Source organism: Hymenobacter sp., assembly GCF_031398885.1.
GTDB lineage: Bacteria > Bacteroidota > Bacteroidia > Cytophagales > Hymenobacteraceae > Hymenobacter.
Map to the genome: position 1 here is coordinate 113790 of NZ_JANNOD010000059.1, position 56902 is coordinate 170691.

The 56902-nt window shown below is 63.4% G+C and carries 49 protein-coding genes and 1 tRNA gene (2 of these 50 only partly in view); 34 read left to right on the forward strand and 16 right to left on the reverse strand.

Features of this window, described 5'->3' with window-relative positions:
- From RMO51_RS12520 to RMO51_RS12535, 4 genes are all read right to left on the reverse strand, one after another.
- Positions 1–1049 carry the 5' portion of a glycosyltransferase gene (locus tag RMO51_RS12520; protein ID WP_310395104.1) on the reverse strand. 967 nt of this gene lie to the left of the window's left edge, so 1049 of the gene's 2016 nt are visible here — the first part of the coding sequence; its start codon is at positions 1047–1049; its stop codon lies off the left edge, out of view.
- 218 nt (positions 1050–1267) lie between these two features.
- Complete coding sequence (locus RMO51_RS12525; RefSeq protein WP_310395106.1) at positions 1268–2314, reverse strand: alpha/beta hydrolase; 1047 nt, start codon at positions 2312–2314, stop codon at positions 1268–1270.
- A gap of 188 nt (positions 2315–2502) precedes the next feature.
- Entirely contained in the window at positions 2503–3117 is a 615-nt protein-coding gene (gene recR / locus RMO51_RS12530) for a recombination mediator RecR (protein ID WP_310395107.1), read from the reverse strand.
- Between the two features lie 88 nt (positions 3118–3205).
- On the reverse strand, positions 3206–3487 hold the full coding sequence (locus RMO51_RS12535; RefSeq protein WP_310395110.1) for an ATP-dependent Clp protease adaptor ClpS: 282 nt from the start codon (positions 3485–3487) through the stop codon (positions 3206–3208).
- Between the two features lie 187 nt (positions 3488–3674).
- Here RMO51_RS12535 and RMO51_RS12540 point away from each other — a divergent pair, with 187 nt between their 5' ends.
- Positions 3675–4232 carry a hypothetical protein gene (locus RMO51_RS12540; protein WP_310395111.1) on the forward strand — a complete coding sequence of 186 codons (558 nt, stop codon included), beginning with the start codon at positions 3675–3677 and terminating at the stop codon, positions 4230–4232.
- 33 nt (positions 4233–4265) lie between these two features.
- On the forward strand, positions 4266–5006 hold the full coding sequence (locus RMO51_RS12545) for a hypothetical protein (protein WP_310395113.1): 741 nt from the start codon (positions 4266–4268) through the stop codon (positions 5004–5006).
- 115 nt (positions 5007–5121) lie between these two features.
- On the opposite strand, the gene RMO51_RS12550 is transcribed toward RMO51_RS12545, so the two are convergent.
- The gene (locus RMO51_RS12550; protein ID WP_310395115.1) at positions 5122–5763 is read right to left on the reverse strand and encodes a YceI family protein; all 642 of its coding nucleotides are present in this window, start codon (positions 5761–5763) and stop codon (positions 5122–5124) included.
- 105 nt (positions 5764–5868) lie between these two features.
- Positions 5869–6324: a MarR family transcriptional regulator gene (locus tag RMO51_RS12555; RefSeq protein ID WP_310395117.1), complete on the reverse strand. Its 456-nt coding sequence runs from the start codon at positions 6322–6324 to the stop codon at positions 5869–5871.
- A gap of 161 nt (positions 6325–6485) precedes the next feature.
- Here RMO51_RS12555 and RMO51_RS12560 point away from each other — a divergent pair, with 161 nt between their 5' ends.
- Complete coding sequence (locus RMO51_RS12560) at positions 6486–7052, forward strand: DUF6799 domain-containing protein (protein WP_310395119.1); 567 nt, start codon at positions 6486–6488, stop codon at positions 7050–7052.
- 4 nt (positions 7053–7056) lie between these two features.
- Here RMO51_RS12560 and RMO51_RS12565 read toward each other — a convergent pair whose 3' ends face one another.
- A complete protein-coding gene (locus RMO51_RS12565; protein WP_310395121.1) occupies positions 7057–8064 on the reverse strand; it encodes an enolase C-terminal domain-like protein in 1008 nt (335 codons plus the stop codon).
- A 386-nt stretch (positions 8065–8450) separates the two neighbouring features.
- Between RMO51_RS12565 and RMO51_RS12570 the strand changes: the two genes are divergently transcribed.
- The 5 genes from RMO51_RS12570 to RMO51_RS12590 all read left to right on the forward strand — a co-directional run bounded on the left by RMO51_RS12570 (position 8451) and on the right by RMO51_RS12590 (position 15277).
- Positions 8451–9728, forward strand: coding sequence for a DUF6799 domain-containing protein (locus RMO51_RS12570; protein ID WP_310395123.1), 1278 nt, complete (start codon positions 8451–8453; stop codon positions 9726–9728).
- A gap of 160 nt (positions 9729–9888) precedes the next feature.
- Positions 9889–11307, forward strand: a complete 1419-nt coding sequence (locus tag RMO51_RS12575) for a cation:dicarboxylate symporter family transporter (RefSeq protein WP_310395125.1) — start codon at positions 9889–9891, stop codon at positions 11305–11307.
- A 190-nt stretch (positions 11308–11497) separates the two neighbouring features.
- Positions 11498–12157 carry a hypothetical protein gene (locus tag RMO51_RS12580; protein WP_310395127.1) on the forward strand — a complete coding sequence of 220 codons (660 nt, stop codon included), beginning with the start codon at positions 11498–11500 and terminating at the stop codon, positions 12155–12157.
- A gap of 115 nt (positions 12158–12272) precedes the next feature.
- Positions 12273–12839 (forward strand): hypothetical protein, encoded by a 567-nt coding sequence (locus tag RMO51_RS12585; protein WP_310395129.1) that lies wholly within the window; start codon positions 12273–12275, stop codon positions 12837–12839.
- 74 nt (positions 12840–12913) lie between these two features.
- Positions 12914–15277 (forward strand): GAF domain-containing protein, encoded by a 2364-nt coding sequence (locus RMO51_RS12590; RefSeq protein WP_310395131.1) that lies wholly within the window; start codon positions 12914–12916, stop codon positions 15275–15277.
- 164 nt (positions 15278–15441) lie between these two features.
- Here RMO51_RS12590 and RMO51_RS12595 read toward each other — a convergent pair whose 3' ends face one another.
- Complete coding sequence (locus RMO51_RS12595) at positions 15442–16116, reverse strand: phosphatase PAP2 family protein (RefSeq protein WP_310395133.1); 675 nt, start codon at positions 16114–16116, stop codon at positions 15442–15444.
- A 103-nt stretch (positions 16117–16219) separates the two neighbouring features.
- A tRNA-Leu gene (locus RMO51_RS12600) sits at positions 16220–16301 on the reverse strand.
- Positions 16302–16792: 491 nt separating this feature from the next.
- Here RMO51_RS12600 and RMO51_RS12605 point away from each other — a divergent pair.
- The 16 genes from RMO51_RS12605 (at position 16793) to RMO51_RS12680 (ending at position 32693) form a co-directional block, all read left to right on the forward strand.
- Positions 16793–18757 (forward strand): M61 family peptidase, encoded by a 1965-nt coding sequence (locus RMO51_RS12605; protein WP_310395135.1) that lies wholly within the window; start codon positions 16793–16795, stop codon positions 18755–18757.
- Between the two features lie 85 nt (positions 18758–18842).
- Positions 18843–19544, forward strand: a complete 702-nt coding sequence (locus tag RMO51_RS12610; RefSeq protein WP_310395137.1) for a hypothetical protein — start codon at positions 18843–18845, stop codon at positions 19542–19544.
- A 164-nt stretch (positions 19545–19708) separates the two neighbouring features.
- Entirely contained in the window at positions 19709–20704 is a 996-nt protein-coding gene (locus RMO51_RS12615; RefSeq protein ID WP_310395138.1) for a PspA/IM30 family protein, read from the forward strand.
- Positions 20705–20860: 156 nt separating this feature from the next.
- Positions 20861–22639, forward strand: a complete 1779-nt coding sequence (locus RMO51_RS12620; protein ID WP_310395140.1) for an OmpA family protein — start codon at positions 20861–20863, stop codon at positions 22637–22639.
- A gap of 113 nt (positions 22640–22752) precedes the next feature.
- Positions 22753–23532: a hypothetical protein gene (locus tag RMO51_RS12625; RefSeq protein ID WP_310395141.1), complete on the forward strand. Its 780-nt coding sequence runs from the start codon at positions 22753–22755 to the stop codon at positions 23530–23532.
- Positions 23532–24356: an ATP-binding cassette domain-containing protein gene (locus RMO51_RS12630; RefSeq protein WP_310395143.1), complete on the forward strand. Its 825-nt coding sequence runs from the start codon at positions 23532–23534 to the stop codon at positions 24354–24356. Before RMO51_RS12625 ends, RMO51_RS12630 begins: the two co-directional genes overlap by 1 nt.
- A gap of 128 nt (positions 24357–24484) precedes the next feature.
- Positions 24485–25525 carry an MBL fold metallo-hydrolase gene (locus RMO51_RS12635; RefSeq protein WP_310395145.1) on the forward strand — a complete coding sequence of 347 codons (1041 nt, stop codon included), beginning with the start codon at positions 24485–24487 and terminating at the stop codon, positions 25523–25525.
- Between the two features lie 167 nt (positions 25526–25692).
- Positions 25693–27192 (forward strand): sodium:solute symporter, encoded by a 1500-nt coding sequence (locus RMO51_RS12640; protein ID WP_310395147.1) that lies wholly within the window; start codon positions 25693–25695, stop codon positions 27190–27192.
- Positions 27193–27277: 85 nt separating this feature from the next.
- The gene (locus RMO51_RS12645; protein ID WP_310395149.1) at positions 27278–27766 is read left to right on the forward strand and encodes an energy transducer TonB; all 489 of its coding nucleotides are present in this window, start codon (positions 27278–27280) and stop codon (positions 27764–27766) included.
- Between the two features lie 143 nt (positions 27767–27909).
- A complete protein-coding gene (locus RMO51_RS12650) occupies positions 27910–29763 on the forward strand; it encodes an ABC transporter ATP-binding protein (protein ID WP_310395151.1) in 1854 nt (617 codons plus the stop codon).
- Between the two features lie 423 nt (positions 29764–30186).
- Positions 30187–30528: a hypothetical protein gene (locus RMO51_RS12655; protein WP_310395152.1), complete on the forward strand. Its 342-nt coding sequence runs from the start codon at positions 30187–30189 to the stop codon at positions 30526–30528.
- A 117-nt stretch (positions 30529–30645) separates the two neighbouring features.
- Entirely contained in the window at positions 30646–30870 is a 225-nt protein-coding gene (locus RMO51_RS12660; RefSeq protein WP_310395154.1) for a type II toxin-antitoxin system HicB family antitoxin, read from the forward strand.
- Positions 30870–31058, forward strand: a complete 189-nt coding sequence (locus RMO51_RS12665) for a type II toxin-antitoxin system HicA family toxin (protein WP_310395156.1) — start codon at positions 30870–30872, stop codon at positions 31056–31058. The genes RMO51_RS12660 and RMO51_RS12665 overlap by 1 nt, the downstream gene beginning before the upstream one ends.
- 103 nt (positions 31059–31161) lie before the next feature.
- Positions 31162–31401, forward strand: a complete 240-nt coding sequence (locus tag RMO51_RS12670; RefSeq protein WP_310395157.1) for a DUF433 domain-containing protein — start codon at positions 31162–31164, stop codon at positions 31399–31401.
- The gene (locus tag RMO51_RS12675) at positions 31385–31714 is read left to right on the forward strand and encodes a hypothetical protein (RefSeq protein WP_310395159.1); all 330 of its coding nucleotides are present in this window, start codon (positions 31385–31387) and stop codon (positions 31712–31714) included. Before RMO51_RS12670 ends, RMO51_RS12675 begins: the two co-directional genes overlap by 17 nt.
- A 94-nt stretch (positions 31715–31808) precedes the next feature.
- Positions 31809–32693 carry a DUF2911 domain-containing protein gene (locus RMO51_RS12680; protein WP_310395160.1) on the forward strand — a complete coding sequence of 295 codons (885 nt, stop codon included), beginning with the start codon at positions 31809–31811 and terminating at the stop codon, positions 32691–32693.
- Positions 32694–32794: 101 nt separating this feature from the next.
- On the opposite strand, the gene RMO51_RS12685 is transcribed toward RMO51_RS12680, so the two are convergent.
- Both RMO51_RS12685 and RMO51_RS12690 read right to left on the reverse strand, forming a co-directional pair.
- Entirely contained in the window at positions 32795–34171 is a 1377-nt protein-coding gene (locus RMO51_RS12685) for an aspartate kinase (protein WP_310395162.1), read from the reverse strand.
- 140 nt (positions 34172–34311) lie between these two features.
- Positions 34312–37158 carry a PIG-L family deacetylase gene (locus RMO51_RS12690; RefSeq protein WP_310395164.1) on the reverse strand — a complete coding sequence of 949 codons (2847 nt, stop codon included), beginning with the start codon at positions 37156–37158 and terminating at the stop codon, positions 34312–34314.
- Between the two features lie 370 nt (positions 37159–37528).
- Here RMO51_RS12690 and RMO51_RS12695 point away from each other — a divergent pair, with 370 nt between their 5' ends.
- Positions 37529–37918 (forward strand): hypothetical protein, encoded by a 390-nt coding sequence (locus RMO51_RS12695; RefSeq protein ID WP_310395166.1) that lies wholly within the window; start codon positions 37529–37531, stop codon positions 37916–37918.
- Here RMO51_RS12695 and RMO51_RS12700 read toward each other — a convergent pair.
- A complete protein-coding gene (locus tag RMO51_RS12700; RefSeq protein ID WP_310395167.1) occupies positions 37915–38700 on the reverse strand; it encodes a DUF3667 domain-containing protein in 786 nt (261 codons plus the stop codon). The two genes, RMO51_RS12695 and RMO51_RS12700, sit on opposite strands and share 4 nt — an antisense overlap.
- Positions 38701–38921: 221 nt before the next feature.
- Between RMO51_RS12700 and RMO51_RS12705 the strand changes: the two genes are divergently transcribed.
- Positions 38922–40559, forward strand: coding sequence for a S8 family serine peptidase (locus RMO51_RS12705; protein ID WP_310395168.1), 1638 nt, complete (start codon positions 38922–38924; stop codon positions 40557–40559).
- 110 nt (positions 40560–40669) lie between these two features.
- On the opposite strand, the gene RMO51_RS12710 is transcribed toward RMO51_RS12705, so the two are convergent.
- The gene (locus RMO51_RS12710) at positions 40670–41464 is read right to left on the reverse strand and encodes an SDR family oxidoreductase (protein WP_310395171.1); all 795 of its coding nucleotides are present in this window, start codon (positions 41462–41464) and stop codon (positions 40670–40672) included.
- A gap of 211 nt (positions 41465–41675) precedes the next feature.
- Between RMO51_RS12710 and RMO51_RS12715 the strand changes: the two genes are divergently transcribed.
- The 5 genes from RMO51_RS12715 (at position 41676) to RMO51_RS12735 (ending at position 50796) form a co-directional block, all read left to right on the forward strand.
- The gene (locus RMO51_RS12715; RefSeq protein WP_310395173.1) at positions 41676–43952 is read left to right on the forward strand and encodes a GEVED domain-containing protein; all 2277 of its coding nucleotides are present in this window, start codon (positions 41676–41678) and stop codon (positions 43950–43952) included.
- 113 nt (positions 43953–44065) lie between these two features.
- The gene (locus RMO51_RS12720) at positions 44066–48292 is read left to right on the forward strand and encodes a gliding motility-associated C-terminal domain-containing protein (protein WP_310395174.1); all 4227 of its coding nucleotides are present in this window, start codon (positions 44066–44068) and stop codon (positions 48290–48292) included.
- Positions 48293–48481: 189 nt separating this feature from the next.
- Positions 48482–49894: a 23S rRNA (uracil(1939)-C(5))-methyltransferase RlmD gene (gene rlmD, locus RMO51_RS12725; RefSeq protein WP_310395175.1), complete on the forward strand. Its 1413-nt coding sequence runs from the start codon at positions 48482–48484 to the stop codon at positions 49892–49894.
- Between the two features lie 14 nt (positions 49895–49908).
- A complete protein-coding gene (locus RMO51_RS12730) occupies positions 49909–50415 on the forward strand; it encodes a hypothetical protein (RefSeq protein ID WP_310395177.1) in 507 nt (168 codons plus the stop codon).
- A gap of 6 nt (positions 50416–50421) precedes the next feature.
- Positions 50422–50796 carry a hypothetical protein gene (locus tag RMO51_RS12735; protein WP_310395179.1) on the forward strand — a complete coding sequence of 125 codons (375 nt, stop codon included), beginning with the start codon at positions 50422–50424 and terminating at the stop codon, positions 50794–50796.
- A gap of 96 nt (positions 50797–50892) precedes the next feature.
- Here RMO51_RS12735 and RMO51_RS12740 read toward each other — a convergent pair whose 3' ends face one another.
- Positions 50893–51132, reverse strand: a complete 240-nt coding sequence (locus RMO51_RS12740; RefSeq protein WP_310395181.1) for a hypothetical protein — start codon at positions 51130–51132, stop codon at positions 50893–50895.
- A gap of 352 nt (positions 51133–51484) precedes the next feature.
- Here RMO51_RS12740 and RMO51_RS12745 point away from each other — a divergent pair, with 352 nt between their 5' ends.
- The 3 genes from RMO51_RS12745 (at position 51485) to RMO51_RS12755 (ending at position 55194) form a co-directional block, all read left to right on the forward strand.
- Entirely contained in the window at positions 51485–53062 is a 1578-nt protein-coding gene (locus RMO51_RS12745; protein ID WP_310395182.1) for an MFS transporter, read from the forward strand.
- Positions 53063–53625: 563 nt separating this feature from the next.
- Positions 53626–54564, forward strand: coding sequence for a ring-cleaving dioxygenase (locus RMO51_RS12750; protein WP_310395184.1), 939 nt, complete (start codon positions 53626–53628; stop codon positions 54562–54564).
- A gap of 3 nt (positions 54565–54567) precedes the next feature.
- Positions 54568–55194, forward strand: coding sequence for a hypothetical protein (locus RMO51_RS12755; protein ID WP_310395185.1), 627 nt, complete (start codon positions 54568–54570; stop codon positions 55192–55194).
- A gap of 419 nt (positions 55195–55613) precedes the next feature.
- On the opposite strand, the gene RMO51_RS12760 is transcribed toward RMO51_RS12755, so the two are convergent.
- Together RMO51_RS12760 and RMO51_RS12765 are read right to left on the reverse strand one after the other, a co-directional pair.
- Positions 55614–56324, reverse strand: a complete 711-nt coding sequence (locus RMO51_RS12760) for a hypothetical protein (RefSeq protein ID WP_310395188.1) — start codon at positions 56322–56324, stop codon at positions 55614–55616.
- Positions 56325–56578: 254 nt separating this feature from the next.
- A protein-coding gene (locus RMO51_RS12765) for a DUF4440 domain-containing protein (protein WP_310395189.1) crosses the window boundary here: on the reverse strand, positions 56579–56902 show its 3' portion. It continues 132 nt past the right edge of the window; 324 of the gene's 456 nt are visible here — the last part of the coding sequence; the start codon falls outside the window, past its right edge — the gene reads right to left on this strand; its stop codon occupies positions 56579–56581.

A 56902-nucleotide genomic window follows, 5' to 3' on the forward strand; every position in this document is an offset into this window, starting at 1 on the left:
GGGTCGTAGGCCCCGCTCAAATAGGCCGAAGTCAGCCACACCAGGATGTACACGGGCACGGCCACCAGCATGTACTGCGGCGGGTAGCCGCCGGGCACAAACTTGTGGTTGCGCTCCCAGTACGTTTTCAGGAAGAACATGCCCGCCCAAATCAGGCCGGCGTCGAGCAGCAGCGGCGCGGCCCGCGCGGCCAGGCGCTCCAGCACCGCCGCGCCCGCCCGCAGCCAGATGGCGGCGTTGATGAGCACGGAAAACAGGCCCGCCCGGTCCGGCGCAAAGTGTTTTTGGGCAAAAATCACCATCGCCCGGTAAAACACGAACACGTAGTTCACGCTCGTGCGCTTGGTGCTTTCGCCCTTGTAGTGAATGATGCGGGCGCCGGGGAAATAATAGTTTTTCCAGCCGCCCTGCGTCAGGCGGTACGAGAGGTCAATGTCCTCGCCGTACATGAAGTAGTCCTCGTCGAGCAGGCCCACTTGCTCCAGCGCGGCTTGGCGCAGCAGCATGAACGCGCCGCTCAGCACCGCTATTTCGTGGGTTTCGTCCTCGCTCAAAAAGCCGAGGTGGTAGCGCCCGAAGGTGCGCGAGCGGGGCAGCAGGCTGGCCAGCCCGAACATCTTGTAGAACGCCACGGCCGGCGTGGGCAGCCCGCGCTTGCTCTCGGGCAGGAACCGGCCCTGGCCGTCCAGCATCTTCACGCCCAGGCCGCCGCAGTCGGGGTGCCCGTCCATGAAATCGCAGCAGGCCCGGAAGGTGTCTTCTTCCACCACCGTATCGGGGTTGAGCAGCAGCTGGTACTGGCCGGTGGCGCGGCGCAGGGCCTGGTTGTTGGCTTTCGAGAAGCCGGGGTTGTCGCGGTTGGCAATGAGCGTGACTTCCGGGAACCGGGCCCGCACCATGGCCACCGAGCCATCGGCCGAGTTGTTGTCGACCACGAACACCTCCGTCGGCTGCCCCAGCTTCTCCGCCGCCCGCCGCACCGAGAGCAGCGCCTGCTCCAGGAAATAGCAGACGTTGTAATTGACAATAACGACGGAGAGCTTCACCACAGCGGGCGAAATTACGGGGCCCGGCCGCTTCCCCCCACCCGCGGCCCGGAAATCCCGGCCACCCGGATTTCCGGGCCTATTCCCACGGGTCGTAGGCACACCAGTACGTCAGGTCGAGCTTGCCAAAGCTCGCGCGGCGTAGGCGCTTAGCGCTTACTTCTACCACAAGCTCCCGCCGTCGGGGCACCCAGACTTTCCCCAACCGGCTCGGCAGCGCCTCAGGGCCGAAAGAACATTTTGAACTGAGCCAGCACGGCCTGGGGCTGTTCCTCGGGCAAGAAATGGCCGCAGTCCAGCGCCTGGCCCGAAACTGTATTCGCTTTCGCCCGCCAGGTGTCGAGCACGTTCCACAGGTGGCCGACCGTGCCCTTGGCCCCCCAGAGGGCGAGCAGCGGCGCCGTGACGTACCGCCCCGCGGTGTCGTCGGCCCGGTCCATGTCGAGGTCCACGGATGCGGCGGCGCGGTAGTCTTCGCAGACCGCGTGAATCGTGCCCTTGCAGCAGTAGCAGCGCAGGTACTCCTGCAGCGCTTCGGGCGTGACGCCCCCCGGGGTTTTGCCCTGCACCGCGAGGTGGTGCTTCAGGTAGTACACCGGGTCGAGGCCAATCAAGTGCTCCGGCGTGGGGTAGGGCTGAATCTGAAAAAACCACCAGACGTACTTCGTCGCGAATTCCTTGCTCGTCGCGTTGTACATGGTCAGCGTCGGCGCAATGTCCAGCAGGCTCACCTTGAGCACGGCACTGGGGTGGTCTAGGCACAGGCGGTGGGCGACGCGCCCGCCGCGGTCGTGGCCGGCCAGGTAGAACTTTTCAAACCCGAAGTGCCGCATCACCTCCACCTGGTCCTGGGCCATGCTGCGGAACGAGTAGTTGATGTGGTCGGTGCCGCCGTCCGGCTTGCTCGAATCCCCGTAGCCGCGCAAATCGGGCAGCACCACCGTGTACTGGCGGGCCAGCTCCCCGGCTATTTTATGCCACATCACGTGGGTCTGCGGGTGCCCGTGCAGCAGCAGCAGCGGCGGCCCGGTACCGCCCCTCAGCACATGAATCGTGGCGCCGGCCGTCCGCACGGACTCGGCCCGAAAGCCCGGAAAGAAGCGCTGGTCCACATCCGCCGGCGGCGGCGGCGGCAGGTCGGGCAGCTCCGCCGGGGGCCGCGCGGCGGGAGCCCAGGGCTGAGCAGCGGCTCCCGGAGCAAGCCACGACGCCCCCAAGCCCAGGGCGCCGAACCGGGCGAAAATCCGGCGATTCATGCTGTTTTTCATGGCGTGCGCTTGCTGGCAGTGTTTGGTTTCCCTCCGGTGGACGTTGGCTCCGTTTCGCGCGCCAGGTCCCCGGCCGTGGTCAGCCCTCAGGAGTCGCCGGCTACCGCGGAGCGGAAACGTCCCGCCTCCCGCCGCCACGCGGGTGGTCGTCTGGGACCCGCAGGGAGCGGCGGCAATAGCAGCGGGCCCTACCGCGCCTGCCGCAAACGCTCCACGATGCTGCGCCCGAGCGTGATTTCGTCGGCGTATTCCAGCTCGCCGCCCACCGGGATGCCCCGGGCAATGGTGCTGATGTGCACATTGGGCAGGTCGCGCAGGCGGCGCGAGAGGTAGAAAGCCGTCGTGTCGCCCTCCATGGTGGGGCTGATAGCCAGGATGACTTCGCGCAGCTCCGAGCCCTCGGCCCCGGCCCGCTCCACCAGCGAATCGATGTGCAGGTCGGACGGGCCTACGCCTTCGATGGGCGAAATCACGCCGCCCAGCACGTGGTACACACCCTTGTACTGGCCGGTGTTTTCGATGGCAATCACGTCGCGCACGTCCGACACCACGCAGACCAGGCTGTGGTCGCGCAGCTTGTTGGCGCAGATGCCGCACTCCTCGGCGTCGGAAATGCTGTGGCAGGTGCGGCAGTAGGTTATTTCAAAGCGCATCTTGGCCAGGGCTTCGGCCAGGGTGGCCGTCGTGTCCATTTCAGCCTTGAGCAGGTGCAGCGCCAGGCGCAGCGCTGTTTTGCGGCCAATGCCAGGCAGCCGGGCCAGTTCGCCCACCGCGTTTTCAATTAGTTTAGAGGGAAACTCCATTCGTTGGGTTGGTTGTCAGTTGTTGGTTGTCAGTTGTTAGCTGCGAATTGCCAGCGCAGCCTGACAACTGACAACTAAAAACCAGCAACTAAACGACGTCGGCCGAGATGCCGCGGTCGTGAATGGCCGTGCAAAGGGGCTCCAGCTCTTCGTAGGTGCCGATTTTGACGGCGCACTTGCCCTTGTAGTGGATGAGCAGCGTGCACTGTTCGGCCTGTTCGGGCTGGTGGCCGCACACGTCCATCAGGGTTTTGATGACGTGGTCGAAGGTGTTGATTTCGTCGTTGTACACGACGAGGTTGCGCAGCTCGGCTTCCTCTTCGAGTAGCGCGACCTCCTCCTCGTAATCAATTTGCGGACGGGTGTTCATAGAGCAAATTTACGCAAAAGCCCGCGCTGGGCGGCGGCTGATAACCCCCAATACCGTGAATTCGTTTCGCCGCATTGGGCCGAACAATTCTTACTGCGCAGCGCCAATTCCGCTCCCAAGGGCCCCGGCACGAGCCGGGCCGCCGGGTTAAAGACGTAATTTTCGGCCCGCAACCCCCACCCCGTCCATGCCCGTTCCATCGCCTGACTTCAAAAAAGCCCTCAAGCGCCTCGCCGAAAGCGAGAAGGAAACGCTGCTGCTGCGCGCCGTGCGCCGCGACGCGGAGCTGTATGAAACCTTCCGCTACGAGCTGGTGGCCGACGTGAGCCTGCAGCAGATTCAGGAAGAAACCGCCGACCGCATCCACGAGCTGTTCAACCTGGCCGTGTCGGGCCGGCTCCTCAATCGCAGCCTGGTGAAGGCCCTGCGCGCCAGCGTGCAGGAAGCGGCGCGGGCCCGCCGCATCACCAAGCACAAGCAGCTGGAAATTGACCTGCTCGTGTACATCCTGCGCCAGTGCATCGACAATTATTCTGGGCAGTTCGACAGCGTGTACGACGGGTTTTTCAACGCCACGGCCCGGTTGGCGGCCCGGCTGCCCGCGCTGGTGCTCAAGGCCTTGCACGAAGACTTGTGGGTCGAGTACAAGCCCGAGCTTGACGGCGTGCTGGCCGAGCTGCACGGCCGCAAAAAAAGCCGTCAGCTAAAGTTCGAACTGCCCCGACAGTTCGAAATCCCGGCTTAGCTTTGTGGCTTACTGTCTAATCCACAAATTTTTATGAACCTACGCTTTACTCATCTCTGCGCGGCCGGCTTGCTGGCCTTTACCACCGGCTGCGCCGGCTCCTACTCCCTCATTCGGCCCGACAAAATCACTACCTACACGGCGTCGCAGTCGTCGGGCCCAGTGGACTTGGCGTATCAGTTCGACGCCCTGCGCCTGGGGGGACGCAACAAGAAATACCAGAAAAAAGAAGCCAAAAAAGGCTACCACGTTGCCGCCGTGCGGGTAACCAACAACTGGGACCGGGAAGTAAACTTCACCCGCGACCTGAGCCTGATTTACGGTGACCGGCCCATTTTGCCCGTTTCCTCGGCAATCGCCGCGCAGGATTTGAAGCAGGGAGTGCCCATTTATCTGCTTTATCTGCTGCTTAATCTCAATGTAGGCGGTACCACCGATGCCCGAACCGGCGCCACCACTGGGGGAACATTCATTCCCACGGGCCCGCTGATTGCCGGCGGCAACATGCTCGTCGCCGGCGGTGCCAACACTAACCTGCGCAAAGAATTCGCCGCCTTCGACCTCACCAACCGCACCCTAAAGCCCGGCGAAACCGTCTACGGCATCATCAGCCTGCGCGAAACCGCCGTGGCGCCCCTGCGCCTGGAAATGCGCACGGCCAGCCCGCCCCAGGCGCAGGCCCCAGCGGCGGCCCTGCCAATGCCGGCCGCCGCGCCCGCAGTTGCGCCCGCGGCCGCCCCGATTACACCGGCTCCGGCCACGGCGCCCCGCTAACTCCGGCACTTGTGCCAAAAAAAGCCCGCCGAATTCGGCGGGCTTTTTTTTGAACTGTTAAGCTGCTTCGCGGGGCCGGCAGCGGCCGGGGCCCATCGGAGCGCGGAACCGAGACTTACTGCTTGGCGATGACGTTGAACGCCAGCGTGAAGTCGTCGTTGATGGCTTTGTCGCCGAGGCTGTCGAAGAAGGACTTCGAGCCGTACTTCAGGCCGAACTTGGTGCGGTCGATGGTCACCTTGCCGGTGGCGGCGGCCCGGCCGTTCTCCACGCCCACTTTGGCCGGGAAGGTGAGGCGTTGCGTCACGCCCTTGATGGTCATGTCGCCGGCGACGGTGGCGTTGTCGGCGTCTTTGGCCGCGCCTTTGATAGGCGTCACGCTCACGATTTTAAATACCGAGGTCGGATTCTTCTCCACGTCGAAGAAGTCGGCGCCGCTCATGTGGCCCACGAACTTTCCCTGCGACTCCGCGTCGGCGATGTCAAGCGCCTTCATGGTCTTCATGTCCACTGTCACGGTGCCGCCCACCACGGCGTTGCCTTTCACCAGCAGTTCGCCCTGGCTAAAGTTCATCGAGCCATTGTGGCCGTGGGTCACGGCTTTGCCCTCCCAGCCCAGGGTGCTCAGCTGCGGCTCCAACTTGTAAGTTGAGGCGTTGGCGGCCATTTTGGGGCTGTTCATTTTTTGCGCCGAGGCGGCGGGGGCAGCGGCCAGAACGGCGGCGGCAACCAGAGCGGGAAACAAAAGGTTTTTCATCGTAAAAAAGGGTTGAAAAAAGGGTAAGAAGAAAAAAGGGTGAAATTTTCGGAAGGGCCGCAACGAAAAAATGTGCCAGAAACCGCGCCCGCACCGGCGGGCCCGTCACCCGTCGGCCCGAATTTTGTCGAGCAAGGCGTTGAGTTGGTGCGTTTCCGCTTCGCTGAGCCGGGTAATGCAACTGGATTGCGTAACGCCGGCTTGCTCGATGCGATTGAGCAGGTCCAGCCCGGTGCTGGTAATGCGGATGTCGACGGCGCGGCGGTTGGCCGGGCACACGGTGCGGGTCACGAGTTGCTTTTCTTCCAGGCGGTCCACGATGCGCGAAGCGTTGCTGGTTTTGTCCAGCATCCGGTCGATGAGCAGGGCCACGGTGGCGGGCAGCGGATGCTGGCCCCGCAAAATGCGCAGGATGTTGAACTGCGGCAGCGTCAGCCCAAAGGGCTTGAACGCCACGGCTTGGCGGAGCTGCAACCACCCGGCCGTGAAGACCAGGTTGATGTGGGCCTTTTGGTAGTCGTCGCGAAAAATGGGCTGCTTGATTTCGTCTTCGATGCGCATGGTGTGCGAGGGAATCGGGAGCAAATATATGTAGGTACATTTAATGTAACAACATTTGTTCCTTGGTTTTCTCAAAAATATTGGCTGTCCGCCGTTCCGGCCTTGACCCGGGCACCGCAAACCACGTACTGCTGCAAAATTAACTTCATCCCACCCGCCTCATGCTCCGTCTCCTCATCGCATTATTCGCGGCCCACGGGCTGTTGGCCGCCCCCCGCCAGGCCGCGGCCCAGGACGGTGGCTACCCCGTGCAAACCACCGCCCGCACCCAGTTCGTGTTCCTCAACGGCGAAGTAGTGCGCCGCGAAGGCAACCAAACCACCGCCCTCGCCCAGAACGTGAAGCTGCGCAACGGCACGAAAATTAACTACAAAAACGGCATCGTGGAAATGCCCGCCGACAAAGTAAACCCCCAGGGCAAGAAACTGACCCTGCGCGAGAACGATTACGTGCGCGCCGACGGCGGCGTGGTGTTCGCGACGCCGGCCAGCGCCGCCGCCGCCCGAGGTGCGGCCGTCCCGGCGCCCGGCGCCAAGTACGAGCCCTACGTGCAGCGCGGGCCGGGCTACGGCGCCCCGGCCGAGCAAGTGCCGCTGCTCACCAAAAAGATTGAGCTGCTGACGCAAAAAATAGACCTGCTCAGCCAGGGCCGCCCCGACATGCCCGACACCAGGGCCATCGACGAGCAGCTCGCGCGGCTCGACGCCCAGCTGACGGCGCCAAAATAGCGCCTCAGCGGCGCAGGGAAAGCTGCCCCGCCGCTTCTTCCACCAGCCCGAACGGCTCGTCGCGGAGAATGAGGAAGCCGTCGAGGTCGTGCACGTCGGCCAGGGCGCTGATTTGGAGCGCCGCGGCAATGCCCACGCTGGTCTCGACCATGCAGCCGAGCATGGGCACCAGGCCGTGGGCGCGGGTGCGGCGCAGCAGGTCGATGCCGCGCCGGAAGCCGCCGGCCTTCATCAGCTTCACGTTCACGCCGTGAAACTGCCGGGCGATGTCGGCAAAGTCGGCCGTGTCGGTCACGGACTCGTCGGCCAGCAGCGGCACGGGGCTGCGGGGGCGCAGGTAGCGGTAGTCATCGGCCCGCGCGGCGGGCAGCGGCTGTTCCAGGAAGCGCAACTGCAAGCCGGGCAGGGCGACGGCCTGCTCCAGAAAGCGCAACACGCCGTCGGCGTCGGCCCAGGCTTCGTTGCCGTCGGCCAGCAGGGCGTGGCCGGGCAGGGCGCGGGCTACTTCGCGCAGCAGTTCCAGGCCCTCGCCCTGGTTCACCTTGATTTTGAGCAGCGAGAAGCGGGCCGCGTCCTGTTCGCGCACAAACCCAGCCACGGCGCCCGGCGCCATAATGGGGAGCGAAAAGGCGGTGGCCACGGCCCTGGCCGGGGCCGGCACGCCCAGCCACTGCCACACCGGCTGCCCGGCGCGGGCCGCCAGCCACTGCACCAGCGCCGCTTCCAGGGCGAAGCCCAGGGCGTGCGCCACCGGCCGGGCGGCCAGTAGCGCATCGAGCCCGGCTAAGGTTTCTACCGCCGGAAGCCCGTTGGCCAGCAACTCCTCGAATTGGTGCTGCAACAGCGCGGGCGACTCTTCGTAGCGCACATTGGGGGCGGCTTCGCCGGTGCCGCCGGCGCCGTGGCCGGCCACCCGCACCAGCAAGTTGGTCTTGGAGGCAGAAGCGTTGCGGGCTATTTTCCAGACGTAGCGCAGGGGCAGCAGGTGAGCAGTCAGGGTCCAGATGGGCATGGGGGCAGCGAAAGGGCCGATGGGCGGGGCCGCGAAATTGCGCCAAAAAAGCACGCCGGCCCCGGTACCAACGAGTCAGTTGCGGTTCTCCGGCTGCTGTACCTATTCAATAGTTTGAAAACTCCCGGCGAGCGTCATGCCGCGCGCCGCCGAGGCATCTTGCCAGGGTCGTCCCGGCCGTGCAACAAGGCGAGCGAGATGCCCCGGCGGCGGGTATGCCCGGCTAATGAATGACTAAACAGCTTCATTCAAACCCGGCCTCCTGGTTTTTTGGCTAATCTTAATATAAAATTCTATATAAAAGATGCCGAAGAAGAATACCTTTGCCGGGTCATGGTTTTTCACATTTTAAATTTAACCCACTCCGTGCTCTTCGCTTCACTGTTATGATAAAAACACTACTCCCTTCGCTCCTGCTGGGCGCACTCTGGCTCGGCAGCGGCGCGCCCCAGGCCACCGCCCAGTCCCGCACCCAGGCCAAAACCGCCGAAGCCGGGGGTTACATTCCGTGGTTCACGGTGCAGAACAAAACCGTGATGGTGCAAACCGGCAGCAAAACCAAACCCCTGGAAAAAGACGTGACCCTGCCCAACGGCGTTCGGGTGGAATACCGGACCCAGTCCATCGTGCTCACCAACGGCACCCGGGTGCCCCTCAAGGAAGGCGACATGCTCAGCTTGAACGGGGAGTTCATTCCCAAAACCCCGGAACCAGTCGCGGCGGTGGCCCCGGCTCCCGCGCCGGTTGCGGCGGCCCCCGTTCCAGCCACCCCTGCGCCGGTTGCGGCCCCCGTTCCAGCCGCTCCTGCCCCCGCTTCCGCAGCCCCGGCCCCGGCCCCGGCCCCGGCCCCGGCCCCGGGCAAGTTTACCTACCAGCCCGCCGCGCCCGTCAACGGCAAGCTGAAAGGCGTGGTGGAGCTGGGCTCCAGCGGCTTCAACATGTTCATCATTCGGGTGGACGACAAGCGCAACTGGAAGTTGGAGAAATCGGAATTTGGCAACAGCATGGTGATGGAAAACATGGCCACCGAAGCCGACGTCCGCCTGGGGTTGAAAGCCTACATCAGCCAAATGTTCGACTACGGCGTGGCGGGGCGCGACATTCACTTCGTGGTCAGCTCCGGCGCCGCCTTGGCCGAGGGCACCCACCGCATTGTCAAATCCCTGGAAGCTTTGAAGTACGTGGTGACCACCGTCACGCCCGAGCGCGAAGGCGCGCTGAGCCTGCGCGCGGCCATGCCCCTGGACTATGGCGACCGGGCTTTCGTGTTCGATATGGGCTCGGGCAATAGCAAAGTGGCGTGGCTGGAAGGCGGTCAGCCCCGCGTGACGGATACTTACGGCTCGAAGTATTTCGAGAAAAAAACCGACGACGCCGTGGTGGCGGCCGACGTGAAAAACAAGGTGAGCCAGGTACCCGCCAAGCTGCGCGGCACGTGCTTCATCATCGGCGGCGTGCCCTATGAGCTGGCCAAGGCCGTGCGCCAGGGCAAGGAGCCCTACACCGTGCTGCGCCCGGCCGACGCCTACCCGCAGCTAACCGGCGCCAAAAACAAGGCCGGCCTCAACATCTACAAGGCCCTGGCCGAAGCCACCGGCTGCCAGCAGTTCGTCTTTGGGTACGACACGAATTTTACCATCGGCTACCTGCTGTCGCTGCCCTAGCGCCGCCCGCTCGTGTTGCCGAAAACGCCCCGTGCTATCCGCGCACGGGGCGTTTTTTTTTAGTGCCCGGCCCCGGCCGGGGGTCGGCTTGCCGGCGCTGCTGCCCGGATAATGCCGTTCTTTAGGCTCTCATTTTCGCCGTCCGGCCTTTTCAACTTGCATGACTAAATCCCGCTTACCCCTCGCTGCCGTTGTTTTTTTACTGGTGGCCGTGCTGCTTACCGCGCTGGCCGCCTACAATCTGCTGCCGCTGCCAGCCACCGTGCCGGCGGCGGCGCGCTGGCTGGCGTTGCTGGTGCTGGCCGCCGCGGTGGCCCCGCGCCGCTCCCTCACCCTGTGGATAGTGTTCAGCATGTTGGTCGGCATCGAGCTGGGGCACGACGCGCCCGCCGTGGCCATGAGCCTCAAAGTGCTGAGCGACGCTTTCCTGCGCCTGGTGAAGACCATCATCGCACCGCTGGTTTTTGCCACCCTCGTGGTGGGCATCGCCGGCCACGCCGACCTCAAGCAGGTGGGCCGCATGGGGCTCAAGGCGCTGATTTATTTTGAAGTCGTCACCACGTTTGCTTTGTTCATTGGGCTGGCCGCCATCAACCTCACCAAGGCCGGCGTGGGCATTAGCCAGGCGGGCGTGAAGGAGGAAGCCCTCGCCGCCGTGGCCCCGCAGTCGGCCGCCGACATCATCCTGCACATCTTCCCGGAAAACATTGCCAAGTCCGTGGCCGAAGGACAGGTGCTCCAGGTCGTCATCTTCGCCATTCTGTTCGCCATCGGCCTGGCCCTCACCCCGGAGCGGCCGCGCCGCGTGATGCTGGAGTTCTGCGAAAGCCTGTCGGAAGTCATGTTCAAGTTCACCAACGTGGTGATGTACTTCGCGCCGCTGGGCGTGGGCGGGGCCCTGGCCTACACGGTGGGCAAAATGGGCTTTGCCCCGCTGCTGAATGCCCTGCAGCTCCTGCTCACCCTCTACGGGGCGCTCGTGGCCTTTGTGCTGCTGGTGCTGCTGCCGGTGGCCGTGCTGGCGCGCATCCCGCTGCGCCGCTTCATCGCGGCCGTGGCCGAGCCGGTGAGCATTGCCTTCGCCACCACGTCTTCGGAAGCGGCCCTGCCGCGGGCCATGGAGGCCATGGAAGCCATCGGGGTGCCGCGCCGCATCGTGGCCTTCGTGATGCCCACCGGCTACTCCTTCAATTTGGACGGCACCACGCTGTACCTCTCGCTGGCGGCCGTGTTCGTGGCGCAGGCGGCCGGCGTGCCCTTCACCTTCGGCCAGCAGCTGCTGATGGTGTTCACCCTCATGCTCACCAGCAAAGGCGTGGCGGGCGTGCCCCGGGCCTCGCTCGTCATTTTGCTGGCCACGGTGGCCTCGTTCAACCTGCCGGCCTGGCCGGTGTTCATCATTCTGGGCATCGACGCGCTGATGGACATGGCCCGCACCGCCGTGAACGTGCTGGGCAACTGCCTGGCCTCGGCCGTGGTGGCACGCTGGGAAGGCGAGTTCGTGGACGACTACCGCGGGCCCGACCCAATGGCGGTGGAGGAACAGTACGATAGCGCCACCGTAACGTTTAAAAATTGAACTAAAGCTGGGCCGTTGGTTTTGAAGCAGTCATCGGCTATTTCGGGCCACTCGCCGAAAAATAGCCAGCAGACCAACCACATCCGCTAGTTTCGCTACCGCTTTCCGAGCTACATTTCTATCCTGTTACGTTTAGGTATTTTTTGTTTTTCTTCTTTTGTTTTTCCAATATTATTGCTAACTTACTACCATGAGATTTCCTCGTCAACTCACCTTATTGGCTTTGGCACCGGCGCTGCTGGCGGCGCCCGCCTGCGTTTCGGTGAAGTCAATGATGAAAAGCACGCCCTCCGCGGTTATTACCAAGCGCCTCCCGGCGCTGGAAATTCTGGCTGACCAGGGCCCGCTGGCCATGAACGACGGCGCGCTGTCCGAGGACCCCCTCAAACTGTTTCAGCAGGAGTGCTCCGCCAACCTGACCGAGCCCACCGATTCGGCAACCTACGGATACGCCAAGCTGGTGGTGAAAAAAGTAAAAACCGTGCGCACGGGGCGCGGTCTGCAAGGTTTTCAGGTGTTTACGTTTCTGTTGCCCGCCGTAGTGGGCGTGCCGCTGGAGTGGTACAAAACCACGCTGCAGGCCGAAGTGCAGGTGAGCGACGCCGCCGGCAACCTCCTGGGCTCATACGTGGGCTCCGGCTCCTCGGAGGTGAAAGTGGCCATGTACCACGGCTACTCCCAGACCACGGCCCCCCGCCTGGCCGACATCATTGCCCTGCGCGGTGCCATGGCCCAGATTCGGCCCCAGCTCGACACGGCCACGGCCCGCTTGCGCCCGCTGCTGCTGGCGGGCGGCAGCGTCGACAACCCCACCTTGCCGTCTTCGTCGATGGTGACGGGCAGCCGCTAGTCAACCGCCTAACCGCGCTGTTGATGGATTTATCGTATCCCAAATTAGCAGGCCCGTAGTGCCCCGTCCCGCCAGCCCGGCAGGTGGGTGCTACGGGCCTTACCTTTGGCCCGTTATGGCCTACTTCCCGCCTTTCCGGTTTTCTGCCGCCCTGTTTCTGGGGGCTGCCCTGCTGCTGAGCGGCTGCTGCGCCAACGACGTCTGCGATTGCCAGGACGAGCAGGCCGACGCCATTCGGGTGCGTTTTTCCCCGGCCTTCAGCCCCAGCGACCTGGACACGCTTATCGTCAAGCGCTACTCGCTGCCGCTCTCGCCAGCCAGCAAAGTAGATTCGGTGACGCTGGTGCAGGGCGCCGGGCAAGAGCGCGACTCGATTACGGTGGTGCTGAACAATAACACACCTTTCGCGGCGGTGGGGGCCAACAAGCTCGATAAGTTTGGCTACCAGATTCGCTACCTTACCCAGCAGCCCCGACAGAAGCCCAAGCCAACCACGGTGCTGATTATTGAAAGCATCCAGCTTGACGGTCAGCTCGACGGCGACGGCTGCTGCACCTGCTACACCAACTCGCTAAAGACCGTGACTGCCAAGGTGAACGGCAAGAAGCCCGGCGCTGCGCCGGATAGCGTCGTCGTCGTCAACCTCAAGCAGCCGCGTTCTTCCCTCGAAGTACTCAAATAGCCGGCCGGGCACGGCCGGCGTATAGTCCGTGCCGCGCTGCAACGGTTGGCCGGCCATCCGTGTTTCTCGTCCCCATGCCCGCCGAATCCTTACTTCCGATGGCTCCGCTGCTGCCCGTGCCCCAAAGCCTGGCCGCGCCCTCCGCCTTTCCTTTCCGCACCACGCTCAGCCTGGAGCCGCTCATCGCGTACTGGCGGGAGCGGGAAAACGCCCCCAACGCGGGCGTGGCCCTGCTGGCGCGCGCCATTGGCGAGCAAGTGGCGGAAGCGTCCTGGGTTCGTGGCCCGCTCACCGACTACTCGGTGCTGGAGTGCAACTGCGACCTGATTGAGACCCTGATGCTGGCCGTGTTTCCGCCGGCGTCCTTCGCCAGCGACATCAGCGGGGTGGTGGGCCCGTTTCAGCGGCGCAGCTTCTACTCGACGCGCCACTTTGAGGAGGTGATGCTCAACAAGGACCGCATCATCAAGCAGCCGCTCAACATCGACATGGCGGCCATGGACCGGCAGATGGGCCTGATGGCCTACCACCTGGTGCTGCACCGCGTGTACGGGGCCGAGCTGCCGCCGCTGGGCACCATCGTCTTCACCGTGCCCGACTACCAGATTGGGCTCTACCGGCACTACGGGGTGGGGTTCAACTCCGATTTTGTGACTGTGCGGGTGGTGGGCGAGCAGCCGGTGCTGAGCCCCGAGCAGTTGGAGATGCTGATTCATAACCGCCACCGGCCGGAGCTGTGGCGGGAGCTGCTGCCGCCCGAGCACTTCGAGCTGGAAGGCTTCAACCTGATTCAACTGGTGGACGTGACCGACCAGGAGATTTTGTCGGAACTGAAATACGACCTGCTGGAGCGCGACGTGCTGCAAACCCCCGCCCGCTTCGAGCAGATTCAGGAGAAGCTGCGGGTGCTGTTTGCGCAGCCCTCCCTGCAGCTGGGCATCGCGGCCTACGACGAGAAGAAGCGGGCCTTCGTGGACTTTGGCCGCAAAATCAACCACAGCTTCCTCACCAAGCAGGTGCAGCACCAATCGGCCGACAGCAGCTTCCGGCTGATTTACGACCGCCTGCTGCGGGCCAAAGAGCCCCTGGTGCTGAAGGACGTGGCCACGGCCGACCTGCCCGAAGACCTGCGCGCGCAGATTCTCGGCCTGGGCATTCACTCCGCCATCCTCGCCCTGCTGCCCTACGGCAACGACACGGTGGGCCTGCTGGAGTTGGGCACGCCCGGCGTGGGCGGGCTCGACGAGTTCGACATGGACAAGGTGGAGCAGTTCGTGCCGCTCTTCGCGGTGGCCGTGAAGCGCAACGCCGAAGACCTGCAGACGCGCGTGCAGGCCGTTATCCGGGAGAAGTTTACGGCCATTCACCCCACCATGGAGTGGCGCTTCACCGACGCGGCCCGCAACCTGCTGGCCCAGTTCGACGCCGGCAACCGCACGGCCGAAATGGAGGCCATCGTGTTCGAAGACGTGTACCCGCTGCACGGCTCCTGCGACATCCGGGGCAGCAGCACGGTGCGCAACGAAGCCATTCAGGGCGACCTCATCGAGCACCTCACCCTGGCCAACAAGGTGCTGAAAAAGGCGTCGGACTACCAGCACCTGCCCATTCTGGACGAGCTCAAGTTCTACGTGACCAAAAACCTCAAGCGCCTGCGCGAGGGCATGCTGACCGGCGACGAGGCCAACATCTACGACTCGCTGAAGCGCGAGGTGGAGCCCTTGTTTGAGTACCTGGCCACGCACACGCCCGAGTTGCGGCCGGTCATTGCCAAGTACTGGAGCAACATCGACGACCGGCTGGGCATTCTTTACAAGCGGCGCAAGGACTTTGAAAAAAGCGTAACGGCGCTCAACGACGCGGTGAGCGACTACCTCGACGAAGAGGAGCAGAAGGCCCAGCTGATGTACCCGCACTACTTCCAGCGCTACAAAACCGACGGCGTGGAGTTCAACATCTACGTGGGCGGCACGCTGGTCGAAAACAAGCCCTTTGACCTGGTTTTTCTGAAGAACCTGCGCCTGTGGCAGCTGCTGACCATGGTGGAAATCACGCGCCGCACCGCCGCCCTCAAGCCCACGCTGCCCGTGCCCCTCGACACCACCCAGCTCATCCTCGTCCACGGCCAGGCGCTGAGCATCCGCTTCCGGCAGGACGAGCGCCAGTTCGACGTGGACGGCGCTTACAACATCCGCTACGAAATCATCAAGAAGCGCATCGACAAGGCCACGGTGCAGGACACCGGCGAGCGGCTGACCCAGCCCGGCACCATCGCGCTGGTCTACGCCCAGAGCCGCGAGGCCGTGGAATACTACGAGTACATCGACTACTTGCAGGACCGCGGCCTGCTGGAGCCCGGTGTGGAAGAGCTGGGGCTGGAGGAGCTGCAGGGCGTGAAGGGCCTGCTGGCCCTGCGGGTAAGGGTCAACATCAATTAAGTTACCAGTTGATAATTGGCAATTGCCTGCGTTGTCGCAAACAACTGACCAACAACGAGCAATGGACTACCCGTTTACTTTCGGTTGGCTATTGAAGAGTAAGAATTACAAATCAAAAAATGACCGCCCAACGCCTTCGCTTTGGGTAGTTGCCCAACCAATTTTTAATTTGTGATTGATTTTTCTTCCTTCAAAAACAACCGCAGCCCGGCCCGTAGCAGCAGCAGCCAGCCCACGCCCCCGGCGAAACCGGCCAGCACGTCGGTGAAGTAGTGCACGTGCAGATACACCCGGGTGAGGCCGATGAGCACGGCCCAGAGCATTAGGGCCACGGCCCAGCTCCAGCGGCCGTACTCGCGGCCCAGCAGCCAGGCCAGGCACCCGTAAAAGGCCATGCTCATCATGGCGTGCCCGCTGGGAAAGCTCAGCCCCATCTGGTAGAGCAGCGCCGAAGAGGGCCGCGGCCGCTGAAACCAGGCCTTGAGCAGCTCGTTCAGGGCCCAGCCGCCGCCCATGGCCAGCAGCAGCGCCAGGGCGTGGCGGCCGTAGCCGCGGCGGCGCATCCAGAAGGGCGCAATCAGGCTGGCCGGCACAAAGAACTTGAGCGACCCAAAAAAAGTGACGCCGTGCACCCAGGTCGTGAGCCCCGGCGCCTGGGCCCGCCAGCCGTCGGCCACGGCAAAGGCCCGCTGGTCGAGGGCCACGGTGGGCTGCCCGAATACGACGCGCGCCAGGTAAAAAAACAGCGCAAACGCCAGCAGGAAGGCCACCACGCCGCCCACCAGCTCGGCGGTGAGCAGGCCGGCCAACGTGGCGAAGCGCGAAGACAATTTCGACATGGGCAAGCAACCGGGCCCGACAACCGCCCCCGCGGTAACCCCCTGTTGGTGCCGGGCTTAACGAAGAAAGGCCAACCCGGGATGGGCTGGCCTTCTGAAAACGTGCGCTCGGGGAGACTCGAACTCCCACACCTTGCGGAACTGCCGCCTGAAGACAGCGCGTCTACCAATTTCGCCACAAGCGCATGCAGTGGGCAAAAAGCCGCTCTCCCCGTTGGGAAGTGCGGCCCGTTGCTGGTGCAAAGATACGGCCCCGAATAACGGTGGCGCAACATTCGGCTTATTTTTTTCCGGCCCGGGCCTGCCGGAGCCGCACCGGCGATTGTTTTTCAGTTACTTGCCCGGCCGTTTATTTTTCGGCTGGCCGTTATTCCACGCGTGATTTCCAGTCTGCCGGCCCACTACGCCCGGTGCTGGCCCGCCTCAGGCTGGGGCCAACTGCTGGTTGGTTTTTTTTGGGGCGGTTGGGTCCGTGATTTTTGGGACGCCCCCGGGCCACCTGCTACCTGATGCCGCCGCGCCGGCCGCTACGTTCAAACACGGTTTTGTCGGTATCAACCATTTTCGAGAACGCGGCTATCATGACGCCGCTGTAAATTTCCCGCATCTTTATCTACTAATTTGGGTCCCCCCTAATTCAACATTTTTTTGATTTTAGCCTAATTTCAGCCTACTTATGCCCATTAAATACGCCGCCATCCTCTTCCTCGCCCTGGGCTTGGGGACGCTCGGGACGCAGGCCCAAACCAAGCCGAACCCGGGACCCGCGGTGCGGTACGCGGTGTCGTTTCCCAACGCGGTGCACCACGAGGCCCGGGTCACGGCCACGTTCGCGGGGCTGCCCAGGGGGCCGCTGCACGTGCGCATGGCCCGGAGCTCGGCCGGGCGCTACGCCCTCCACGATTTTGCCAAGAACGTGTACTACGTGGTGGCCACCGACGGCGCCAACCACCCCCTGGTCCTGAGCCGGCCCGACCCCTATGGCTGGGACGTGACGCCCGCGGCCGACGGCACGGTGCTGTTCAGCTACACCCTCTATGGAGACCGTTCCGATGGCACCTTCGTGGGCATCGACGAGCAGCACGCCCACCTCAACCCGCCCGCCACGCTGTGCTACGCCACGGGGCTGGAAGGCCGCGCCGCCGAGGTAAAGTTCGACCTGCCCGCCAGCTGGAAAGTGGCAACCCAACTGCGCCCGGGAGCTGATAAAAACACGTTTACGGCCCCCAATATGCAGTACCTGATGGACAGCCCGGTGTCGTTGGGCCCGCACCAGGTGCGCACCTGGCGGGAGGGCGACCAGACCATTGAGCTGGCGACCTTGTACCAAGGACCGGTGGCGGAAGTTGATGCTTTTGCGAAGCGAGTGCAACGTGTGGTGAAGGAGGAAAAAGCCATTTTTGGCGAGCTGCCCACTTTTGACTTCGCCCGCTACACCTTCCTGGCCAACTACCTGACCCAGGCCACCAGCGACGGCATGGAGCACCGCAACTCGACCTCGCTGACCAGCCCCCGCCCGCTGCGCGACGCCGGCGGAACCCGCAACCTGGGCACCGTGGCCCACGAGTTTTTTCACGCCTGGAACGTAGAGCGGCTGCGCCCGCGCGACCTGGAGCCGTTCGATTTTCAGCGCGTGAACATGAGCGACGCGCTGTGGTTTGCCGAAGGCTTCACGCAGTACTACGGCCGGCTGAGCCTGCGCCGGGCCCAGCTGATTGGGGACGAAGAGTTTTTTGACGACATCAGCCGCTGGGTGAACCTGCGCCAGAACAGCCCCGGCGCCCGCTACGCCTCCCCCATCGACATGAGCCGCCAAGCGGCTTTCACCGACGCCGCCACCAGCACCGACCCCACCAATGCAGCCAACACCATTTTGTCGTACTACGACCAGGGCGCGGGCCTGGCGCTGGTGCTGGACCTGCAGCTGCGCCAGTCGCACCGCACCACGCTCGACAAGGTGATGCAGGCCCTATGGCAGCAGTACGGCGCAAAGCAAAGCGGCTACGCGCCGGCCGCCCCCTACACCGTGAAAGACTTGCAGCGCGTGCTGGGCGAGGTGAGCAAGGACACGGCGTTTGCCAACCGCTTTTTCCGACAGCACGTGTACGGCCGCGAGCAGCCCCGCTTCAGCGAAAACCTGCTGGCGGCCGGCCTGGCCATGATTCCGGCCCGAATGCAGGGCGCGACCCTGCCCCGGCAGGTGGAGTTCGACAACGAGGGCCGCTGCCTGGTGGCCTACAACACGCAGATTGGGTCGGGGCTGTACAAGGCCGGCATCGACCGCGGCGACCAGCTGGTGACGCTTGACGGCAAGGAAATTAAAAGCGCCGCCGACCTTGACGGGGCGCTGCGCAAGCACTCGCCCAGCGACGTGGTGTTTGTGAAGGTGAAGACCCGCGGCGGCGTGGAAAAGACCACTCAGCTCATCCTGTCCGAAGAGCCCAACGTGCAGGTAAAACCAGTCGAAGCAGTAGAAAAAATGGTGTGCTCGCCCGCCCAAAAAACCCTGCGCGAGGCCTGGCTGGCTGGCCAGCCAGGCCACCGACTGAAACGCCGCCGAGGCAGCGCCCCCGCGGGGCTTTTTGCGGGGCTGACCTTTAATCGGTCGGATTGGCTAAAATCTTTACCTTTGGCCAGTTAAAAGTGGCTTCGTCCGGTGGTCCGAACCGGGCGGGCCGGGTTAATTTCGGCGGCTTACGCATTCCCCTCCTTTTCTATTTCTTGCCATGGAAATCTTCGATAAGCTCACCAACGCCGCCAAGGATTTTTTCATTGAGTCCGAGGACGGGGTTGCCGCGCCGGCCAGCCCGCCCACGGCCCAATACGGAGCCCCCGCCCAAGCTGCCCCGGCCGCGCCCGGCGCGGCCAGCCCCTTCACAGCCCCGGCCGTGACCCAGGCCGAGCAGCGCCACCTCGACCACATTGCGGGCCTGCTGGCCGGCGACGGCAAGGACTTTGGCGCCTACATGAAGATGGTGAAGAGCATGGCCGCCGCTGGCATGTCGGGCCCCCTGCTCTACCAGACGGCCTTCAACGCCTTTTCGGCCGTGAACGGGGGCACCGTGCCGGGCCTGCTGGCGTCGGCCGCGCAGTTTGAGCAGGCCCTGGCCACCGACCGCGACAAGGTGCTGGCCCGCCACCGCGAAAAAATGGGCGAAGCCGCCGTGCCCGGCGCGGCGGCCAGCCAGGTGGTGCAGCTCACGGCCCAGGAGAAAAAGCTGGCCGCCGACCTCGCCGACCTCACCCGTCAGCTGCAAGCCAAGCAGCAGCAACTGCTGCAAACCCAGCAGCAGCTGGCCGACGAGCGCCAGAAAACCCAGGCCGCCCTGGCTTCCTACGAGCTGGCCAACTCGGCCGCCCTGACCGAGCTGCAGGCCCACCACAAAGCCGCCGAAACCTTTTTGAACGCGAGCGGCGCGGCCAAGTAGCCCGTTATTACAAGAGCATGTCCTGCTTATCGGGCATCCGCCTGCCGAAGCATCTTGCGTGGAAACTTACTTAACCGATTGATTTGCTTGCGCAAGCGCGATGCTTCCCTGCGTTCAGCATGATGTTCTTTTAGCTAACCGCTTACCTTTTTCTGCTTGATTATATGAATACTCCCCTCCTGGGCCCGCCTTCGCCGGCCGATGGCCTGCCTTCCTGGCAAAAGCCTGAAAAAGTAGCCGCCTGGGTTTTCGTGGCCCTGCTCGCGGGCATGGGCGTGTACTACTGGGGCCTGATTGTGCCCTACTTGGTGGACATCGTATTTGATACGGTGAAGCTGGGCATTGGCCTGGGCGGACTGTTCGTGCTGTTTTTGCTGGCCACCAACAAGCGGATTCAGGCCGGGCTGTGGTACGCCGGGCAGCGCATCTTCCGCACGGCGGCGGGCTTGTTCGTGAAAACGGACCCCATCGGCATCATGGAGGACTACATCAGCAACACCGAGAAGGAAGCGCGCAACATGGAGGAGGAGGTGGGCCACATTGAGGGCGCCAACGAGCTGGTGAAGCGGAAGATGGACACCAACCGCACTCAAATGCAGGAGTACCTTTCCCTGGCCGACTCGGCCCTGCGCCAGGGCGAGAAAGACAGCGCCGACAGCTACGCCAGCCGCGCCGCCCAGCTCGAAGACTACAACCGCCGCCTGCAGCCCATGGCCACCACCACGAACAACGTGAGCCTGGTCATGCGCCAGATTCTGAAAGCGGCCCTGCGGCAAATCGACGGCTCCAAGTTCAAGGTCAATCTGCTCAAGGACGAGTACGCGCTGGTCAAGCGCACGAGCTCGGGCATGCGCGCGGCGATGAACATCCTGCGCGGCGACCCCGACAAGAAGTACTTCTTCGACCTGGCCACCGACCGCGTCGCCCAGGACATGGCCCAGCAGCTGGGCCAAATCAAACAGGCCATGCGCTACAGCCAGGAATTCGTCAAGGAGATGGACATCCAGAACGGGGTCATGAGCGAGAAGGGCCAGCGCCTGCTCGACAAGTACCAAAAAGGCGAATTCAACGCCATCATGGACAATGAGCCGCCGGTGCGCCTGAACGTGGCCGCCACCAAAAAAGCCTCCGACGACGCCTACGGCAAGCTGCTGGATTGAGGTGCTGATTTGGGGATGTGCTGAGGTGCTGGCGATGGAGTGAAATATTTCATCATCGGCACCTCAGCACATCTCACAAATCGACTCAACTACTCACATTCCAGAAATCAACCCAACAAAGCACATCAGCACATCCCAAAATCAGCACCTCAACCAATGACCACTCGCGGTAAAATTCTCATTGCCATCATCGTCCTGGCGGGCTTGTATTTTGGCATCAACAAGCTCACCTCCAGTAACCTGCTGTTCAAAAAGGCCACAACGGAATCGGTGCTGCTCAACTCGATTGAGCTACCGGCCGCCACGGGCAGCACCGGCGTCAACACAGTGGTGCCCCTGGCGGCGCTGCCGGGTGCATCGCCCGCCGAAAAGGGCACGCCCGTGGTGTGGGAGGTGATGGCCTGGAACAGCCAGATGGCCGGCATGTTGGCCAACGGCGGGCCCCGCACCACCGCCGGTTCGGCTATGGCGGCCAACGGGCTGGATATGCAGATTGTGCGCCAGGACGACGTGGCCAAGATGCAGGCCGACCTAGTGAAAAACGCGGCGGACCTCTCCGCCAACCCCGCCACCCCGGGTCTCATCGTGAGCATCATGGGCGACGGGCTGCCCGGTTTCTCGGCCGTGCAGGAGCAGCTCAAAAAAGCCGGTACCCAGCTGCAAATCATTCCCTACTCGGTGGGCAAGTCGTTTGGCGAAGACAAGCTGATGGGCCCCAAGGAGTGGCTGGAGAATCCCAAGCTGGCCCTGGGCAAAACCGTGGCCTGCTACCTGCGCGACGGCGACCAGAACATCGCCCTCAAGTGGTGCGCCGACAACGGCCTCAAGGTCAACCCCGACGAGACGACCTACGACCCGCAGGCCGTCAACTTCATGGCCGCCAGCGACTTTCTGGTCGCTGCGGAGAAATACATTTTGGGCAAACCCGAGGCCCGTGACAAAATCGTGGACGGTAAGAACACCGGCGTGAAGGTGGACGTGGTGGCCGACGCCGTGGCCACCTGGACGCCCGGCGACGTGAATATCGCCAAACAAAAAGGGGGCTTGGTGAGCATCGTTTCCACCAAAGAGTACTCCAATCAGATGCCCAACATCATGGTGACGACCAAGCGCTGGTACGACGCCCACCCCAAGGAAGTGGAAGGCATTATGCTGGCCCACGCCGTGGCCGGCGACCAGGTGAAATCGCACCCCGAAGCGCTGACCCGCGCCGCCGACATTTCGGCCGCCGTGTACGGCGACAAAGACAAAACCGGTGCCTACTGGCTCAAGTACTACAAGGGCGTGAGCGAGGCCGACCGCAACGGCGACGTGGTGGAGCTCGGCGGCAGCAAGGTGTTCAACTTCAGCGACAACCTGAGTTTATTCGGCCTCAACGAGGGCGGCACCAACATTTACGCCTCGGTGTACAAGGCCTTCGGCGACGTGCAGAGCAAGCTCTACCCCAAGGAGCTGCCCACCTACGTGCCCCTGAACGACATGCTCGACCTGACGCCCCTGCGCAACATGCAGGCCCGCTACAAGGGCAAGACCGTGGCCCCGGCCGAGACCCAAAAGTTTGCCGCCGGCGACGAAATCCGCCGCAGCGTGAGCAAGCGCGCCTGGAACATCGAATTCAACTCGGCCCAGAGCACCTTCACCCCGTCGGCCCAGAAGGAGTTGGACGCCCTGTTTGATGACCTGGTGGTGGCGGGCAACCTGAAGGTGGCCGTGCACGGCCACACCGACAACACCGGCGACCCCCAAATCAACCAGCAGCTTTCGGAAGACCGCGCCATGGCCGTGCGCCAGTGGCTGGAGCGCAAGAGCACCAGCGCCTTCCCCGACGGCCGCATTCAGGTGTACGCCCACGGCCCCACCGAGCCCATTGCCAGCAATGCCACGCCGGTGGGCAAAGCCAAGAACCGCCGCGTGGAAATCGTGCTGGGCAACTAAGCGCAAGGTTTCGCAAAGTTTAAAAGTAAGTCTCGCCAAGTGTAATGCTTGGCGAGAAATGGCAATTATTACTTTGTGAAACTTGACTTTTAAACTTTGCGGAACCTTGCGCTATGCTGAAAGACCTGTTCGTTCCCAACGCCAAGCCGCGGCCGGGGGTGTTTCTCACCATGGTGGCCGCCCAGGTGCTGCTGCTGCTGCTGCTGTGGCTGTTTTATCCGTTGCAGCTGTTTCCCACGCTGCGTGAGGTGCTGGTTTCGTTCCAGGATTTGGTAACCACGCAGGGGCTAATTCAGGAGCTGTGGGCGAGCCTGACCACGGCGCTGGGGGCCCTGGCCATCGCCACGGTGCTGGCGCTGCTCATCTCCTATCTTACGGCGCTGCCCTTTTTCCGGCCCCTGGCCTACGCGGCCAGCAAGATGCGCTACCTCACGCTCACCGGGCTCACCTTTTTCATGGCCCTGATGCTCAGCTCCGGCCACCAGGTGAAGCTTTCGGTGCTCGTCTTTGGGGCGACGGTATACCTCGTGACGGGCATGACGAGCGTGATTCTGGCCACCACCCAGGAGGAGATGGACCACGCCCGCACCCTGGGCATGAGCGAGTGGCGCAGCTTTTACGAAGTGGTAGTACTGGGCAAGCTCGACGACATGCTCGAAGTGGTGCGCCAGAACTTCGCCATCATCTGGACCATGATTACGCTGGTGGAAACCCTCTACCAGTCCGAGGGCGGCATCGGCCTGCTGCTCTACAAGCAAAACCGCTACCTGCACCTGGCCGGCGTGGTGGCCATTCAGGTCATCATTCTGGCCACGGGGGCTTTGCAGGACTTTCTTTTCGAGTTTCTGCGTCGCCAGTTTTTTCCGTACTCGGCGCTCACCACGGCAAAATAATGGCGGACCATTCCTACAAAGAATCGATTCTGGCGCTGCGCGACATTTCGATGCAGTTCGGGGGCGAGGTGATTCTGCGCGACATCAGCCTGGACGTGCTCGACGTGGTGCGGCCCGGCGTGAGCCAGGGCCAGGTCATCGGTTTCTACGGCCGCTCGGGCATCGGCAAGTCGGTGCTCTGCCGCATCATCGCGGGGCTGCTGCCGCCCAGCACCGGCACCGTGCTGGTGGCCGCGCCGCCGCGCCCGGTGTGCCCCGGCGACGTGGGCTTCGTGCAGCAGCGCTACCCGCTCTTCGACCACCGCACCCTGCTCGACAACCTGCTGGTAGCCGCCGGCCGCAAGCACGCCCCGGCCGACGCCAAGGCCCGGGCCGAGGACCTGCACACCCGCTTCGACCTGGCGCCGCACCGCCGCAAGTACCCGGCCCAGCTCTCGGGCGGGCAGCGGCAGCGGGCGGCCATTGCCCAGCAGTTGCTGTGCTCCGAGCACCTCATCATCCTCGATGAGCCGTTCTCGGGCCTCGACATTGCGATGATTGACGAGGTCAAGAAAATCATCCTCGAAGTGACGACCCTGGACGAGCTTAATACGGTCGTCATCGTGTCGCACGACCTGGCCACCACCACCGCCCTTGCGGATACGCTCTGGCTGCTGGGCCCCGAGCGCGACGCCGCCGGGCAGTGCATTCCGGGGGCCACCATCAACCAGCAGCACCAGTACAACCTGGCCGAAATGGGCCTGGCCTGGCAGCCCGGCATTCAGGCCAAGCCAGAATTCGTGCAGCTGATTGAGCATTTGAAAGAGGAAATCCGCAAAAGCTGAGTCCACTGAATCAATTAAAAATTAAAAATGAACAATTAAAAATGGTGGCTTAAAACCTAATCCCCTGGCAAACGGCTTCTGAATGTTGCCAATTTTTAATTCTTCATTTTTAATTTTTAATTCCGAAAATGGCCCAGCGCGTTTCCTACCTCCGCAACGAGGCCCTGCCGACCGTACGGCCGGGCTACCCCGGCAACAAGCTGTTTGGCGACGAATTCGCCAACGGCGAGGACCTGTTCGAGCCGAGCTGGGGCACGGCGCTGAAGTGGCAGCTGGCCACCAATCCGCAAAAGGAAGAGAAGAGGCGCGACACCTGGGCGCCGGCTGTGGTGGACTGCGCCGATTTCTTACGAAGCACCGACGATGGATTAGTGTGGCTGGGTCATTCCTCGTTCCTGCTACGCATTGAGGCCACTACGTTTCTGTTTGACCCTGTTCTCTTTTCATCAGTTGGCCTGCGCCACCGCCACCCCCTTCCCTGCCAACCCGAAAATCTGATTGGCATTGACTTCCTGCTCCTTAGTCACGGCCACCGCGACCACCTAGACGAACAATCGATAAGAATGCTGACGCGTCAAAATCGGGGAATGCAAGTTTTGACCCCGCTGCGCATGAAGCCTTTGCTCAGCAGCATGGCCCCACACGTGGCAGTGCAAGAAGCGGGTTGGTGGCAGCAGTACCAAATCGATTGGGAAAATATTGGGTGGGCGGAGCCCGGCAAGCCACTCGTGGACATCTATTTCCTGCCCGCCGCCCACTGGCACCGCCGCGGCTTGCTCGACACCAACCGCGTGCTCTGGGGCAGCTTCCTGATTCGGTCGGCCGACAAGCTCCTCTACTTCGCCGGCGACACGGCCTACGGCCCCCACTTCGAAGCCATCGAGCAGCGGTTCGGGCCCATCGATATTGCCATCATGCCCATCGGCGCCTACAAACCCGCTTTCATGATGGCCAAGAGCCACGTAAACCCTCACGAGGCGGCCAAGGCCGTGAACGTGCTGCGCGCCGGCCACGTGGTGCCCATGCACCACGGCACCTTTGATTTGTCGGACGAGCCGGCGTCGGAGCCGCTGCGGCAGCTCACCGAACTGGCGGCCGGCGGCATGCTGCGCGGGGAGCTGCACGCGCCCGCCGTGGGCGAGGTGCTGCGCTGGCGCGAGTGGGAATAATTTTTTAGTGATTAACGGTTAACGGTTAGTGATTAATGGGCCGGTGTTGAGTTGCCTCGACAACCTGGGCCCGGCTACCGGGCGAGTGCGCCAGCGGATGGCGGTTAGTTTTGTCGACCTGCTCCCCGAACAGCGCTAACCATTACTCATTAACCGCTAACCACTGAATGTCGCCAACCCTCGTTTTGAGCCTGGTCGCGGGCTACTTTGCCGTTCTCATCATCATTGCCATTCTCACTTCGCGAGGGGCCACGAGCGAGAGTTTCTTCGTGGCCAACCGCAACGCACCGTGGTATATGGTGGCGTTTGCCATGATTGGCACCTCGCTTTCGGGCGTCACCTTTATTTCGGTGCCGGGCAATGTGTACGGCAAAAGCTGGAGCTACCTGGCCGTGGTGCTGGGCTACGTGGCCGGCTACGTGGTCATCGGCACGGTGCTGCTGCCGCTGTATTACCGGCTGCAACTGGTCAGCATTTATACCTACCTGGAGCAGCGGTTTGGCTACTGGAGCTACAAAACCGGCGCGTTGTTCTTTCTGATTTCGCGGGCGTTGGGCTCGGCCCTGCGGCTGTACCTGGTGGCGGGCGTGCTGCAGCTGGCCGTGTTCGACGCCATGGGCGTGCCCTTTGCCGTGACGGTGGTGGTCAGCATCCTGTTCATCTACCTCTACACCTTCAAAGGCGGGCTGAAAACCATTCTCTGGACCGATACTTTCCAGACGCTGGCCATGCTGAGCTGCGTGGCCTTGAGCATCTACTTCATGTCGGACGCGCTGAATTATTCCTTCCGGCAACTCATCAGCACGGTGCAGGGTAGCGACATGTCGCGGGTGTACTTCGCTGATTTTCGGGACGACAAGTTCTTCTGGAAGCAATTCGCCTCGGGTATGTTCATCACCATCGTCATGACCGGGCTCGACCAGGACCTGATGCAGAAGAACCTGAGCTGCCGCAGCCTGGCCGACGCCCAGAAGAACTTGTTCTGGTTCACGCCCGTGATTGTGGGCGTCAACGTGCTGTTTCTCACGCTGGGGGTGCTGCTCTACAAGTACGCGGCGGCGCGGGGCCTGCAGCTGGAGCAGCTGCCGCAGCTGCTCAACCTCAAGGGCGGCCTCGACACCGACAAGGTGTTTCCGTTCCTGGCCACCACGCAGTTTTCGCTGGTGGCGGGCGTGGTGTTCATCCTCGGCATCATTGCCGTCACCTACGCCTCGGCCGACTCAGCGCTCACGGCCCTTACCACCTCGTTTTGCGTCGATTTTCTAGGCATCAAAAACTACCCCGAGGCGCGGCAGGCGCGGCTGCGGCAGCTCACCCACCTGGGCTGGTCGGTGGTGCTGATTCTGGTCATCCTCGTCTTCCGCGTGTTCAACAACCAGAGCCTGATTGACGCCGTGTTCAAAACCGCGGGTTACACCTACGGGCCGCTGCTGGGGCTGTTTGCCTACGGCATCCTGACCAAACGCGGGCTGCGCGACGGCCTGGTGCTGCCCACCTGCGTGGCGGCGGTGGGCCTGACCTGGCTCATCGTGTCCAACTCCGTGGAGTGGCTGGGCGGCTACAAGTTCGGGTTTGAAATCCTGCTGCTCAACGGCGCGCTCGTGTTCCTGGGACTGCTGGCTATTTCGCGCCCCGCCACGCCCGCCCAATTGAACCTCACGGCCTAGCGCGTGTTGGACTACTGCTAGGCGTTGTCGGGCGAAAGCTGCGTATTGCTATTTGCTATTCCTGATAAATTAACCACCTGCCTCTATGAAACTAATAAAATACTGCTTAATCCTGGCATTATTTAGCCCCTTAGCCGCCCGGGCGCAGCAGCCGGCCGCCCCGGCCGCGCAAGCCCCCATCGTGCTGCGCCCCGGCGACATGCAGGTGCAGGCCCGGTCCGCCGCCAACCGCCCCGACCGCGCGCCCGTGTACCCGGGCGGGGAGCAGGCGCTGGGCCTGTTTTTTCTGGAGCACATCAAATATCCCGAGGCCGCGCGCGTCAAGCAACTCAGCGGCATGGTGGTGGTGACGGCCACCGTGAACGTCGACGGCAGCGTGAGCAACCCCCAGGTAACCCAGTCGCTCTCGCCGGAGTGCGACGCCGAGGCGCGGCGCGTGGTGTCGCTGCTCACGGGCTGGCAGCCGGCCATGCGGCGCAGCCGGCCGCTGGCGGTGCTCATTCAGCTGCCGGTGCCCTTCGGCACCGCCGGCCACATGACCGTGGACCAAGCCCGGCGCCAGCCGCAACGCTGAGTTGTCCGTTGTTAGTTGTCCGTTGTCAGTTATCAGCACCCGACAAAACTTGACTGACAACTAGCAACGAACAACTAACAACTACTTACTTTTCATCGCCAGTACCGGCCCGCCCAGCAAGCGCCCTTACTAACCCTATTTGAATGGCCCGCAGCGGAATGAATACCAGCGGCAACGACCTTTCCCCGGCCGACGCCCCCAAACCCAAGCTCACCAAGGAAGCCTTTCGGCGCGGGCTGCGGATATTCCGCTACGTGCTGCCTTACCGCGCCAAGTTCATCGTCGGCATGGCGCTGCTCACGCTCAGCAGCGCCACCTTCATGGCCTTCCCGTGGGTGGCCGGCAAGCTCGTGGACGCGGCCAACGGCAAGGTGTTCGCGCTGCCCGGCGGGCTGGAACTCACGATTACCCGCATTGCGCTGCTGCTGTTTTGCGTCATTCTGTTTCAGGGCTTCTTCTCGTTCGGACGCATTTGGTTTTTCACCCAGGTGAGCGAATTTACGGTGCGCGACATCCGGCAGGCGCTCTACGCCAAGTTCGTGAGCCTACCGATTCCGTTCTTCGAGAAAAACCGGGTGGGCGCCATCACCTCGCGCATTACCTCCGACGTGGGCATGATTCAGGACACGTTTTCGCTGACCCTGGCCGAGCTGTTCCGCCAAGTGGTGACGCTGGTGGTAAGCACCGTGCTCATCATGGTTACCTCCGTGAAGCTCTCGCTGTTCATGCTGGCCACCTTCCCGGTGCTGGTGCTGGCGGCCTTCCTCTTCGGCAAGCAGATTCGCAAGCAGTCGAAAATCACCCAGGAAGAGCTGGCCAAGACCAACGTCATCGTGGAGGAGACGCTACAGGCCATCAACACGGTCAAGGCTTTCACCAACGAGCTGTTCGAAATCGGGCGTTACAACGTCTCGCTGAACCGGGCCGTGCGCTCGGCGCTCAAGAGCAACTTGTACCGCGGCGCGTTCGTCTCGTTCGTCATCATTGGCCTGTTCGGCGGCATCATCCTGGTGCTGTGGCGCGGGGCCATGCTGGTGCACACGCCCCTCACCGACCCCGACCATCTCGAAATTGGCCAGTTGGTTTCCTTCATCATCTACACCACGTTCGTGGGCGCCTCGGTGGGTGGCTTGGGCGAGATGTACGGCAAAGTGCAGAGCACGCTGGGCGCCTCCGAGCGCATCCTCGAAATCCTGGACGAAGGCAGCGAGCCCACCCACCAGCCCGCCGCCGCGGGTCAGGCGTCGCTGGCGGTGCGGGGCAACATCGAGTACCGCAACGTGGCTTTCCGCTACCCCACCCGGCCCGATTTGCCGGTGCTCCAGGACATTTCTTTCGACATCGCGGCCGGCGAGAAAATTGCGCTGGTCGGCCCCAGCGGCGCCGGCAAGAGCACCATCGTGAGTTTGCTGATGCAGTTCTACGAGCTCAGCGCCGGCCAGATTCTCATCGACGGCCGCCCCATCGGCAGCTACGACCTCACCGAGCTGCGCCGCCACGTGGGCATCGTGCCGCAGGAAACGCTGCTCTTCGGCGGCAGCATCCGCGAGAACATCGCCTACGGCAAAATCGACGCCACCGACGCCGAAATCACGGCCGCCGCCCGCCAGGCCAACGCCTGGCAGTTCATCGCCTCCTTCCCCGAAGGCCTCGACACCGTGGTGGGCGAGCGCGGCATTAAGCTCTCGGGCGGGCAGCGCCAGCGCGTGGCCATTGCCCGCGCCATCCTTAAGAATCCCGCCATCCTACTGCTCGACGAAGCCACCTCGGCCCTCGACTCCGAAAGCGAAAAGCTGGTGCAGGGCGCCATGGACGAGCTGATGAAAAACCGCACCTCCATCATCATCGCCCATCGCCTGAGCACGATTCGCAAAGTCGACAAAATCCTGGTCATCGACGGCGGCCGCATCGTGGAGCAGGGCTCGCACGAGCAATTAGCCGACAACGAGAACGGGCTGTACGCGAATTTGCTGAAGCTGCAGTTTGAACTGTCGTAAGACTTTGCGGAGACACGGCCATGGCTACCGATTCGTTAGCTTGCGGAAACCATAGTAGCTATTCCTTAAGAATGGACATCGCAGTAGCAAATCGTCCGCTAGGTCGTGGACGCCCCCAAGGCATTTTGCTGCCCGAAACAGCTCCATACGCCAGCGTCTTTTTATTACTGGCTTGCTTTCTTATCCTGACTACTCATCTCAAGCAGCCATACCTGGATATGGGAGTTGTCTCGAACGTACAACTGCCGTTTGCTAAAGGGGCGGGGTGCCGCAAGGGAATTTCATTGGATGATTCGCACGGAGCGGTTATCAGCATGAACCGCAAGCATCAGCTTTCCTTCGCAATACCCAACTTGGCCCAGGCACCGGAACCAGCTGCGCTAACGCAAGCCGGGGTCGTAAAGCAGGTGGCTGCCTTATCAGGTGGCTGCCTTATATGGAGTGACTTTTACCCCGCTGCAGCTGGAGGCCTTAGCAACCCTACCTTTTCTGGCGGCTGAGGTGCGGCAGCTTCCCGATTTTCTTACTTTGCCAAGGTACCAGCGCGATAAGCTGCTGGAGCTTGGGGAAAATAATACCCTGAGCAAAGAACAGCTCGCTGAGTGTATCAATGTGGCGCAGGACGCTGCTCAAGACGCAAATCAAAATTTCCTGTTCTTTCTTAAGATTGACTCTGAAGTCGGAGCTTTGCAAGCGATGCGTCTAGTTGAACTGCTGCAGAAGCAAGGCGTTTGGCATCCCATTTTGATGATTCAACAGAAGTAACTAACTGCTCTATTTTAATTCGCGTCACCGATTTGTTTTGAGCTTAATTAAATAGCAAATCATATCGGTGACATGCATCAATGCGGTTATTTTTCAGCTAACTAACGTAATTCATTTATGGAACTCACAGTTATCATTCAGCAAGGCGAAGACGGCTGGATTACGGGCCAAATTGAACAAATTCCGGCTGTAATCAGCCAGGGCCGCACCATCGAAGAATTGAAGTTTATGCTTCGTGATGCACTTGCTCTCTATTTGGAGACCCAGCAGGAAATGACTGCCAAGGCTTACCAAGGACAAGCTTATAGTCGCGAGAGTTTTGGCCAGCTTAACGCAGCTTAATGAAGCTGCTGGATTTGTTGCGGCACTTGGCTTCGCACAATTGTGTGCTCCTCCGCGAAGGGGCCAATCACTCCATTTACGTGAACCTTGGCAATAGTCAGCAAACGGCTGTGCCTCGGCACCGAGAAATTGGCGACAACACTGGCCGAGCTATTTGTAAGCAGTTGGGCATTCCGTTCATTCGTTAAGAAACTTTAAAACCGCGCCTCCAGCTCAAATTCTGTATTTTTAGCTTCCGATGCTTTCCCCTGCGCTTTACACCGGCGCGGCTCCTCTCAATTTTCAGCAACGATGGACATTCACGACCTCATCACCGCTAACCCCGCTATTCTGGGCGGTCAGCCTGTTTTTGCCGGTACTCGGGTGCCTATCGAGACGTTATTTGACCACCTAGAAGCCGGCGTATCGCTGGATGGGTTTCTGGATGATTTCCCCACTGTTTCTAAAGCACAGGCCATCGCGCTGCTCGAAACCGCAACCAAGCTGCTTACCTCCGCCAACGTAGCCCAACTCTATGCGGCTGCTGCTTGACGAAAACTTGCCCAAACGCTTGAAACAGGATTTCCCCGCCCACGAGATTTTTACCGTGCGCGATAAACAATGGAATGGCGTCACAAACGGAGAGTTGCTGAAACTGATGCTGGCAGAAGGCTTTAACGCCCTGCTGACGTTTGACAACAACCTGCAACACCAACAGAATTTCACCAAATACACACTTGCGGTTTTTGTGCTGAATGCTCCCGTAAATACTTATGCCGAACTGACGAAACTATCAAGCCAAATCAACGCGTTTTTGACGGCTGGCAATTTGCCAATTGGACCGGTCATTATCAAGACCAGGTAATCATCCGGCTAGTTATTATTGCCAAAACCCGCGCCCCCGGCGCGGGTTTCGTACTTTTAGCCCCACAACAACCCACCAAATTTTCCCCCAACTGATGAGCAAGCATTTGCTACACTTTTCCGTGACCTTGGCCACGGCCGTTACGCTCCTGGCCACCCCGGCGGCCCACGCCCAGATTGCCACGCCCCAAGCCAGCCCCAAGAACACGGTGACGCAGCGCGTGGGCCTGACGGACATCACCATCAGCTACTACCGGCCCAGCGCCAAGGGCCGGGCCATTTTTGGCACCGTGGTGCCGTTTGGTAAGCGCTGGCGCACGGGTGCCAACGCTACCACCAGCATCAAGTTTTCGGACGATGTGACGATTGAGGGCAAGAAGGTGCCGGCCGGCGAGTACGGCATTTACACCATTCCGAACAAGACCGAGTGGCTGGTGGTGCTGAACAAGGGCCTCAAGCAGGGGGCCGATGTGGACGGCTTCAAGGACGACCAGGACGTGGCCCGCTTCACCGTGAAGCCCTACAAGCTGCCCGCCAAGCTGGAAACCTTTACCATCGGCCTCACCGACCTCACCCCGGCCACCGCCAACGTGGCGCTGGAGTGGGAAATGACCGGCGCCAAATTTAAGGTGACGGCCGACGTGGAAACCAAGGTAATGGCCCAGATTGACGAGAAAATCACTAAAAACGCCACCCCCGCCCCCGCCGACAAGGCCTCGGCCGCCGTGTACTACTACGACAGCAACAAGGACCTGAAGCAGGCCCTGGCCTGGATGGAAAAAGCCAACGCCGCCGAGCCCACCAAGTTCTGGAACCTGAACACGGAAGCCAAGATTCGCCTCAAAATGAAGGACTACGCCGGCGCTACCAAGGCCGCCGAAGCCTCGAAGAAAGCCGCCCTGGCCGCCACGCCCCCCAACGGCGACTACGTGAAGATGAACGAGGAGCTGATGGCCGAGGCTAAGAAAATGGGCAAGTAGGAATTGAGTTAAAAGTTAAAAGTGAAGAGTTAAAAAGCCCGCCTGGCACAATCCGGCGGGCTTTTTAACTCTTCACAAAGGAGCAGACGCCAGCCGCGGCCTCAGCCCATCGCCTTGTTCAAGGCCACAATCGCGGCCTCGTAATCTTCGCGGCCCACGATGAACTGGATGTTGACTTTGCGCAGGGCAAAGCCCGCGCTGCGGATGTTGATGCCGGCTTCGGCCAGGGCGCCGGCGGCGCGGGCCAGCAGGCCGGGCTCGTCGATGTTGGAGCCGATGAGGCAGACGATGGCGGCTTTTTCGACGGTCACTTTTTCGTACTTGGCCTCCAGCGCGGCCACCAGCTCGGGTTTCAGGTCCTTTTTCCAAATGAGCAGGGTGATGCTGTTGGCGCTGGTGGCCTTGAAAATGTAGCTCACGTTGAGGTCGTAGAACGCCTGCATGAGGTGCAGGTCGAAGCCGGCCGCGCCCACCATCAGGGGGTCGTAGATGTCGATGAGCACCACCTGGTCGGTGCCGGTGATGACTTCGACGTGCTTGGTGGGCGCAACGTAGTCGCGGGTGATGAGCGTGCCGGGGTGCTCGGGCTCGAAGGTATTTTTGATGCGCAGGTCGATGGCGTTTATCTCCAGCGGCTTGGAGGCCTTGGGGTGGATAGCCTCCATGCCCACGTCAGCGAGCTGGTCGGCCACGTCGTAGTTGGTGAAGCCCACCGGGCGGCAGTTTTCCAGGCCCACCAAGTGGGGGTCGGCCGAGCAGAGGTGGTATTCCTTGTGAATGATGGCCTCCCGGGGCCGCACGGCCACGGCAATCTTGCTGAAGGTGACCTCGGAATAGCCGCGGTCGAACTCGCGCATGATGCCCTCGGTGCCCTTGGTGTAACCGGTGGCCACGCAGACGGTGCGGGCAAAATCGATGCCCGCGAAGGCCTGCGCAATTCGCTCGTCGATGGTCAGCGCCCGCGGGTCGTCGAAGCCGCTGAGGTCGATGAGCGTAGCATGGACACCCCGGTTTTGGAGGATGTTGACGGAGTTGAACGCCGAGTGCGCCTCACCGAGGGAGGCCAGGATTTCGCGGGCGGCCTGGAGGATGTTGGCGCCGTTCACGTAGCCCGAGGCCAGCACGTTGGTCAGGCTTTCGAGGGTGGTCTGGGCCTGGTCGATGCGCTGCTGAATGAAGGCGTCGGCCACGGCCAGGTCGAGGCCCAGGGGCTCGTAGGCCTTGTTCAGCTCCCGCAGCCGGGCGGCCACGTCCTGCAGGGCCTGCCGAAACTCCCGGTGCTGGGTGATGTGATGGTAGACGCCGGGGGCGCCGGTTTTCTTGTTCTCCAGCAGCCAGTTGGTGACGTGGGCGTAGGCCGAGACGACAAACACGCGGTTGTATAATTCCGGGCCCTGCCGATTGTGGAAGATGATGTTGTCGAGGACGTCGGCGAAGGCGGTCATGGAGGTGCCGCCGATTTTTTCTACTGTGAGCACGTTCTGGTGGTGCGCCTCACCCCCCGGCCCCCTCTCCTTCAGAGAGGGGGAGCCGAGTCGGCGCAGGCGATAAAATAACGTTTAACAAAGTCATCTGGCTCCCCCTCTCTGAAGGAGAGGGGGCCGGGGGGTGAGGCAAACTACTGCACCTTCTCCTTGCCGTAGGAAATCATGTTCGTAATCAGCCGGTAAGCGCCGGGCACGCCGGCGGGCAGCTCCCGAAACAGCGAGAGGCCGGTGTAGATGTAGTGGCCCTTGCCATAGTCGGCCACCAGGATAGCGCTTTCCTTGGCCTTTTCGCCGGGGTCGGCGCTGCTGATGACGGTTTGGTACTTGGGGTCCCAGGCGCTGGGGTAGTACAGGCCCTGCTCCTGCACCCAGCCGGTGAAATCCTGCGCCGTGATTTTGTTGGGGACGTTGAGCAGCACGTGCTGGGGCTTGAGGAAGGTGACGGGGGCGTCTTCGACGGTCACCCGGTCGTTGCTGAGCTTCATCGGGTAGGGGCCGATTTCGGGCAGCACCGTGCCGCGGGTCGTCACGTACTGCACCACCACGTTGCCGCCGGCTTCGATGTACTTGAGGATTTCAGGCTGCTGGGTTTTGAGGCGGTCCACGGTGTTGTAGGCCCGGATTCCGACCACGAGGGCGTCGAATTTTTTCAGGTTGGCGGCCGTGAGGTCCTGGGGGTTGAGCAGGGTCACGGTGTAGCCAATTTGGCGCAGGGCGTCGGGCACTTCGTCGCCGGCGCCCATGAGGTAGGCCACTTGCTGGCCGCGCCGCTTCAGGTCGAGCTTCACCAGCGGGGCCACGGCTTCGGGGAAGAGGAACTGGGTGGGGATGTGCGGGTATTCAATCTTCTGGATGCCGCGGGAGTATTGCTGACCATCCACGGTGGCGGTGGCGCGTAGCTCGGCGTGGCCGGCGGCGGCGCTGGCGCTGGGCTGCACCTGGAAGTCCACGGTCAGCTCCTGGTCTTTGGCGGCGAGGGTGAAGGGCACGGTGGCGGGCTCGCACTTCCAACCGGCGGGCAGGGCCAGGGCCAGGCTGCCGTTCACCCCGGCGCGCCCGGCCCGCAGCGTGACGGGCACGGTCTTGGGCTGAGCATCGGCGAAGACGTAGGCGCGGGCGGGCGGCAGGTTTACCAGCACGGGCGGCACCACGGCCAGCGGCTGGTAGAGTTCGCCCAGCACGGGGTCGGTGTGCTTGTATTGGACGGGGACGTCGAATCCAATGATGAAGGAGACCTGCTTCCCGGCTTCGTCTTTGCCATTCAAAAGCAGCTTTGTGCGCACGGCGACGGCGGGTTCGCTTTCGGGCCGGCCCACGTTAGCCAGCCCACCCGGTAGCTGATACATGCCAATGACGCCCATTTCGCGGAGCCACCGATAGCCCAGATCGACGACTGGCGTGGTCGTTTTTGCCGGCTGCGTACTGACCTGGGCCAACTCACCTGGCAGCCTGTACATGCCCACCATACCGGGCTCTTGTAGCCAGTAAGGCTGCGAAACCGGCGTGGCTCCTCCTCGTGGCCGTTTCATTTTTTGGTCATAACCTGCCGAAAGCACTTCCTGCCGAAAACCCACCAGTGGCAGAGAGAGGAGACGACTGAACGAACCGCCCGAGGCCAATTGCTGCTCCACGACGTAACCAGTGGGGTCCAGTATTTCTGCCGACATGGCCCCCGGCGTCCGGCCAGTGGCGCGGTGCTCTTTCGGTAGTGGCACCGTGCTTTGCGCAGTCAGCGCGGAGTCCTGGCGCGGGTTGCTAGTAAATGCATTCAGCAGTCGTACGGAAGCCGCCCCCCGATTCACTACATCCAGCTTCACGGCCACCGTACCACCCGATACTGCTGTGGCTTCAGCCGCTGTAGCTTCCAAGTGTAGCCCCAGGCACGCCCGGATAAGTTCTTCGACCTCCAGCAGCTTTTGCTGGGGCCAACTCAAATCGGGCCTGGGGAGATGTACTTCATCAGAACCAGCCATCATGCTCTGTATTTGCATCCTGACTTCTAATAAACCCGCTACGCTTGCCGCTGGGTTGGCGGCATTGTAGTCCCGCAGCACCTTGATTAACACCGACTGCACGTTGTGACCGCCGTCTACTTTCTTCCAAGTCAGGTCCACGCCTTCGAACAGGTCTTTGGTGGCTTTGTCGCCTTTCAGCGGTTGGAAATACTCCAGCGCCTCGCCCCGCTGGGCGGCCGAGCCGAAGCCCTGGCTGCGGTGGTTGCTGCGGCTGCGGGCCGCGATTTCGCCGTACGACTGCCCAAGCAGCGGGTTGTAGCCGCCCGCATCTAATTTGAGGTAGCCATCCATGTTTTCGCCGGGCTTCACGAAGAAGCTGCCGGTGTTCCAGAACAGGCGCTTGGGCTGCCAGGCTGGCACGTATTGCAGTTGCTCGGGAAAGCGCTTGGGGTCGCCGGCGGCGTCGAAGGCTTCGGCGGCAAGGATGGCGCTGGCGGTGTGGTGGCCGTGGCCGCCGCGGCCGTCGGTGGGGAAACGGGCGATGAGCACGTCGGGCCGACGCTGGCGGATAACCCACACCATGTCGGCCAGCACCTGCTCCTTGTCCCAGATGCGAAAGGTTTCCTCCGGCGTTTTCGAGAAGCCGAAGTCGTTAGCGCGGGTGAAAAACTGCTGGCCACCGTCGGTGCGCCGGGCCGCGAGCAGCTCCTGGGTGCGAATCACCCCGAGGCCCTCGCGCAGCTCGGGGCCGACGAGGTTCTGGCCGCCGTCGCCGCGGGTGCAGCTCAGGTAGCCGGTTTCGAGCAGGCGCTCGTTGGCCAGGTAGGCGATGAGGCGGGTGTTTTCATCGTCGGGGTGGGCGGCGATGTAGAGCACCGAGCCGAGGACGTTGAGCTTCTTGAGGCCCAGCAGAATCTCGGAGGAGGTGTAGGTTTTGGGCGTTTGGGCTTTAAGCTCAGTTAACAGTGAGCAGTTAACAGTGAGCAGGGTCAGAAAAGCAAGGCGGTGGAACGGGAGGCGCATGAGGCAAGGAACCAGATTAGGGGCGTGAAGTTAGGACGGGGCCAGCCCCTCGCCCCCGGCAAGGCGGCGAGGCCGCTTATTACTTCTGGTGTGATACGGGTTTACTCCGATATTGTGATTAGTAGTACTGATGACTTCGCTAATTACTCCGAAACTGAGGTTATTTACTCCGATATTATAATTAACTACTCTGTCGTTGTTCATAATCACTCCTTTATTGCTCCTAGTTACTCCGTTACTATTATTAGTCATTCTATTACTACTTTTAACTATTCTGCTGTTGCTAATAATAAGGCCGATATTACCATAATCACTTCCGTGATTAGTATAATTCATACCGATATTGCTTCCTCACCTTCTGCTCGTTGCCATGCCCGAAAACACCGACCCTTTGGCCCAAGCCTTTGCCCGACGCGTGGCCGAGCGCGACAACCCGCCGCCCCCGCCGCCCCTAAGCACGGAGCCGGCCGCGGTGACGGCCCGCCTGGCGGCGTGGCTGCGCACCGCGCACGGCGTGCGCGACCCGCGCGGGCAGCGGCGCTTGGTGGCCATGCTACGGGCGTTGATGCAGCACCCCGAGCGCACCACCGCCGAGCTGGCCACCGCCGCCGGGCTGGGCGCGCGGGCGGGGCTGCGCGCGGCCACCCAGCTGGCCGCCCTGGGCCTCACTGCAAGCCACGCCCAGGGCCTCTATCACTACCACCGCCTCAGCCGCGCCGCCGAAGACGCCCTGCTGGCGGTGGTGGTGGGGCCGGCCTAGTGCCCGTACACGTGCCAATTGAAGGCGGCGTAGTTCACCCCAAAGGTGATGAAAGCGCCCAGCAGGCCCGCCGCCGCTGCCCGCCACGCGGCGCCGCCCCAGGTCAGGCCCAGGCCCTGGCGCCCCACCAGCGTCAGGTACGCGAGGGTGATGAGGCCTTGCAGTAGGGCCGAGCTGGCCCCCGGCTGCCGCCCCACCAGCAGCAGCACCGTGGGCAGAAACAAGAGCAGCCAGAGCTGAAACGCGCAGCCCACCACCACCTGCACCAGCACGGCCTCGGCGTAGTTGAGCCCGGTGCGGCGCCGGTACACGAGCCACGTGCCCGCCGCGTGCAGGGGCAGCAGCAGCAGCCACCACACGTTGAAATACTGGCCCAGGGAGTGAAAGTAGGTACTCACTTTGCTCAGCACAAGGGGCGTTGCCCCGCTTTGGGCAATGCGCGCCTGCACGCCCTCGCCCACCAGGTCGTAGTAGCCCGTTTTTTGGGCCACCACCGTCACCAGGCCCACGGCCAGCAGCAGAAACTGAAACGGACTGAAGTGGCGCTTGCGGCGGCCGGCCAGGAAGTCGGCCACCAGCTGGCCCGGGCGCAGCAGCACCTGTGGGAGGAAGGCGAAGATGCCCTTGTCGGCGTGCGTGAACACGTGCAGCACCTCGTGCCCGACGTGGGCCGTGCTCAGGCGGTGGGCCGGCGTCTGGCCGCACCGGGGGCAGAAGCAGCCGGGCGGCGCTAGGGCGTGGCCGCAGTTGAGGCATAAAGCGTTGGCAAGGGCATCGGACATGGCCGCAAGTAAAAGAGTAGCCGGCAAAATGCCTACTGCCCGCGCCACCGCGCCCGTCGAATGGCGCCGGGCGCGGTGGCGCGGCGCCGCCCGGGTTAATTTGCCGACGCAACGCGGGGCCGGGCTGGCCCATCTTTGGCCCGGCTGAACTTCATTTGTCCCCGTTTTCGTTTGACTGCCACAACGCCCGCGCCGCCGCGGCCTTTTCCGTTTCTATGACGATGTTTCCCCTCCGCCGCTGGCCGCTTGCGCTGGCCTTCCTGGCCCTGCCGGCCCTGGGCCAGGCCCAATCCGCCGCCCCCGCTCCGGCCCCGGCCGGCGACCAAAGCGCCGCCCAGTGGTATTTGAAAGACCCGCAACTCGACAAGGTGCCCGGCGTGGGCGCCACCCGGGCCTACCAGGAACTCCTCAAGAACCTGGTGCCCACGCCCGTCGTCGTGGCGGTTATCGATTCGGGCATCGACACGGCGCACGTCGACCTCAAACCGGCGCTGTGGCGCAACCCCCGGGAAATTGCCGGCAACGGCCTCGACGACGACAAGAACGGCTACGTGGACGACGTGCACGGCTGGAATTTCCTGGGCGGGGCCGACGGCCGCAACGTCAACGCCGAAACCCTGGAGATGACCCGCATCGTGGCCGCCGGCCGCCCGCGCTTCAAGGGCGTCACGGCCAAGACCGTGAAGGCCGCCGACCGCGCCGAGTTCGCGCTCTATCAAAAAGCCGAGAAGACCTACGCCGAGCACCTCAAGGACGAAACCGAACGCGCCCGGGACGTGGAAAACATGACCGGCCCGCTGACCACGATGGTCGACAACCTCAAGCAGGCCCTCGGCTCGCCCACGCTGGACACGACTGCGCTGCGTAATTTCAAAACCGAGGACCCCAACCTGCGCCGCGCCACCGCCGGCCTGCTCGACATGATGCGCCAGACCGGCGTGGCCGACGGCGACGCCCTGCTCAAGCAGCTCAACGACGGCGTGAAGCAGGAGCGCAGCCTGCTCGACAACTCCCTCAACCTGGGCTTCGACCCGCGGGCCGACATCGTGAAGGACAACCCCAACGACGTCAACCAGCGCACCTACGGCAACAACGACCTGCACGGCCCCGACCCCCTGCACGGCACCCACGTGGCGGGCATCATCGCGGCCGTGCGCGACAACAACCTCGGCGTGCAGGGCCTGGCCGCCGACCCGGTGCGCATCATGGTGGTGCGGGCCGTGCCCGACGGCGACGAGCGCGACAAGGACGTGGCCAACGCCATCCGCTACGCCGTGGACAACGGCGCCCAGATTATCAACATGAGCTTCGGCAAGGAATTCTCGCCCCAGCGCGCCGCCGTGGAGGCCGCCTATAAGTACGCCGCCGCCAAAAACGTGCTGCTGGTGCACGCCGCCGGCAACGAGAACAAGAACCTCGACACCACCGAAAATTACCCGGCGTCGTTCTACCTCAACAACGCACCCGTGCCCAATCTGCTCACCGTGGGCGCCTCCGGCCCGCGCGACAATGCCGCGCTGCCCGCCAACTTCTCCAACTTCAGCAAGAAAGCGGTGGACGTGTTCGCGCCCGGCGTGGGCATCTACAACACCCTGCCCGGCAGCACCTACGGCAACGAGAGCGGCACGAGCATGGCCTCGCCCGTGACGGCCGGCGTGGCGGCGGTGCTCAAGTCCTACTTCCCCAAGCTCACGGCCACCGACCTCAAGCGCGTCATCATGCAGTCGGCCCAGGTGCACCACACCAAGGTGCAGGTGCCCGGCTCGGACAAGCTGGTGGATTTCTCCACCCTCTCCGTCACCGGCGGCGTGGTGGACCTGTACGAAGCCGTGAAGCTGGCGCAGAAAATGGCACTGTGAGTTTTTAATTAGTAATTAACAATTAAGAATTAAGAATTAACAATTGAGAAAACCCTACTGGCGTACAGCCGTGCCTTTTTAATTGTTAATTCTTAATTGTTAATTACTAATTAAGGACCTTCCTTGCGGAAGTGGCCCAGCACGAGCCGGTCCATCAGTCCTGGCAGCCACTTGTTCATGAACACGACGAACTTGCCCTGGCCCGTAAGCACCAGCGTGCGGCGGCGCTGTCGCACGGCTTGCAGGATGGCCGCGGCCACGGTTTCGCTGCTCATCATGGCGCCCTCGTCGCGCGGCGACTCGCCCTGGGAAGTGCCGTCGGCGGCCAACGCCACCTGGCGGATGTTGGAAGTCGTGAAGCCCGGCGCGGCGGTGAGCACGTGCACGCCCTGGTCGAGCAGCTCCGTGCGCAGGGCTTCGAGGAAGCCGTTCATGGCAAACTTGGAGGCCGAGTAGCCGGTGCGGCCCGGCAGGCCCCGGTAGCCGGCAATGCTGCTGACGCCCACGATGCTGCCCCGGCTGGCCAGCAGGTGCGGCAGGGCAAACTTGGTGCTGTAGACCGTGCCGAAGAAGTTGGTCTGCATCAGCCGCTGGATGACGTCGAGGTCGGCGTCCTGAAAGCGGGCCCGCATGGAGATGCCGGCGTTGTTGAGCAGCACGTCGAGGCCGCCGAAGCGGGCCACGGTTTGCTGCACGGCGCGGGCGGCGGCGGCCGGGTCGCCCACGTCGGCCCGCACGGCCAGGTGGGCCACGCCGGCCGCGGCCAGCTCCCGGGCGGTGTCGGCGAGGCGGGCTTCATCGCGGCCGGTGAAGGCGACCTGGTAGCCGGCGCGGCCAAAAGCCAGGGCGCAGGCCCGGCCGATGCCCGAGGTGCCGCCCGTGATGAGAACGGTGGGAGTTGGCATAACGAAAAGGTAATAAGGGGGCGAAACCGGCGGAAAGCCGCCGGAAAGCCGGCGGTGCCGACCGGCAAACAAGGAGGGCAAACTTACGCCCGGGGGTGCCATTGCCGCCCGCCGCTGCTGGCCGCCGGCCGGGACTGATTCCGGCCGCATTCTCCCCGTTTTTTGTTTACTTTTATTCACCAAACGCTATATTCTTTAAATCGGCCGCCGCATGAATCCACTTCTACTTTGTTGGGCCCGCGTTGCTCCGGGCGTTGGGGCTGTTTTGGTGGCGCTGGGCGCGGCTTCGGCGGTGTCGGCCCAGGGCACTAACTGCCCGGCCCCGGCCACCTGCACCCCCGGCGCGGCCAGCAACCCCCAGGCCGGCGCTTTCGCGATGGGCATCTTCAACGTGACGCTGGGCAACAACCTCATCAACCGGACGTCGGCGGGCCAATCGGAAGGCTACCAGGACAACAGCTGCACGCTCACCGCGGCCCTGGCGGTGGGCCAGAGCTACGCCGTGAGCGTGCGCACCAACCCCAACACCGCCGAGAACGTGCGGGTCTGGATAGATTACAACAACGACGGGGCTTTCACCGCCAACAACGAGCTGGTGTTCAGCTCCAACAACAGCATTTTGCACACGGGCACCATCACGCCGCCGGCCACGGCCACCCTCGGGGCCCGGCTGCGGCTGCGCGTGGCCGCCGACTACGGCCTGGGCGTGGTGCCCATGGCCTGCTCCACGCCCCAGTACTCGCAGGTGGAGGACTACGGCGTGACGCTGGCCGCCAACGTGAGCGCGCCGGTGGCCGGCTTCACCACCAACGCCACCACCACCTGCACCGGCTGCGTGCAGTTTACCGACGCCAGCCAGAACCTGCCCACGGCCTGGCTCTGGACGTTCGGCGACGGCACCACCAGCCCCCTGCAGAGCCCCAGCCACTGCTACGCCACGGCCGGCACCTTTGCCGTGACGCTGCGCGCCACCAACGCCACGGGCGCTAACACCAGCGCCGCCACCAGCATCGTGTACAACAGCGCGGTGCCGGCAGCGGCCAGCTGCGCGCCCCCGACGATTAATTACTTCGCCAACTACGGCATCGTCCGCTTTCGGCTGAACACCATCGACAACGCCTCGGCCAATGGCAGCGCGGGCTACCAGGACTTCACCTGCCCCCAGCGCACCGAGCTGATTGCCGGCGTTAATTACCCGATGACCATCACCACGGGCGGCACCAGCGCGCACGACATCCGGGTGTACCTGGACCGCAACAACGACGGCACGCTGACCCCGGCCGAGCAAGTGTACCAGGGCCTGAACGTGGCCAGCCCGGGCGCCACCGTGACCCTGAACCTGCCCGCCGGCACCGTGCTCAACCAGCCCCTGCGCCTGCGCGCGGTGGCCGACGCCGTGGGCAGCCCCGCCGGCCCCTGCGTGAGCCCCGCGAGCGGGCAGGCCGAGGACTACACCGTGGTGGCCCGGCCCAACACCCAGCCGCCCGCCGTCAACTTCAGCTCGAACTACGTGCCCGGCGGCTGCGTGAACCCCATCCAGTTCACCGACCTCACCACCAACCTGCCCACGGCCTGGCTCTGGAACTTCGGCGACGGCGGCACCAGCACCCTGCAAAACCCCGCCCACCAGTACGCCGCTTCGGGCACGTACAACGTCAGCCTCTCGGCCACGAACGCCAACGGCACGGCCAGCATCACGCCCCCCGATGCCGTGACCATCACCGTGCCCTGCCTGAGCTACTGCGCCTCGAACGGCACCGGCGGCACCGGGCCCGGCGGCGTGCCCCAGCCCAGCCAGTTTTTTATCGCAACCATGAGCGTGCCCAACGCCCAGCCCGCCTTCAGCAACAGCTCGGCCAACACGGCGGCCGGCTACACCAGCTACACGGCCCAGTCCATCGGCGTGAGCCCCGGCAGCCTGGTCAATATCTCGGTCGTGGCCAACCGCGCCGTCGCCCACCTCACGGGGGTGTGGGTGGACTGGAACCGCAACGGCGTGTTCGACGCCCCGGAGCTTGTCTCCGCCGGCTTCACGCCGAACGGACCCAACGCCACCACCTACGCGGCCAGCTTCGCGGTGCCGCCCGGCGCCAGCGGCAGCACCCGCATGCGCGTCACCGTGGTGGCAAATTCTAATTTTTTGAGCCCCTGCGGGGTCAATGTCTTCAACGCCGAAGTGGAAGACTATCAGCTCCAGGTGCTGCCCCTGGCCACCCGCGACGCCCTGGCCTTGCCCGCGCTGAGCCTGTTTCCCAACCCCACCCCCGACGGCCGGCTGCGCCTGCGCCTGCCCGAGGCCAAAGCGGCCGGCGTCTACGGCGCCGAGGTGCAGAACCTGCTCGGGGCCACGGTGCTGCGCGCGGCCCTGCGCCTGGGCCCCGCCGCCGACGCCGAACTGGACCTGCGCGGCCTGGCCCCCGGCGTGTACGTGCTGCGCCTGCGCGACGCCCGCGGCCTGACCGCCACGCGCCGCGTGGTGCGCGAGTAGGGGCGGCTGGTTGCCCGTGGCAAATGCTGCTTTATCCCTAACGGCGACCCACTCAGAAGCAACGAGTAACCACGCTGACAACGAGCAACTAGTAACTGACAACTGTTTTCGGTATGGCTACAACTCTACTACTGCGGCGTTTCTGGGGGTCGCTGCTGCTCCTGGCGCTGCTCGTGCCGGGGGCCCGCCCGGCGCGGGCCTCGCACCTGCTGGGCGGCGAGATGAGCTACCGCTACCTCGACGCCAACGGCCCGGTCCAAGCCCCGTTCCGCTACGAAGTGACGGTGACCTTGTACAGCAACGGCCTGGCGGCCAACGACCCCACCATTACCCCGCCGCCGCCCAATGCGCCGGTCGATTTTTACAACCGCACCACCGGGGCGCGGCTCTTCACCGTCGTGATTCCCCGGCAAGGTTTCCTCGGTCAGCCCGTTCAGCCCCCCGTGCCGCAGGGCTGCGCCGTGCAGGGCCCGAACCAGCCGTTCTACCTGGTGCGGTACGTGCGGACGGTCGAGCTGCCGGTATCGTTCGATGGCTACTACGCCGTGTACTCGGTGCTGGCCCGCAACTACGACATCACTAACCTCAACTCGCCGGTGAACCCCGGCCAGCCCCTCACCCTGTACGTGAGCATGGCCCCGCCGCTGATTACGAACCGCTCGCCGGTGTTTTCGGACACGGCCGTGGCCATCGTGTGCCAGAACGACACCACCATCTCGCTCAACAACGCCTTCGACCCGGACGGCGACCGGCTGGTGTATTCCTTCGGCAGCCCCTACGGCCAGCGGACCAGCTTTGGCACCTTTCCGCCCCTGCCCCAAATCGTGCCCTACAATCCGGGCTTCAGCACCACCAACCCGTTTGGGGCGGGGGCCGGCAACTTTGCCACCATCAACGCCAGCACCGGCGTGGCCCAGTACGGGGCCCTGCGCAACGGCAAGTACGTGGTGGCGGTGGACGTGTCGGAGTACCGCACCATCAACGGCCTGGAGGTGCTCATCGGCACCACCCGGCGCGACTTGCAGTTAGTGGTGTCGACCTGCCCGCCCACGCCGCCTCCGGTGCTGCCCCCGGCCGTGACCACGCCCCGCAGCTACACCATTGAGGAGGGCGAGACGCTGAGCATTCCTATTACGGCCACCCAGGCCAGCGGCAACCACCCGCTGGTGCTCACCGTGAACAGCGCCCTGCTCGACGGCAGCGGCCCGTTCAACACCACCTTCAACGGCAGCACGGGCACGGTGCAGCCCGGCAACCTGACGGGCACGGCCACGGCCACGGGCGTGAATTCGGTGAGCGGGACGTTCGTGTTCAACTCGGCCTGCGGCAACGCCCGCGCCACGCCCTACGACCTGGCCGTGACGGTGAAGGACAACGGCTGCGGCGGCAAGCTGGTGGCCGACATCTTCCGCATCACCGTGACCCGGGCCGCGGGCCCCAGCGCCATCACCGGCCCGGCGCTGGTGTGCGAACCGGCCGCGGTGCGCACCTACACCGCCGCCGGGCCCGTGCCCAGCTCCTACAACTGGCGGGTGGTGGGCGGCACCATCGCCGGCGGCCAGGGCACCAACGCGGTGCAAGTGGCCTGGGCCAGCGCCAACACCACCGGCACGCTGGTGCTCAAGGGCGTTTCGGCCCGCGGCTGCCTTACCGACTCGGTGGTGAAAACCGTGGACATCCGCCCCCTGCCCGCCCTGGCCGTGACGCCCAGCGCGCCCAGCATTTGCCTGGGCGGCACCACCACGCTCACCGTGGCCGGCCAGCCGGGCCTCACCTACCTCTGGTCGGGCGGCGGGCAGACCTCCACCAGCACCACCCTGACCGTGACGCCCCCGGCCACCAACACCTACACCGTGGTGGGCACCGACGGCACCTGCACCATTTCGGCCAGCGTGACCGTGGTCGTGACCCCGCCGCCCGCCGCCAACGCCGGCGCCGACCGCCGCATCTGCCCCGGCGTAGCCTCGACGCCGCTGGGCGCGGCCCCGATTGCGGGCGCCACCTACGCCTGGAGCCCGGCCACCGGCCTGAGCAGCACCACCGCGGCCCAGCCCACCCTGACGCTGCCCAACGCCACCGGCGCGCCCATCGTGCTTACCTACACCCTGACGGTTTCGGCGGGCGCCAGCTGCACGAGCGTGGGCACCGTGCGCGTGACCGTGGACCCCGAAGCCACGGCCAACGCCGGCCCCGATGCCGCGGTATGCGACCGTAAGCAGCTGACCCTGGGCGCCCCGGCGCTGCCCGGTTACACCTACGCCTGGAGCCCGGCCACCGGGCTGAGTAGCAACACCGCCGCCCAGCCAGTATTCACGGGCGTGAACGCAACCGCCGCGCCGCTGACCATTACTTACACGCTGACGGCCACCACGGCCAGCGGCTGCGTGGCCACCGACGCCGTGACCCTGACCGTGAACCCCCGCCCGGCGGCGGAAGCCATCACCGGCCCCGTTTCGGTGTGCCCCACCGTCACGGGCATTGCCTACTCGGTGCCGACCCCCGCGGCCGCGGCGTACACCTGGCTGGTGAGCGGCGGCACCATTGCCAGCGGGCAGGGCACCCCGGCCGTGACGGTGAACTGGGGCGCGGCCCGCACCGGCGCCTACCTCCAGGTGTTCCGCCTGAACGCCCAGGGCTGCTCTTCGGACACCACCACCCTGCCCGTCATCATCAACCAGCGTCTGGAAACGGTGCGGCCCACCGGCCCGGGCGACGTGCTGGCCGTGGCCCCGCTGCCCCGCGCCATCTGCCAGGCCGACGGGCCCTACACCTACACCAGCGGGTCGTTTGCCAACGGCTCCAGCTATTCCTGGACCATTACCGGGGGCAGCCAGGTCAGCACTTTTCAGAATACGGTGACCGTGAGCTGGAATCCGGTGACGGTGCCCACCATCGGCGAAATTGTGGTGACCGAAACCAGCAACCCCGCCGGGGGCGTCTGCCGCGGCACTTCCGAAACCTTGCGGGTGCTCATCAACCCCTCGCCCCGCCCCGGCCTGGCCATTACCGGGCCCGGGCGGGTGTGCCAGACCGACGGCCCGGTGACCTTCGCCCTGCCCGGCGGCTTTGCCGGCTCCACGTATGTTTTTCAGCTGAGCGGCACCACTTTGGCCGGCACCGGCAGCAGCCGCACCCTGGCCGCGCTTCCGGCGCCCGGCACCTACGCCCTCACGGTGCAGGAAACGTCGGCCGCCGGCTGCGTGGGCCCGCTTTACACCACCCCGTTCACGGTGGCCCCCACGCCGGCGGCGCCCGTTATTTCGGGCTCGGGCTTCGTGTGTGACCTCGCCACGGCACAGCCGTACGCCATTGCCAACCCGCCAGCCGGCGCCACTTATACGTGGACCGTGACGGGCGGCACCGTGACGGCCGGCGGCACCAGCGGCCAGGTCACGGTCCTCTTCAACCCGAACGGCCCCTACGCCGTGAGCGCCGCCGCAACCAGCGCCAGCCCGGCCGCCTGCCCCGGCCCGGCCACCACCCGCGTCATTCTGCTCGACAACCCCGGCCTGGCCCTGACCAACGCCTCGGTGGATGCCACCAGCAACAACCGCGTCATCCTCACCCTCAACGCGCCCGCCAGCGCCAACACGCCCAACCCGGTGCGCATCCTGCGACGGGTAGCCGGCAACGGGGCCTTTGCGCCGGTGGGCACGGTGGCGGCCTCGGCCACGACCTACGCCGACAACAACGCCGTGGACGCCGCGGCCAACTCCTACGAGTACCGGCTGGACCTGACCAACGGCTGCGGCACGCTGGTAGCCAGCACCACGGCCCAGACCATCCGCTTGGTGGCCGCCGGCGCGGCCGGCACCGGGGGTCGCGACCAGGGCCGCACTGCCCTCGCCTGGAACGCCTACATTGGCTTTCCGGTGCAGGAATACCGCGTGTTTCGCCGCACCGACAGCGGCGCGGCCGTGCTCGTGGCAACGGTTTCGGGCACCACCCTGCAAACGACCGTGGACAACGCCGACCCCGGCTCAACCACCGGCGCGGGCTTCAGCCAGAACTTCCGGGTGGTGGCCGTGAGCAGTAATGCCGACGCCCTGCTCTCCAACTCGAACGAGGCCGGCGTGGAATTCGCCAACGTCGTCAAAACCTACAACATCATCACCCCCAACCGCGACGGCCTCAACGACGTGCTGGTGATTGACAACGTCCAGCTTTACCCCGGCAACCAGTTCACCGTCTTCAACCGCTGGGGCCGCGAGGTGTACCGCACCACCGGCTACCAGAACAACTGGGGCGGCGACGAGAGCACCCCCGCCGGCACCTACTACTACCTGCTGAAACTGCCCAACGGCCCCAGCACCAAGGGCTGGTTTGAGGTGGTGAAATAAATCACGGATTTCGCGGATTCAGGCGGATTATTCGAATTTTGTAGGCGTTTACCCTTCATAACAAACAAAAAAGGCTTGCCCAGCGGCAAGCCTTTTTTGTTCCCCAACATGGTGCTATTCGCCTTCGACTACAAAATCCGAGTACTCCGCCTGAATCCGCAAAATCCGTGATTTACCTTTGCGCCCCCTATGAGCCGAGCCAAAAACATACCCGCCGAATTACTCCGCAACGTTACAATTCAGGACATGGTGGCCGAAGGCAAGTGCCTCGTCCGCGTCGAGAACCTCGTCATCTTCGTCTCGCAGGTGGCCCCCGGCGACGTGGTGGACCTGAAAGTCACCAAGGCCAAAAAGAGCTTTCTGGAAGCCGTGCCGGTCAAGTTCCATTCCTATTCGGAGCAGCGCACCACGCCGTTTTGCCAGCACTTTGGCACCTGCGGCGGCTGCAAGTGGCAGCACCTCACCTACGACTCGCAACTGCACTACAAGCAGCAGCAGGTGGTCGACCAGCTCACGCGCATCGGCAAAGTCGCGCTACCCGAGATTCCGTTCATCCTTTCCTCGCCGCAGCGCACGTACTACCGCAACAAGCTCGAATACACCTTCAGCGACAACGGCTGGCTGACCACCGAGCAGATTAACGACGACTCGCGCACCTACAACCGCGAAGTGCTGGGCTTCCACACCCCCACCCGCTTCGACAAGATTATCGACGTGGAGCACTGCTGGCTCCAGCCCGAGCCGAGCAACGAAATTCGCCTGTTCGTGCGCGACTACGCCCACCAACACGGCCTGGCCTTCAACAACCTCGTGCGCCAGACCGGCCTGCTGCGCAACCTCATTATCCGCCTGGCCCAGAGCACCGGCGAGCTGATGGTAATCCTGCAGTGCTACCACGCCGACCCCGCCATTGAACCCCTGCTCGACGCCCTCTACGCCAAGTTTCCCGGCATCACCTCGCTCAACTACGTGCTCAACAGCAAGGGCAACGAGACCTTCCACGACCTGGAAGTGGTGACCTACCGCGGCAAGCCCTACATCGAGGAAGCAATGGAAGGCCTGCGCTTCCGCATTGGCCCCAAGTCCTTCTATCAAACCAACTCCGAAGGCGCCCACCAGCTCTACCAAGTGGCCCGCGACTTCGCCGAGCTGAAAGGCGACGAGCTGGTGTACGACCTCTACACCGGCGCCGGCGCCATCGCCAGCTTCGTATCCCACCAGGCCCGCAAAGTCATCGGCGTCGAGTACGTGGCGCAGGCCGTGGCCGACGCCCATGTGAACGCCGACATCAACCACATCACCAACATGGAGTTCTACGCCGGCGACATGAAGGACATTCTCACCGCCGAGTTCACCGCCCACCACGGCCGCCCCGACGTGCTCATCACCGACCCGCCCCGCGCCGGTATGCACCCCGACGTGGTGGCCCGCCTGCTGGAGCTGCGCGCCCCCCGCATCGTCTACATCAGCTGCAACCCCGCCACCCAGGCCCGCGACCTGGAATTATTGGACGCTGCGTATCGGGTGACGCGCGTGCAGCCAGTGGATATGTTTCCCCACACGCACCATGTGGAGAATGTGGTGGCGCTGGAATTGAAGTAAATCGGTTCTGACTTATGGCAGACTTATATAAGAAAGAGCCGGCCCAGATTTTTGGCAGAGCACTGATTGGGATTGTTTTTATCTTATTCTTAGGTTTTGATATCATAGGGCGAGGCAACAGAGACAAGGAAGCATTTTTTCATATAACAAGCCATATCACAGGTATCGCTGATTCAATAGTTGGCGAACCTGGTTCGTATAATAGAAAGCTGCGTTACATCAGAATGCAGGGTTATCCAAAAACATTTGAATTATTTATTGGCAAAGATTTCAGTGATTTTAGCCCAGCCTTCGAGCAGCTTGATAAGCTAAAAGCAGGAGACACAATCACTGTTTATTTTGATGAGACGAAGTCTAGCAATCCTTATTTAAATCGTTTAGTGCAATTCATTAATAAAGGCCAAACACCTTATTTCATCAAAGGCAGCAGAGACATATATGTCGGATATTCCGCTATTGTAGTATGCGCAGGTCTTGTCGCCTATTTATTACTTCTGAGGAAAAAGGGCAAAATCATTTAATTCCAAATGGACTACTTCAACGACCCCGAACTCAACGGCAAATACCTCGGCACCATCACCAAGGATTTCGTTGTCGTGTCCGATACGCTACTCGAAGCCTCGGCCCAGATTCGCAAGAGCGACTTCAGCCAGTATCCCATCTTCGTGTTTGCGCGCCAGGAAGTGGCATTGGGCGGCCTCTTGATTAATGCCGACGAGTTGAACCTGGAGTGGCACGTCTTCGCCAGCTACCTGGAATTGTTCGTGCAGCAGGGCATTGTGGAGCCGGACGGCGTCGACTATTTCAGGGCGAATTACAAGGATGCCGACGAGTACTGCTGCCTGTTCGTGCTCGACGAGCAATTCACCAAATTCGTCTTCGTACCGTACCCGGAAGATTGATTACGTCGTCCCCTTTTTCAGAACTCGCGGGCCATTTCGCTTCGTGGCTTTCTCACTAAAAATCCCCGGGCGCGCCGGTTGGCGGCTGTGGATTAATTAGTTGAGGTGGTCTAGCCAAACCGGACAGAGTTGGGACGTGGTTTGCGGGTGAATTTTGAAGCGGTTGGGGGCGCGGCAGCTCAGGGCCAAGCGGCGGTGGCGACGCGCGGCGTTGTAACAGGCAACGTGGTGGCTGATTTCGGGCCCGGCTTCGGCCAGGCCGGGCACGCTACCGCCGGCGAGGAGTTCGGCTTTGAAACGGCCCCAAAAGACTTCGCGGGCGCGTTGTCGTAGCAATTGCCGCGCCGGCTCATGCTTTGCTGCGCGCCGTGGGCGGCCCGCTCCCGGCTGATGCGCCAGCGGCCTACCCGATGGCCTCCGGCTTGCATTTCAGCTTGGCAGGCTGGCCCGACGGCTGCAAAAACCCCGCTGTAAGCAGTAGGAAAACGTAAGATTTTATCCAGTCAGAAAAAACGAAAGGCCGAAGAAAACAGAGCCGAAAAGGGGGCCTACCGCCTGGCTACTCCCGTGCTTGCTGCCCCTTGTTGCTGTTGCCCTGCTGAATTGTTGCAACAAACCAGCAGCACCCAATTCTGAAGGGTTTCGGCTATCTTAAGGCGTTTCCCGGGCTTACTCTTTTTGTGCGGCGATGATTAATTCCCAACCCACTGCGCCCAGTTATCCGGGCTCCGGCCGCTGGATTCTGACCGCGGCAATTACGGCCTCCTGCATGGCTTTCATCGACGGCTCCGCGCTCAACGCCGCGTTGCCGGCCGTGCAGCGGGACCTGCAGGCCAGCGGCGCGGGGCTGCTGTGGGTGTTGAACGGGTACCTGCTGGTACTGGCCGCGCTTGTCCTGGAGGGTGGCTCCCTGGGCGACCGGCTGGGCCGGAAGCGGGTTTGCATGGCCGGAATCGGTGTGTTTGCGCTGGCCTCGCTGGGTTGCGGGCTCGCGCCCACCACCAGCTGGCTCATTGCGGCCCGAATCGTGCAGGGCGTGGGCGGCGCGTTGCTCATTCCAGGCAGTCTGGCGCTGATTTCGGCGGGCTTCCCGGCCGACCAGCGCGGCAAAGCCATCGGCACCTGGTCGGCGACTACCACGCTGGTTACGCTGGGCGGGCCGGCACTGGGCGGCTGGCTGGCCGATGCCGGCTGGTGGCGCGTTATTTTCCTGCTCAACCTGCCCCTGGCGGCGGCGGCGCTGCTGGTGCTCTGGCACAAAGTGCCCGAAACCCGCGACGAAACCGCGACCGGCACCGACTGGACGGGCAGCGCGCTGGCCACGACGGGCCTGGCGGCCCTCACCTTTGGCCTGCTCTCCGCCCCCGACCGTGGGTGGGGCCATCCGCTGACCTGGGGCGCCATCGGTGGTGGGGTAGCCGCTTTGGCGTTGTTCGTGCGCGTGGAAAGCCTCAGCAAGCACCCCATGCTGCCGCTGCCCTTGTTTCGCAGCCGCACCTTCAGCGGGGCCAACCTGCTCACACTGCTGCTGTACGGCGCCCTGACGGCGGCCATGCTCTTTCTCTCGCTCAACCTGGTGCAGCTGCAGCACTATTCGCAGCTGCAGGCGGGGCTGGCGTTTATGCCCCTGGCCGGCCTGATTTCGTTGCTCTCGCGCTGGGCGGGCCGCCGGGCCGACGCGCACGGCCCCCGAACCCTGCTTACCACTGGCCCCCTGGTGGTGGCCGCCGGCTTCGGCTGGCTGGGCCACGTGGGCCTCACGGCCGGGCCAGCGGAGTACTGGACGACTTTTTTTCCGGGCCTCGTCCTTTTCGGCCTGGGCATGGCCCTGACCGTGGTGCCGCTGACCACGGCCGTGATGACGGCCGTGGCGGACCACTACGCCGGCACCGCGTCGGGCATCAATAATGCCGTTGCCCGCACGGCCGGCGTGCTGGCGCTGGCCCTGCTGGGGGCCTTCGCCCTGACGCACTTTGCCGGCCAGCTCCAGCAACGGACCGCGCGGCTTCCCCTTTCGTCCGCGGCGCGGTTGGCCCTGCACCAGCAGGCCGGCAGGCTGGGGGCGGCAACCGTTCCGGCCTCGGTACCCGCGCCGCAGCGCCCGGCCGTGCAGACCGCCATCGGGCAGGCCTTTGAGGACACCTACCAGTGGATGCTCTGGCTGTGTGCCGGGCTGGCCCTGGGCAGCGCCGGGGTCGCCTTCTGGCTGATACCCAACGGCCGCCGACAAACCACTCCGAATGCCGGAGCAGTGGCCGCTGGCTAGTCCACCCGGGTGAATACGTCTCGGAACTTTCGAAGGCTTCAAGCGGAAAAAGCCAACTCGCAACAAACGTCGCGGAGTCAGGGGTACCGTAGCCGTTTGGCAACCGTCACCCGTGCCACGCCGGTGACGCGGGCGATGCTGCGCTGGGAATTGCGTTCCACCAACAGCGCATCGACCTGTGCATACTGGGCCACTTTGGCGACGGCCGCCGGCTCAAACCGCGCCTGGTACCCGCCGGCTTTACACTGATAACGGGCGTGGCCGGCCAAATGGCCGTTTCGCCGAATGTGTTCGCTGCCGCACTTGGCGCAATAGTGTTGTGTAAATATCATCAGCTTTTTAAAGGTGTCATCTTACTATGGACCACCACCCGAATTTTTTCTACCCTAATCCATGTTTTTTGGAAGTCATTCACGGGTTACATTCACGGGTTACTTGGTAAGTTATCGACAGCCAACAGCCAGCACCCCGGCCGGTGATTTCCGCACGGTTTACCCGGGCCAGGGGCTGGCTGCTCAAGTTTGGCGCTGCTCCTTTTTTCACTCTTTTAGCCTCTCTTGCTCATGAAAGACCAGATTTTGGGCCTGCATCACATCACGGCCATCGCGGGCGACGCGCAGCGCAACCACGACTTCTACAGCCGCGTGCTCGGCCTGCGCTTCCTGAAGAAAACCGTCAATTTCGACGACCCCGGCACCTACCACTTTTATTTTGGCGACGAGATTGGCTCGGCCGGCACCATCCTCACGTTTTTCCCGTGGTCGCACGTCCACGCCGGCCGCCGGGGGCCCGGTCAGGCCACCGAAATTGGGTATTCGGTGCCCGCCGGCAGCTTCGATTTCTGGATGAAGCGCTTCGACGAGCACGGCGTGACCTACAGCAAGCCCGCCGAGAAATTCGGCGAGCCCTACCTCACTTTCCTCGACCCCGATGGCTTGAAGCTGGAGCTCACCGTCTCGAAAACCCCCGACCCGCGCACGCCCTGGACCACGGCCGAGGTCGGCCCCGCCGTGGCCCTGCGCGGCTTTCATCACGTCACGCTCACCCTGGCCAGCGCGAAGGCCACCGCCCAAATTCTAACGGAGGTGTTCGGCTACACCCTGCAGGAGCAGCACGTGAACCGCTTCCGCTACGCCACCGACGCCGTGCCGGGCGCCGCCGCCCTGGTCGACCTCGTGGAAGCCCCCGGCGAAAGCCCCGCCGTGACGGCCGGCGGCACGGTGCACCACGTCGCCTTCCGGGTACCGGACGATGCCACGCTGCTGCGCTTCCGCGAAATCATCGTCCGGCGCGGCCTCAGCATCACCCCGCAGATTGACCGGCAGTATTTTCACTCGCTCTATTTCCGCGAGCCGGGCGGAGTCCTGTTCGAAATCGCCACCGACAACCCCGGCTTTATGGTCGATGAGCCGCTGGCCGAGCTGGGCACCCACCTGCTGCTGCCCCCGCAGCACGAGGCCCGCCGCGCCCAGATTGAGGCCCACCTGCCCGTCATCCGCTGAATCATGACTTACCAACCGCTCACCTACGTGTACCGGGCGGCCGCCGCGGCGGCCGCGCCCACGCTGCTGCTGCTGCACGGCACCGGCGGCGACGAGCGCGACCTGCTGCCCCTGGCCCCGCGCCTGGCCCCCGGTTTCAACGTGCTGAGTGCGCGGGGCAACGTGCTGGAAGGCGGCATGCCCCGCTTCTTCCGCCGCCTCGGCCTGGGCGTATTCGACGAGGAAGACGTGGTGGCGCGCACCCACGAGCTGGCCCGTTTTCTGCGCGAAACCAGCGCGAAGGAAGGCTTCGACCTGGCGCACGTCGTGGCCGTGGGCTATTCCAACGGGGCCAACATTGCCGGCAGCCTGTTGCTGCTCCACCCCAGCTTGTTGGCCGGGGCCGTGCTCTGGCGGCCCATGCAGCCGCTCACGCGGGACGTACCGGCCGCGCTGCCGCCCGCGGCCCCGGTGCCGGTCCTGTTCATGCCCGGCAGCCACGACCCCACCGTGCGCCCCGCCGACACCGCCGCCTACGCGGCCCTGCTCGCCGGCCGGGGCTTCCAGCTCACCCGGCACGACGTGGCCGCCGGCCACGCCCTGACGGAAACTGACCTGGCCGCCGCCGCCGCTTGGCTCCGGCACTTCTAGCAAGCACCGGGGACGGCCTCGCTCGCGCTAGCTACGCAAACTTAGCAGCTAGCGGCGCCTATTCATTCTGGACTGACTGAAAAGCGTCGACTTGCGTTGCCGCGTGTGGGCCGGATGTGCAAAGGAACTGCGCACAACGCCTTTGCTCGGACCGTCATCTTCCATCGGGTGGGCGACATGCGCGACCATATCTTCGAGCAGCAGCGCTACCCTACCAGCGGGCCGACCCCGCACAGGGCCGCCACCGCGTTGCGGAACCTAGTGTGTCTCCAGCGCGCGCCGTGCAGACCCTGCGTGGCCATGGCCAGCCCGTGGAGGTGCGCTCTTGCCATCCTTGTCGCCGCCGGGGGGGGAAGCGCACAAACCCAACAGGAGACTTCTCATGAGGCACCAAACGCGCCGTGAGCAAAAGTGCAAGGCTACTGCACCGGCACCGTTTTGGGTGCGCCCTCGTAGCGCGACACGATGCGCCCACCCGCCGAAGGGCCCTGCTGAAGCTGGTCCACTATCCGGGTGCGGTTGGTGAAGGCCTGCGCGGGGCCGTTGAGCAGCGGAGCCAGGTTGGAGGCGGCCACAATCAGACTGGTGCTGCCCACGGCCGACTGCAGAATGACCTGGATGGGGTCGCTCTGCCCGGCGCCGTCGATGGTCACGTCCACGGTTTCGCTGGCCGCTACCGGGGCGCCGTCCCACGCCACGGTGTAGGCGCTGCCTTTGGCGAAGCCGACGAGGGAGGCCGGCAACTCAACTGCCACCGGCGCCGGCACGGCGTTGACGAAGGTTTTTCCGTCGGTGTCTTTGAACGTGAAGGTACCCCCCTGGGGCAGCTGGCCGGCAAACTGCTTCTCGTAGTAATTCAACAGCGGCACGAAGGTGAGCACGTCGTTGCCGAACCGCACCTCCGACGGGGCCGAAAGCTGGAGGCCCGTGCCGGTAAGGTTGCCAAATTTAAAGGCAGCGCGGGCGTAGGTTTTATCCTGCGCTTTGTTGTAAACGAGGGAAAACTCCGAGAAAATACGGTCCTGGTTTACGTTCACGGAATCTTCTTTTTCGCAGCTGGTGGCGGCAAACGCCCCGCCCATCAAAAGCAACAGAGTCAGGGGGCGAAGCAGGGTGGACAGCATTTTCATGGTTAGTTGGTGGTTAAAACCGGGCAGCAATGGGCCCGCGTGAATGGATGCGGCCCCCAAAACAAAGGTGGTGCCAGCTCCTCAGAATTTTGTGGGCCGCAGGCCAAAAAGGGGCTGGACGGCTTGCCAGCGGCAGTTTTAAAAACCACAAAAAGCCCCAAAAGAGCGGCCGCACGCTGGTTTTGCGCGTGCGCAGGCCAGAATCAGACCGCCCCGTTGGGGCGCAGCAAGGTTTGTAAAAGGCAGCAGCTGGCCTAGTTCCGGCGCTGCACCGGCAGGTCTTCCAGCTGCGCGTAGCTGAGCTTCCAGGCGTTGTCGGCGCCCTTTTTCCAAAGGAAAATGTAGTTGCCTTCGCCAAAGCCGCGGGGCTGGTTGGGGCCCGCCGGCAGCACGTCCACCGAGAACGTGCCGGCTTCGTAGGCCGTGTTGGCGTCCGTAGTCGAACTTACCACGCTGGTCTTCAGGCCGCTGATGGTGGGCATGGTTTCATTAACCCACTTCTGCGCGACCTCACCTTTTCCCTTCCAATGGGCGCTGCCTTGCACGAAGCTTACGTCTTCGGCCAGGAAGCCAGTGAT

What these genes read in the sequence shown, in the direction of transcription:
- RMO51_RS12605 (WP_310395135.1), top strand. Translation starts at nt 16,793, where the DNA reads ATGCCCATTAAATACGCCGCCATCCTCTTCCTCGCCCTGGGCTTGGGG.
- RMO51_RS12545 (WP_310395113.1), top strand. Translation starts at nt 4,266, where the DNA reads ATGAACCTACGCTTTACTCATCTCTGCGCGGCCGGCTTGCTGGCCTTT.
- RMO51_RS12525 (WP_310395106.1), bottom strand. Translation starts at nt 2,314, where the DNA reads ATGAAAAACAGCATGAATCGCCGGATTTTCGCCCGGTTCGGCGCCCTG.
- RMO51_RS12560 (WP_310395119.1), top strand. Translation starts at nt 6,486, where the DNA reads ATGCTCCGTCTCCTCATCGCATTATTCGCGGCCCACGGGCTGTTGGCC.
- RMO51_RS12635 (WP_310395145.1), top strand. Translation starts at nt 24,485, where the DNA reads ATGGCCCAGCGCGTTTCCTACCTCCGCAACGAGGCCCTGCCGACCGTA.
- RMO51_RS12720 (WP_310395174.1), top strand. Translation starts at nt 44,066, where the DNA reads ATGGCTACAACTCTACTACTGCGGCGTTTCTGGGGGTCGCTGCTGCTC.
- RMO51_RS12585 (WP_310395129.1), top strand. Translation starts at nt 12,273, where the DNA reads ATGGCCTACTTCCCGCCTTTCCGGTTTTCTGCCGCCCTGTTTCTGGGG.
- RMO51_RS12540 (WP_310395111.1), top strand. Translation starts at nt 3,675, where the DNA reads ATGCCCGTTCCATCGCCTGACTTCAAAAAAGCCCTCAAGCGCCTCGCC.
- RMO51_RS12645 (WP_310395149.1), top strand. Translation starts at nt 27,278, where the DNA reads ATGAAACTAATAAAATACTGCTTAATCCTGGCATTATTTAGCCCCTTA.
- RMO51_RS12615 (WP_310395138.1), top strand. Translation starts at nt 19,709, where the DNA reads ATGAATACTCCCCTCCTGGGCCCGCCTTCGCCGGCCGATGGCCTGCCT.
- RMO51_RS12640 (WP_310395147.1), top strand. Translation starts at nt 25,693, where the DNA reads ATGTCGCCAACCCTCGTTTTGAGCCTGGTCGCGGGCTACTTTGCCGTT.
- RMO51_RS12745 (WP_310395182.1), top strand. Translation starts at nt 51,485, where the DNA reads ATGATTAATTCCCAACCCACTGCGCCCAGTTATCCGGGCTCCGGCCGC.
- RMO51_RS12650 (WP_310395151.1), top strand. Translation starts at nt 27,910, where the DNA reads ATGGCCCGCAGCGGAATGAATACCAGCGGCAACGACCTTTCCCCGGCC.
- RMO51_RS12695 (WP_310395166.1), top strand. Translation starts at nt 37,529, where the DNA reads ATGCCCGAAAACACCGACCCTTTGGCCCAAGCCTTTGCCCGACGCGTG.
- RMO51_RS12580 (WP_310395127.1), top strand. Translation starts at nt 11,498, where the DNA reads ATGAGATTTCCTCGTCAACTCACCTTATTGGCTTTGGCACCGGCGCTG.
- RMO51_RS12590 (WP_310395131.1), top strand. Translation starts at nt 12,914, where the DNA reads ATGCCCGCCGAATCCTTACTTCCGATGGCTCCGCTGCTGCCCGTGCCC.
- RMO51_RS12535 (WP_310395110.1), bottom strand. Translation starts at nt 3,487, where the DNA reads ATGAACACCCGTCCGCAAATTGATTACGAGGAGGAGGTCGCGCTACTC.
- RMO51_RS12620 (WP_310395140.1), top strand. Translation starts at nt 20,861, where the DNA reads ATGACCACTCGCGGTAAAATTCTCATTGCCATCATCGTCCTGGCGGGC.
- RMO51_RS12730 (WP_310395177.1), top strand. Translation starts at nt 49,909, where the DNA reads ATGGCAGACTTATATAAGAAAGAGCCGGCCCAGATTTTTGGCAGAGCA.
- RMO51_RS12705 (WP_310395168.1), top strand. Translation starts at nt 38,922, where the DNA reads ATGTTTCCCCTCCGCCGCTGGCCGCTTGCGCTGGCCTTCCTGGCCCTG.
- RMO51_RS12625 (WP_310395141.1), top strand. Translation starts at nt 22,753, where the DNA reads ATGCTGAAAGACCTGTTCGTTCCCAACGCCAAGCCGCGGCCGGGGGTG.
- RMO51_RS12660 (WP_310395154.1), top strand. Translation starts at nt 30,646, where the DNA reads ATGGAACTCACAGTTATCATTCAGCAAGGCGAAGACGGCTGGATTACG.
- RMO51_RS12670 (WP_310395157.1), top strand. Translation starts at nt 31,162, where the DNA reads ATGGACATTCACGACCTCATCACCGCTAACCCCGCTATTCTGGGCGGT.
- RMO51_RS12710 (WP_310395171.1), bottom strand. Translation starts at nt 41,464, where the DNA reads ATGCCAACTCCCACCGTTCTCATCACGGGCGGCACCTCGGGCATCGGC.
- RMO51_RS12690 (WP_310395164.1), bottom strand. Translation starts at nt 37,158, where the DNA reads ATGCGCCTCCCGTTCCACCGCCTTGCTTTTCTGACCCTGCTCACTGTT.
- RMO51_RS12575 (WP_310395125.1), top strand. Translation starts at nt 9,889, where the DNA reads ATGACTAAATCCCGCTTACCCCTCGCTGCCGTTGTTTTTTTACTGGTG.
- RMO51_RS12715 (WP_310395173.1), top strand. Translation starts at nt 41,676, where the DNA reads ATGAATCCACTTCTACTTTGTTGGGCCCGCGTTGCTCCGGGCGTTGGG.
- recR (WP_310395107.1), bottom strand. Translation starts at nt 3,117, where the DNA reads ATGGAGTTTCCCTCTAAACTAATTGAAAACGCGGTGGGCGAACTGGCC.
- RMO51_RS12735 (WP_310395179.1), top strand. Translation starts at nt 50,422, where the DNA reads ATGGACTACTTCAACGACCCCGAACTCAACGGCAAATACCTCGGCACC.
- RMO51_RS12680 (WP_310395160.1), top strand. Translation starts at nt 31,809, where the DNA reads ATGAGCAAGCATTTGCTACACTTTTCCGTGACCTTGGCCACGGCCGTT.
- RMO51_RS12595 (WP_310395133.1), bottom strand. Translation starts at nt 16,116, where the DNA reads ATGTCGAAATTGTCTTCGCGCTTCGCCACGTTGGCCGGCCTGCTCACC.
- rlmD (WP_310395175.1), top strand. Translation starts at nt 48,482, where the DNA reads ATGAGCCGAGCCAAAAACATACCCGCCGAATTACTCCGCAACGTTACA.
- RMO51_RS12700 (WP_310395167.1), bottom strand. Translation starts at nt 38,700, where the DNA reads ATGTCCGATGCCCTTGCCAACGCTTTATGCCTCAACTGCGGCCACGCC.
- RMO51_RS12610 (WP_310395137.1), top strand. Translation starts at nt 18,843, where the DNA reads ATGGAAATCTTCGATAAGCTCACCAACGCCGCCAAGGATTTTTTCATT.
- RMO51_RS12630 (WP_310395143.1), top strand. Translation starts at nt 23,532, where the DNA reads ATGGCGGACCATTCCTACAAAGAATCGATTCTGGCGCTGCGCGACATT.
- RMO51_RS12665 (WP_310395156.1), top strand. Translation starts at nt 30,870, where the DNA reads ATGAAGCTGCTGGATTTGTTGCGGCACTTGGCTTCGCACAATTGTGTG.
- RMO51_RS12570 (WP_310395123.1), top strand. Translation starts at nt 8,451, where the DNA reads ATGATAAAAACACTACTCCCTTCGCTCCTGCTGGGCGCACTCTGGCTC.
- RMO51_RS12550 (WP_310395115.1), bottom strand. Translation starts at nt 5,763, where the DNA reads ATGAAAAACCTTTTGTTTCCCGCTCTGGTTGCCGCCGCCGTTCTGGCC.
- RMO51_RS12750 (WP_310395184.1), top strand. Translation starts at nt 53,626, where the DNA reads ATGAAAGACCAGATTTTGGGCCTGCATCACATCACGGCCATCGCGGGC.
- RMO51_RS12675 (WP_310395159.1), top strand. Translation starts at nt 31,385, where the DNA reads ATGCGGCTGCTGCTTGACGAAAACTTGCCCAAACGCTTGAAACAGGAT.
- RMO51_RS12760 (WP_310395188.1), bottom strand. Translation starts at nt 56,324, where the DNA reads ATGAAAATGCTGTCCACCCTGCTTCGCCCCCTGACTCTGTTGCTTTTG.
- RMO51_RS12755 (WP_310395185.1), top strand. Translation starts at nt 54,568, where the DNA reads ATGACTTACCAACCGCTCACCTACGTGTACCGGGCGGCCGCCGCGGCG.
- RMO51_RS12565 (WP_310395121.1), bottom strand. Translation starts at nt 8,064, where the DNA reads ATGCCCATCTGGACCCTGACTGCTCACCTGCTGCCCCTGCGCTACGTC.
- RMO51_RS12555 (WP_310395117.1), bottom strand. Translation starts at nt 6,324, where the DNA reads ATGCGCATCGAAGACGAAATCAAGCAGCCCATTTTTCGCGACGACTAC.